This is a genomic window from Streptomyces sp. NPDC044571 (assembly GCF_040647115.1).
GTDB lineage: Bacteria > Actinomycetota > Actinomycetes > Streptomycetales > Streptomycetaceae > Streptomyces.
This window is the reverse complement of the sequence record NZ_JBEZBN010000013.1, coordinates 1-57,083: the sequence shown is the minus strand read 5'-3', so window position 1 is coordinate 57,083 and position 57,083 is coordinate 1. Positions and strand designations below refer to the sequence as shown.

The 57,083-nt window shown below is 71.9% G+C and carries 50 protein-coding genes, 1 tRNA gene and 1 pseudogene (1 of these 52 running past the window's edge); 17 read left to right on the top strand and 35 right to left on the bottom strand.

Annotated features, from left to right (window positions below):
- The 6 genes from scy to AB0B01_RS09600 form a co-directional block, all read left to right on the top strand.
- On the top strand, positions 1-2,807 hold the 3' portion of the coding sequence (gene scy / locus AB0B01_RS09625) for a polarized growth protein Scy (RefSeq protein ID WP_361714909.1). 1,729 nt of this gene lie to the left of the window's left edge; only the last 2,807 of its 4,536 coding nucleotides appear in the window; its start codon lies beyond the left edge, outside the window; it ends in the stop codon at positions 2,805-2,807.
- A gap of 193 nt (positions 2,808-3,000) precedes the next feature.
- Positions 3,001-3,939 (top strand): cellulose-binding protein, encoded by a 939-nt coding sequence (locus tag AB0B01_RS09620; RefSeq protein ID WP_361714906.1) that lies wholly within the window; start codon positions 3,001-3,003, stop codon positions 3,937-3,939.
- 115 nt (positions 3,940-4,054) lie between these two features.
- A complete protein-coding gene (locus tag AB0B01_RS09615; RefSeq protein WP_361714903.1) occupies positions 4,055-5,092 on the top strand; it encodes an ABC transporter ATP-binding protein in 1,038 nt (345 codons plus the stop codon).
- A 2-nt stretch (positions 5,093-5,094) separates the two neighbouring features.
- The gene (locus tag AB0B01_RS09610) at positions 5,095-5,871 is read left to right on the top strand and encodes an ABC transporter permease subunit (RefSeq protein ID WP_361714900.1); all 777 of its coding nucleotides are present in this window, start codon (positions 5,095-5,097) and stop codon (positions 5,869-5,871) included.
- Between the two features lie 218 nt (positions 5,872-6,089).
- A complete protein-coding gene (locus AB0B01_RS09605; protein WP_361714897.1) occupies positions 6,090-7,217 on the top strand; it encodes an ABC transporter ATP-binding protein in 1,128 nt (375 codons plus the stop codon).
- Positions 7,214-8,101 (top strand): ABC transporter permease, encoded by an 888-nt coding sequence (locus tag AB0B01_RS09600; protein ID WP_361714894.1) that lies wholly within the window; start codon positions 7,214-7,216, stop codon positions 8,099-8,101. The genes AB0B01_RS09605 and AB0B01_RS09600 overlap by 4 nt, the downstream gene beginning before the upstream one ends.
- A 65-nt stretch (positions 8,102-8,166) precedes the next feature.
- Here the strand turns inward: AB0B01_RS09600 and AB0B01_RS09595 are convergent, their stop codons facing one another.
- The gene (locus tag AB0B01_RS09595; RefSeq protein ID WP_361714891.1) at positions 8,167-8,502 is read right to left on the bottom strand and encodes an ATP/GTP-binding protein; all 336 of its coding nucleotides are present in this window, start codon (positions 8,500-8,502) and stop codon (positions 8,167-8,169) included.
- Positions 8,503-8,732: 230 nt separating this feature from the next.
- On the opposite strand from AB0B01_RS09595, the gene AB0B01_RS09590 reads away from it, so the two are divergent.
- The gene (locus tag AB0B01_RS09590) at positions 8,733-9,752 is read left to right on the top strand and encodes an LLM class flavin-dependent oxidoreductase (protein WP_361714888.1); all 1,020 of its coding nucleotides are present in this window, start codon (positions 8,733-8,735) and stop codon (positions 9,750-9,752) included.
- Positions 9,753-9,969: 217 nt separating this feature from the next.
- On the opposite strand, the gene AB0B01_RS09585 is transcribed toward AB0B01_RS09590, so the two are convergent.
- Positions 9,970-10,362 carry an SCO5389 family protein gene (locus AB0B01_RS09585; protein WP_361714885.1) on the bottom strand — a complete coding sequence of 131 codons (393 nt, stop codon included), beginning with the start codon at positions 10,360-10,362 and terminating at the stop codon, positions 9,970-9,972.
- 219 nt (positions 10,363-10,581) lie between these two features.
- On the opposite strand from AB0B01_RS09585, the gene nucS reads away from it, so the two are divergent.
- Together nucS and AB0B01_RS09575 are read left to right on the top strand one after the other, a co-directional pair.
- Positions 10,582-11,253, top strand: coding sequence for an endonuclease NucS (nucS, locus tag AB0B01_RS09580; protein WP_361714882.1), 672 nt, complete (start codon positions 10,582-10,584; stop codon positions 11,251-11,253).
- Positions 11,254-11,707: 454 nt separating this feature from the next.
- The gene (locus AB0B01_RS09575) at positions 11,708-12,151 is read left to right on the top strand and encodes a septum formation family protein (protein ID WP_361714879.1); all 444 of its coding nucleotides are present in this window, start codon (positions 11,708-11,710) and stop codon (positions 12,149-12,151) included.
- 56 nt (positions 12,152-12,207) lie between these two features.
- Here AB0B01_RS09575 and AB0B01_RS09570 read toward each other — a convergent pair whose 3' ends face one another.
- The 4 genes from AB0B01_RS09570 to AB0B01_RS09555 form a co-directional block, all read right to left on the bottom strand.
- Positions 12,208-14,586 carry an ATP-binding protein gene (locus AB0B01_RS09570; RefSeq protein ID WP_361714876.1) on the bottom strand — a complete coding sequence of 793 codons (2,379 nt, stop codon included), beginning with the start codon at positions 14,584-14,586 and terminating at the stop codon, positions 12,208-12,210.
- A 186-nt stretch (positions 14,587-14,772) separates the two neighbouring features.
- Entirely contained in the window at positions 14,773-15,096 is a 324-nt protein-coding gene (locus AB0B01_RS09565) for an STAS domain-containing protein (protein ID WP_133896866.1), read from the bottom strand.
- Positions 15,097-15,260: 164 nt separating this feature from the next.
- Positions 15,261-16,109, bottom strand: a complete 849-nt coding sequence (locus tag AB0B01_RS09560; RefSeq protein ID WP_361714873.1) for a 3-hydroxyacyl-CoA dehydrogenase family protein — start codon at positions 16,107-16,109, stop codon at positions 15,261-15,263.
- Positions 16,110-16,210: 101 nt separating this feature from the next.
- The gene (locus AB0B01_RS09555) at positions 16,211-16,546 is read right to left on the bottom strand and encodes a hypothetical protein (protein WP_361714870.1); all 336 of its coding nucleotides are present in this window, start codon (positions 16,544-16,546) and stop codon (positions 16,211-16,213) included.
- A gap of 160 nt (positions 16,547-16,706) precedes the next feature.
- On the opposite strand from AB0B01_RS09555, the gene AB0B01_RS09550 reads away from it, so the two are divergent.
- The gene (locus tag AB0B01_RS09550) at positions 16,707-17,279 is read left to right on the top strand and encodes a cob(I)yrinic acid a,c-diamide adenosyltransferase (RefSeq protein ID WP_361714867.1); all 573 of its coding nucleotides are present in this window, start codon (positions 16,707-16,709) and stop codon (positions 17,277-17,279) included.
- A gap of 7 nt (positions 17,280-17,286) precedes the next feature.
- Here the strand turns inward: AB0B01_RS09550 and AB0B01_RS09545 are convergent, their stop codons facing one another.
- On the bottom strand, positions 17,287-17,838 hold the full coding sequence (locus AB0B01_RS09545; RefSeq protein WP_361714864.1) for a hypothetical protein: 552 nt from the start codon (positions 17,836-17,838) through the stop codon (positions 17,287-17,289).
- A 306-nt stretch (positions 17,839-18,144) separates the two neighbouring features.
- Between AB0B01_RS09545 and AB0B01_RS09540 the strand changes: the two genes are divergently transcribed.
- From AB0B01_RS09540 to AB0B01_RS09530, 3 genes are all read left to right on the top strand, one after another.
- A complete protein-coding gene (locus AB0B01_RS09540; RefSeq protein ID WP_361715070.1) occupies positions 18,145-19,290 on the top strand; it encodes a histidine kinase in 1,146 nt (381 codons plus the stop codon).
- Positions 19,287-19,964: a response regulator transcription factor gene (locus tag AB0B01_RS09535; RefSeq protein ID WP_361714862.1), complete on the top strand. Its 678-nt coding sequence runs from the start codon at positions 19,287-19,289 to the stop codon at positions 19,962-19,964. The genes AB0B01_RS09540 and AB0B01_RS09535 overlap by 4 nt, the downstream gene beginning before the upstream one ends.
- A gap of 185 nt (positions 19,965-20,149) precedes the next feature.
- Complete coding sequence (locus tag AB0B01_RS09530) at positions 20,150-21,967, top strand: glycoside hydrolase family 18 chitinase (protein ID WP_361715067.1); 1,818 nt, start codon at positions 20,150-20,152, stop codon at positions 21,965-21,967.
- A 93-nt stretch (positions 21,968-22,060) separates the two neighbouring features.
- On the opposite strand, the gene AB0B01_RS09525 is transcribed toward AB0B01_RS09530, so the two are convergent.
- From AB0B01_RS09525 to AB0B01_RS09405, 25 genes are all read right to left on the bottom strand, one after another.
- Complete coding sequence (locus tag AB0B01_RS09525; protein WP_356849412.1) at positions 22,061-22,507, bottom strand: DUF2550 domain-containing protein; 447 nt, start codon at positions 22,505-22,507, stop codon at positions 22,061-22,063.
- Between the two features lie 132 nt (positions 22,508-22,639).
- On the bottom strand, positions 22,640-23,014 hold the full coding sequence (locus AB0B01_RS09520; RefSeq protein ID WP_266573925.1) for a F0F1 ATP synthase subunit epsilon: 375 nt from the start codon (positions 23,012-23,014) through the stop codon (positions 22,640-22,642).
- A 140-nt stretch (positions 23,015-23,154) separates the two neighbouring features.
- Entirely contained in the window at positions 23,155-24,597 is a 1,443-nt protein-coding gene (gene atpD / locus AB0B01_RS09515) for a F0F1 ATP synthase subunit beta (RefSeq protein WP_361714857.1), read from the bottom strand.
- Positions 24,597-25,514 carry a F0F1 ATP synthase subunit gamma gene (locus AB0B01_RS09510; protein ID WP_361714854.1) on the bottom strand — a complete coding sequence of 306 codons (918 nt, stop codon included), beginning with the start codon at positions 25,512-25,514 and terminating at the stop codon, positions 24,597-24,599. The genes atpD and AB0B01_RS09510 overlap by 1 nt, the downstream gene beginning before the upstream one ends.
- A 20-nt stretch (positions 25,515-25,534) precedes the next feature.
- Positions 25,535-27,130 (bottom strand): F0F1 ATP synthase subunit alpha, encoded by a 1,596-nt coding sequence (atpA, locus tag AB0B01_RS09505; RefSeq protein WP_361714852.1) that lies wholly within the window; start codon positions 27,128-27,130, stop codon positions 25,535-25,537.
- A 129-nt stretch (positions 27,131-27,259) separates the two neighbouring features.
- Positions 27,260-28,075 (bottom strand): F0F1 ATP synthase subunit delta, encoded by an 816-nt coding sequence (locus AB0B01_RS09500; RefSeq protein WP_361714849.1) that lies wholly within the window; start codon positions 28,073-28,075, stop codon positions 27,260-27,262.
- Entirely contained in the window at positions 28,072-28,614 is a 543-nt protein-coding gene (locus tag AB0B01_RS09495; protein WP_361714846.1) for a F0F1 ATP synthase subunit B, read from the bottom strand. The genes AB0B01_RS09500 and AB0B01_RS09495 overlap by 4 nt, the downstream gene beginning before the upstream one ends.
- Positions 28,615-28,655: 41 nt before the next feature.
- Positions 28,656-28,889 (bottom strand): ATP synthase F0 subunit C, encoded by a 234-nt coding sequence (gene atpE, locus AB0B01_RS09490; RefSeq protein ID WP_355965164.1) that lies wholly within the window; start codon positions 28,887-28,889, stop codon positions 28,656-28,658.
- Between the two features lie 77 nt (positions 28,890-28,966).
- Complete coding sequence (gene atpB / locus AB0B01_RS09485; protein WP_361715064.1) at positions 28,967-29,803, bottom strand: F0F1 ATP synthase subunit A; 837 nt, start codon at positions 29,801-29,803, stop codon at positions 28,967-28,969.
- A gap of 210 nt (positions 29,804-30,013) precedes the next feature.
- Positions 30,014-30,448 (bottom strand): hypothetical protein, encoded by a 435-nt coding sequence (locus AB0B01_RS09480; RefSeq protein ID WP_361714843.1) that lies wholly within the window; start codon positions 30,446-30,448, stop codon positions 30,014-30,016.
- A gap of 274 nt (positions 30,449-30,722) precedes the next feature.
- Entirely contained in the window at positions 30,723-32,057 is a 1,335-nt protein-coding gene (locus AB0B01_RS09475; RefSeq protein WP_361715061.1) for an MraY family glycosyltransferase, read from the bottom strand.
- 105 nt (positions 32,058-32,162) lie between these two features.
- Positions 32,163-33,392: a serine hydroxymethyltransferase gene (gene glyA, locus AB0B01_RS09470; RefSeq protein WP_361714840.1), complete on the bottom strand. Its 1,230-nt coding sequence runs from the start codon at positions 33,390-33,392 to the stop codon at positions 32,163-32,165.
- 130 nt (positions 33,393-33,522) lie between these two features.
- The gene (locus AB0B01_RS09465) at positions 33,523-34,179 is read right to left on the bottom strand and encodes a protein-tyrosine-phosphatase (RefSeq protein ID WP_361714838.1); all 657 of its coding nucleotides are present in this window, start codon (positions 34,177-34,179) and stop codon (positions 33,523-33,525) included.
- Positions 34,176-34,823: an L-threonylcarbamoyladenylate synthase gene (locus tag AB0B01_RS09460; RefSeq protein WP_361714835.1), complete on the bottom strand. Its 648-nt coding sequence runs from the start codon at positions 34,821-34,823 to the stop codon at positions 34,176-34,178. The genes AB0B01_RS09465 and AB0B01_RS09460 overlap by 4 nt, the downstream gene beginning before the upstream one ends.
- A 46-nt stretch (positions 34,824-34,869) precedes the next feature.
- Positions 34,870-35,715, bottom strand: coding sequence for a peptide chain release factor N(5)-glutamine methyltransferase (gene prmC / locus AB0B01_RS09455; RefSeq protein ID WP_361714832.1), 846 nt, complete (start codon positions 35,713-35,715; stop codon positions 34,870-34,872).
- 55 nt (positions 35,716-35,770) lie between these two features.
- The gene (prfA, locus tag AB0B01_RS09450; RefSeq protein WP_361714829.1) at positions 35,771-36,850 is read right to left on the bottom strand and encodes a peptide chain release factor 1; all 1,080 of its coding nucleotides are present in this window, start codon (positions 36,848-36,850) and stop codon (positions 35,771-35,773) included.
- A 111-nt stretch (positions 36,851-36,961) separates the two neighbouring features.
- A complete protein-coding gene (gene rpmE / locus AB0B01_RS09445) occupies positions 36,962-37,180 on the bottom strand; it encodes a 50S ribosomal protein L31 (RefSeq protein WP_030153765.1) in 219 nt (72 codons plus the stop codon).
- A 236-nt stretch (positions 37,181-37,416) separates the two neighbouring features.
- Positions 37,417-38,520 (bottom strand): LCP family protein, encoded by a 1,104-nt coding sequence (locus AB0B01_RS09440; RefSeq protein ID WP_361714826.1) that lies wholly within the window; start codon positions 38,518-38,520, stop codon positions 37,417-37,419.
- A gap of 379 nt (positions 38,521-38,899) precedes the next feature.
- Complete coding sequence (gene rho, locus AB0B01_RS09435; RefSeq protein ID WP_361714823.1) at positions 38,900-40,987, bottom strand: transcription termination factor Rho; 2,088 nt, start codon at positions 40,985-40,987, stop codon at positions 38,900-38,902.
- Between the two features lie 446 nt (positions 40,988-41,433).
- On the bottom strand, positions 41,434-42,360 hold the full coding sequence (gene thrB, locus AB0B01_RS09430; RefSeq protein WP_361714820.1) for a homoserine kinase: 927 nt from the start codon (positions 42,358-42,360) through the stop codon (positions 41,434-41,436).
- A 308-nt stretch (positions 42,361-42,668) separates the two neighbouring features.
- Positions 42,669-43,739, bottom strand: a complete 1,071-nt coding sequence (thrC, locus tag AB0B01_RS09425; protein ID WP_361714817.1) for a threonine synthase — start codon at positions 43,737-43,739, stop codon at positions 42,669-42,671.
- 6 nt (positions 43,740-43,745) lie between these two features.
- Positions 43,746-45,035, bottom strand: a complete 1,290-nt coding sequence (locus AB0B01_RS09420) for a homoserine dehydrogenase (RefSeq protein WP_361715058.1) — start codon at positions 45,033-45,035, stop codon at positions 43,746-43,748.
- Between the two features lie 162 nt (positions 45,036-45,197).
- The gene (lysA, locus tag AB0B01_RS09415) at positions 45,198-46,589 is read right to left on the bottom strand and encodes a diaminopimelate decarboxylase (RefSeq protein ID WP_361714814.1); all 1,392 of its coding nucleotides are present in this window, start codon (positions 46,587-46,589) and stop codon (positions 45,198-45,200) included.
- A 19-nt stretch (positions 46,590-46,608) separates the two neighbouring features.
- Positions 46,609-47,553, bottom strand: coding sequence for an ArgS-related anticodon-binding protein NrtL (nrtL, locus tag AB0B01_RS09410; protein ID WP_361714812.1), 945 nt, complete (start codon positions 47,551-47,553; stop codon positions 46,609-46,611).
- Between the two features lie 150 nt (positions 47,554-47,703).
- Positions 47,704-48,198, bottom strand: a complete 495-nt coding sequence (locus AB0B01_RS09405) for a response regulator (RefSeq protein ID WP_361714809.1) — start codon at positions 48,196-48,198, stop codon at positions 47,704-47,706.
- A gap of 83 nt (positions 48,199-48,281) precedes the next feature.
- On the opposite strand from AB0B01_RS09405, the gene AB0B01_RS09400 reads away from it, so the two are divergent.
- Positions 48,282-48,353: transfer RNA gene (locus tag AB0B01_RS09400), tRNA-Arg, on the top strand.
- 230 nt (positions 48,354-48,583) lie between these two features.
- On the top strand, positions 48,584-49,510 hold the full coding sequence (locus AB0B01_RS09395) for a hypothetical protein (RefSeq protein WP_361714806.1): 927 nt from the start codon (positions 48,584-48,586) through the stop codon (positions 49,508-49,510).
- Here AB0B01_RS09395 and AB0B01_RS09390 read toward each other — a convergent pair.
- On the bottom strand, positions 49,503-50,123 hold the full coding sequence (locus AB0B01_RS09390) for a hypothetical protein (protein WP_361714803.1): 621 nt from the start codon (positions 50,121-50,123) through the stop codon (positions 49,503-49,505). The genes AB0B01_RS09395 and AB0B01_RS09390 overlap by 8 nt on opposite strands.
- Before the next feature lie 196 nt (positions 50,124-50,319).
- Here AB0B01_RS09390 and AB0B01_RS09385 point away from each other — a divergent pair, with 196 nt between their 5' ends.
- Complete coding sequence (locus AB0B01_RS09385) at positions 50,320-51,663, top strand: CoA transferase (RefSeq protein WP_361714800.1); 1,344 nt, start codon at positions 50,320-50,322, stop codon at positions 51,661-51,663.
- Positions 51,664-52,095: 432 nt separating this feature from the next.
- On the opposite strand, the gene AB0B01_RS09380 is transcribed toward AB0B01_RS09385, so the two are convergent.
- Together AB0B01_RS09380 and AB0B01_RS09375 are read right to left on the bottom strand one after the other, a co-directional pair.
- Positions 52,096-54,267 (bottom strand): TerD family protein, encoded by a 2,172-nt coding sequence (locus tag AB0B01_RS09380; protein WP_361715055.1) that lies wholly within the window; start codon positions 54,265-54,267, stop codon positions 52,096-52,098.
- 106 nt (positions 54,268-54,373) lie between these two features.
- A pseudogene (locus tag AB0B01_RS09375) lies at positions 54,374-55,767 on the bottom strand (alpha/beta fold hydrolase).
- Between the two features lie 231 nt (positions 55,768-55,998).
- Here AB0B01_RS09375 and AB0B01_RS09370 point away from each other — a divergent pair.
- Complete coding sequence (locus AB0B01_RS09370) at positions 55,999-56,982, top strand: XdhC family protein (RefSeq protein ID WP_361714798.1); 984 nt, start codon at positions 55,999-56,001, stop codon at positions 56,980-56,982.
- Positions 56,983-57,083 lie beyond the last annotated feature (101 nt).

The following is a 57,083-nucleotide window of genomic DNA, read 5'->3' as shown; positions in this document are numbered from 1 at the left end:
TCGTACGCCTGCACGCGGAGGCGGAGAGCCGGCTGTCGACGGCCGAGCAGACCCTGCGCGACGCCCGCGGTGCGGCGGAGAACATCCGCCGGGAGACCACCGAGGAGACCGACCGGCTGCGCGCCGAGTCGGCGGAGCGGATCCGCACCCTCCAGGCGCAGTCGGAGGCGGAGGCCGAGCAGCTGCGCACCGAAGCGGCGCAGGACGCCGGTCGGGTCCGGGCCGAGGCCGAGCAGATCGCCGTACGGCTGCGCAGCGAGGCCGAGGCCGAGGCGGAGCGGGTGCGCTCCGAGGCGCAGGAGACTGCGGACCGGCTGCGCGCGGAGGCCAAGGCCGCCGCGGAACGGGTCGCCGAGGAGGCGGCCGAGGCGCTGGCCGCTGCCGCCGAGGAGGCGTCCCGGCGTCGCCGGGAGGCCGAGGAGACCCTGGCGTCGGCCCGTACCGACGCGGACAACGAGCGGGCGCAGGCCCGCGAGCAGAGCGAGGAGCTGCTCGCCGCGGCCCGCAGGCGCTCGGAGGAGGCGCAGGCCGAGGCGGCCCGCCTGACCGAGGAGGCGGAGCGGCGCGCCGCGGAGCTGGTTTCGGCGGCCGAGGCCACCGCCCAGCAGGTGCGCGATGCGGTGGCCGGTCTGCACGAGCAGGCCGAGGAGGAGGTCGCCGGGCTGCGCAGCGCGGCCGAGCACGCCGCGGAGCGGACGCGGACGGAGGCCGAGGAGGAGGCCGGCCGGGTCCGCAAGGACGCCTACGAGGAGCGCGAGCGGGCAACCGAGGACGCGAACCGGATCCGCAGCGAGGCGCGGGCCGAGACGGACGCGGCGAAGGCGCTGGCCGAGCGGACCGTCGGCGACGCGATCGCCGAGGCGGAGCAGCTGCGCAGCGACACCGCCGAGTACGCGCAGCGGGTGCGTACGGAGGCCACGGACGCACTGGCCGCGGCCGAGCGCGACGCGTCGCGGACCCGGGCCGACGCCCGCGCGGACGCGAACCGGATCCGCGGCGAGGCGGCGGAGTCCCTGGAGGCCTCCCGCGCCGAGGGCGGCCGGATCGTCGCCGAGGCGACGGCGGAGGCCGAGCGGATCACCGAGGAGACGCTCGCGGCGAACGCGGCCACCGTCGAGGTGGCCACCGCCGAGGCGGAGCGGCTCACCGCCGAGGCGGTCGCGGCCGCGGACGCCACGCGCGCCGAGGCGGCGAACACGCTGGACGAGGCCCGCGCGGAGGCGAACCGGCTGCGCAGCGACGCCGCCGAACAGGCGGACCGGCTCATCACCGAGGCCGCGTCCGAGGCCGAGCGGCTCACCGAGGAGACGCGCGCGGCGAACGAGGCGACGGTCGGCGAGGCGACGGCGAAGGCCGAGCGGCTCACCAAGCAGGCGGCCGACACGCTGGCCGCGGCCGAGCGGGACTCGGCGCGGATCCTGGTCGACGCCCGCACCGAGGGCGACCGCCTGGTCGACGAGACCCGTGCGGCCAACGAGCTGACGATCGGTGAGGCGGCGGCGGAGGCCGACCGGCTGCGGGCCGAGGCGGCCCAGGTCCTCGACGACGCCCGGGCGGAGGGCGGCCGGATCATCGGCGAGGCCACCGCGGAGGCGGACCGGGTCACCGTCGCGGCGAACGAGACGCTGGCGGCCGCCGAACGGGAGGCCGAGCAGACCCTCGACGAAGCGCGCGCGGAGGCGGGCCGACTGCGCAGCGAGGCCGCCGAGCAGGCGGACCGGCTCATCACCGAGGCCGCGACGGAGGCGGACAAGCTCACCGAGCAGACCCGCAAGGACAACGAGCGCACCGTCGGCGAGGCGGCCACCGAGGCCGAACGGCTACGGGCGGAGGCGTCGGAGGCGCTGTCCTCGGCGCAGGAGCACGCGACCCGGACCCGCGCGGAGGCCGAGCGGGTCAAGGCCGAGGCCGCGGCCGCGGCGGAGCGCACCCGTACGGAGGCCCGCGCCGAGTCCGAGCGGCTGCTGGACGAGGCCCGCGAGGAGGCCAACAAGCGGCGCACCGAGGCCGCGGAGCAGGTGGACCGGCTCATCACCGAGGCCGCGGCGGAGGCGGACAAGCTCGCCTCCGAGGCGCAGAAGCAGGCCCTCGCGGCGACGACGGCGGCCGAGGAGCAGGCGGACGCGATGGTCGACGCCGCCCGCAAGGAGGCCGTGCGGATCACCTCGGAGGCGACGGTCGAGGGCAACTCCCTGGTGGAGAAGGCCCGTACGGACGCGGACGAGCTGCTGGTCGGCGCGCGCTCCGACGCGGCGGCCATAAGGGAGCGGGCGGAGGAGCTGCGCGCCCGGGTCGAGTCCGAGGTCGAGGAGCTGCACGAGCGGGCCCGCCGGGAGTCGGCCGAGCAGATGAAGTCGGCCGGCGAGCGCGTGGACAAGCTGGTCCGTGCGGCGACCGAGCAGAGCGTGGAGGCCGAGGCCAAGGCCAAGGCCCTGGTGTCGGACGCGAGCAGCGAGGCGAGCAAGGTCCGCATCGCCGCGGTCCGCAAGGCGGAGGCGCTGCTGAAGGAGGCCGAGCAGAAGAAGGCCGAGCTGGCGCGTCAGGCCGAGCAGGCGCTCGCGGAGGCGAAGGCGGAGGCCGAACGGCTCGTCGAGGAGGGGCGGCGCGAGCTGGAGGTCCTGGTGCGCAGGCGCGAGGACATTCAGGCGGAGATCTCCCGTGTCCAGGACGTTCTTGAGGCGTTGGAATCATTCGAGGCGCCCTCGGGTGGCGGGAAGCCGGCGATCGGCGGCCAGGGGGCGGGGGGTGTGAAGGCCGGGGCGACCGCGGGTTCCACTCGTTCAGGTGGTAAGGCGTCGGACAGCTAGTCACGGTGGGAGATGTGTGTTCCTGATGAAGGTTCACACGAACGAGTGATAAGCATTCTGTCGCCTTGCCACTCAAAAGGGGTGTCATTGTCCAGATCAAACCGGGATTGACTCGATGACACGCCGCTCGGGCGCCTAGGATTCCCCCAACACCTCACGTAGCACCTCATCGGTCTCATTCGACAGGAACCCCATGAGCGACACTTCCTCCCCCTTCGGCTTCGAGCTCGTGCGGCGTGGTTACGACCGCGGTCAGGTGGACGACCGCATCAGCAAGCTGGTCTCGGACCGCGACAGCGCCCTTGGACGTATCAATGCCCTGGAAAAGCGGATCGAGGAGCTGCACCTCGAAACGCAGAACGCCCAGGCCCAGGTGAGCGACGCCGAGCCGTCCTACGCGGGTCTCGGCGCCCGGGTCGAAAAGATCCTGCGCCTCGCCGAGGAAGAGGCCAAGGACCTGCGGGAGGAGGCCCGTCGGGCGGCCGAGCAGCACCGCGAGCTGGCCGAGTCGGCCGCCCAGCAGGTGCGCAACGACGCCGAGTCGTTCGCCGCCGACCGCAAGACGAAGGCGGAGGACGAGGGCGTCCGCATCGTCGAGAAGGCCAAGGGCGACGCCGCCACCCTGCGCGCCGAGGCGCAGAAGGACGCGGCCTCCAAGCGCGAGGAGGCCGACGCCCTGTTCGAGGAGACCCGCGCCAAGGCCGCCCAGGCCGCCGCGGACTTCGAGACCAACCTGGCCAAGCGCCGCGAGCAGTCCGAGCGGGACCTGGCCTCGCGTCAGGCCAAGGCCGAGAAGCGCCTCGCGGAGATCGAGCACCGCGCCGAGCAGCTGCGCCTGGAGGCGGAGAAGCTGCGCACGGACGCCGAGCGCCGGGCCCGTCAGACCGTGGAGACCGCGCAGCGCCAGGCCGAGGACATCGTGGCCGACGCCAACGCCAAGGCGGACCGTATCCGCAGCGAGTCCGAGCGCGAGCTGGCGGCGCTCACCAACCGCCGCGACTCCATCAACGCCCAGCTGACCAACGTCCGCGAGATGCTGGCGACGCTGACCGGTGCGGCCGTCGCGGCCGCCGGCTCCCCGATCGACGACGAGCCGGTGACCCGGGGCGTTCCGGCGCAGCAGAGCCGCTAGTTCGCCGGTCGTTCGCGCACCGGCCGCTCCGTCCTGTCGAGGGGCACCTGCCCGAGGGCCTTATGCCACGTCTTTGAGGTGGCATAAGGCCCTCGGGCGTTCTAGCGTGAGGCGCATGATCGAGCTTGAGGGCCTTACGAAACGATTCGGCGCGAAGACCGCCGTGGACCACCTCAGCTTCCAGGTCAGACCGGGGGTGGTGACCGGCTTCCTCGGCCCCAACGGGGCGGGGAAGTCCACGACCATGCGCATGATGCTCGACCTCGACAACCCGACCAGCGGGACGGTCAGGATCGACGGCAGGCACTACCGGGACCTGACGGAACCGCTGAAGCACGTCGGTGCGCTGCTGGACGCGAAAGCGATGCACGGCGGCCGCAGCGCCTACAACAACCTGCTCTGCCTTGCCCAGTCGAACGGGATCCCCGAGCGCCGGGTCACCGAGGTACTGGATCTCGTGGGCCTGACGCCGGTGGCGAAGAAGAAGTCGAAAGGATTTTCGCTGGGTATGGCCCAGCGGCTGGGAATCGCCGCTGCGCTGCTCGGCGACCCGGAGATCCTGATGTTCGACGAGCCCGTCAATGGTCTGGACCCGGAGGGAATTCTCTGGATCCGCAATCTGATGAAGGGCCTGGCCGCCGAGGGGAGGACGATCTTCGTCTCCTCCCACTTGATGAGCGAAATGGCGCTGACGGCAGACCATTTGATCGTCATCGGCCAGGGAAAGCTTCTGGCCGACATGTCCATGGCTGATTTTATTCACCAGAACTCCCGCAGTTACGTCCGGCTCCGCTCACCGCAGCAGGAGCGGCTCAAGGACGTCCTGCACCAGGCCGGCATCACCGCCATCAGCGTCCCGGGCACCGGTGCGCTGGAGATCGACGGGGTCGCTTCGGAGCAGCTGGGCGAACTGGCCTCACAGCACGGGATCGTGCTGCACGAACTCAGCCCGCAACGGGCGTCACTGGAGGAAGCATTCATGCGGATGACGGCGGACTCCGTCGAGTACCACGCCCACGCGCCGGGAGCCCCGCAGGCCACGGGAGCCCCGCAGGCCCCGGGCGCCCCCGCCGTCCCGGCCGCTCCGGGCCCGGCCGAGGACGCCCCCGCGTGGGGCTCCGGCTTCGAGGCGAAGCGCAAGGGCGGGCAGTGACCATGTCCTTCCCCGCAGTGCTCCGGTCCGAGTGGACCAAGATCCGTACGGTGGCCTCCACCACGTGGACGCTGGTCGCCGCGCTCGTGGTCACGGTCGGCGTGAGCGCCGGCCTGTGCGCCGTCTTCAACGCCACCTTCACGGACATGCCCCAGGAGCAGCAGCTCACCTTCGACCCGACCCTGGCCAGCTTCGCCGGCATGACCCTCGGCCAGCTCGCCATGATCGTTTTCGGGGTCCTGGTCGTGGGCACCGAGTACGGCTCGGGCATGATCCGCACCTCGCTGGCCGCCGTCCCGCGGCGCGCACAGTTCCTGTTCGGCAAGCTGCTCGTGGCGACCGCGCTGGCACTCGTCGTGGGCCTGGTCACGAGCTTCCTGTCCTTCTTCCTCGGACAGGCCATCCTCGGCGACCACAGCATCGGCATCGACGAGCCCAACGTGCTGCGCGCGGTGGTCGGCGCCGGGCTCTACATGGCCATGATCGCCCTCTTCTCGATGGGCGTGGCGACGGTCCTGCGCAGCTCGATGCTCTCCCTCGGCATCCTGATGCCGTTCTTCTTCCTCGTCTCGACGATCCTCGGAGCCGTGAGCGCCACCCGGAAGGTCGCCCAGTACTTCCCGGACCAGGCCGGCTCCAAGATCATGCAGACGGTCCCGGGGGCGATGGACAGTGCCGAGGCGCCGTACGGCCCGTGGGGCGGCTTCGGGATCATGGCGTTGTGGGTGCTCGCCGCGGTGCTCGGCGGCTACCTCGTGCTGAGGAAGCGCGACGCCTGACGGCAATCCGCCGGGGTGGTGGGGAGGTGTGGGGTCCGTCTCACGGCGGACCCCGCGCCCCGATCCGCCCCAGGGCGGACACCGCCCGTACTACGGGTCATCCCCGGGTCGGTCTCAGGGGAGGCTCAGGGATCGGACGCGGGCGGAACCGGAACCCCCTCGATATCCTCTTAACCCTTACTCGGACGAAAACCGTCCGTCCGGCAAGGGGCAGAGCAATGATCGAGGCAGTCGGCCTGACCAAGCGCTTCGGCGCCAAGACCGCCGTCGACCAGCTGTCCTTCCAGGTCAGGCCAGGTCATGTCACCGGCTTCCTGGGACCCAACGGCTCCGGCAAGTCCACCACCATGCGCATGATCCTCGGTCTGGACCGGCCCACCTCCGGCCGGGTCACGATCAACGGCCTCCCCTTCCGGGAGCTGCCGAACGCCCAGCGGCACGTCGGCGCCCTGCTCGACGCCAAGGCCGTGCACGGCGGCCGGCGGGCGCGCACCCACCTGCTCTCGGTGGCCCAGCTCTCCGGCATCCCGGAGAAGCGGGTGGACGAGGTCCTCGCCGTGGTCGGTCTCCAGCACGTCGCACGCCAGCGTACGAAGGGCTTCTCGCTCGGCATGGGCCAGCGGCTCGGCATCGCCACGGCCCTGCTGGGCGACCCCCAGGTGCTCCTGTTCGACGAGCCGGTCAACGGGCTGGACCCCGAGGGCATCCTCTGGGTCCGCAACCTCATGCGGCAGCTCGCCGCCGAGGGCCGGACCGTCTTCGTCTCCTCGCACCTGATGAGCGAGATGGCGCTGACCGCCGACCACCTCATCGTGATCGGCCGGGGCCGGCTCCTGGCCGACATGGGCACCCAGGAGTTCATCACGCACAACTCGGCCGGATTCGCACGGGTGCGGGCGGCCGACACCGATCGGGATGGCCGGGACACGCTGGCGACGGCCCTGACCGAGGCGGGCGGCCGGGTGCTCCAGGAGACCGACGGAGCACTGCGCGTGACCGGCCTGGAGCTGCCCCGCATCTCCGACCTCGCCCACGGGGCCGGCGTACGGCTGTGGGAACTGTCCCCCCACCGGGCCTCGCTGGAGGAGGCCTACATGCGGATGACCCAGTCCTCCGTCGAGTACACCTCCACCGAGGACCCGCGGGCCGAACTGTGGGAGCCCGAGCCGCTGAGCGTCCCGGAGTGGGAGGAGGAGGCGCCCGCGCCGCAGATCCCGCAGGAAGGGTTCTTCGCTCCCCCGCCGCCCGGAGCCGGCGGCCGGCCCTTCCTGATGCCCGGCAGTGCAGCCGACCTCGCCGAAGCCGCCCGGAACACCACCGCAGACACCCGCAAGGACACCCGATGACCGGCCACCCGATGACTGGCCACCCGACGCCCGGCCACCCGACGCCCGGCCGCCCGACGCCCGTGACCGCGGCCGAGCCCTACAGCTCGCCGCTTCCGACGCCGCGCCCGCATCTGGGGCACGCGCTCGCCTCGGAGTGGACGAAGCTGATCTCGGTGCGCTCCACGGTGTGGACGCTCGGCTCGCTGGTGCTGCTCGTGGTCGGCGTCGGCCTGCTCGCCATCTCGCAGACCCGCGACGAGAACTACAACGAGATGCCGTTCACCACGCCGGCCGTCTTCGGGCTGCTGATCGGGCAGCTCTCGGTGATGGTGCTCGGGGTGCTGACGATCACCTCCGAGCACGGGACCGGGCTGGTCCGCACCACCTTCACCGCGGCCCCGGACCGCTACCGCGTGCTGACGGCGAAATACCTCGTCTCGGCCCTCGCCTGCTTCACCGCCACCGCCGGGTCCGTCTTCGTGGTCGGCGTCGCCGCGGCCATCGCGCACGGCGGCCCCGCCGCGGGGGCGCACTCCGGCCACGAGTGGGTCTCCGGGCTCGCGGGCTGCGTCTACGTGACGCTGCTGGGCGTGCTCGCCCTGGCCGTCGGGGCGCTCGTACGGCACTCGGCCGGGGCCATCGCCGTCATGATCGGCGTCGTCACCCTGCCGCCGGTGGTCGGCGGAATACTGAGCGCCTGGCAGGCCACCGCCTCGCTCGGGACGGCGGTCCTGCAGCACAACGCCCCGGTGGCGCTGATGCAGCTGTTCGGCATGGCGAACGGCGGTGGCCCCGACACCGAGTCGCTGCCCGGCACTCTGTCCCAGATGCTGCTGATCACGGTGGTGACGGGAGCCGCGGTGGCGGCGTCGTACGTGGTGGTCGGCCGCCGGGACGTCTAGGGGGTGGCTCGCCGACCGGGCCGGGCTCGCGGCGCCCGGCACCGCGTCTCGGCGCGCCGTCCCCGTCAGTACCGCGGGGCGTTACGGGACCGCTGCACCCGCGAGGTGCGGCGGTCCTTCGCGTTCCAGCAGGCCTTGTGCCAGTGACGGCGGTCGTCGACGCCGCCGTACTCCGGCCACGCCACCAGGTGCGGGGTGCCCGAGGGGATCTCCTGGTCACAGCCCGGGCAGCGGTAGCGCTTGCCCGCCGCGCTCGCGCCCGCGACGTGCCGGACCTTCCATTCCTCGCCCTGGTACTCCTCGGTCCGTTCCAGCCCGAACCGGTCCAGGCCGCCCGCGCCCGGGTCCGGTCGGTCGGCTGGATTCCCGCCGCCCCTGGGGCGGTTGTGGCGCGGTGACACGTATACCTCACGAATGGGCGGACGGAAGTGACTTTCTCCCAGACTACGCGCAGCGAGGACGGGTACCCGCAGGGTGGCTGACAGAGGCCGCCCGGAGGGCGGTGACTGGCCTGACTATCCCAATAACTTTCCTGTCAGGCCGTGCCTTTGGCACGTGTCAGACGTTGTTGCCGTCAGAAGAACCGGTCCACCTGGGGGAGGCCGCGTCAGCCACGAGGAGGCTAAGGGCGATGCGCGTAGGAGCGTTTGTACTGGCGGCCCAGTTCCCGGGTCAGGGGCAGGGGGAGGCGCTGCACCGGGCGGTGCGGACCGCCGAGGTGGCCGAGGAGGCCGGTCTCGACGCGGTCTGGCTCGCCGAGCACCACTTCGTCCCGTACGGGGTGTGCCCCTCGGCGGTGACCCTGGCGGCCCTGCTGCTGGGCCGGACCCGGCGGCTGCGGGTGGGCACGGCGGTGAGCGTACTGCCGACCGCGCATCCGGTGGCCCTCGGCGAGCAGGCGGCGCTGCTGCACCTCACCGCGGGGGGCCGGTTCACCCTGGGGGTGGGCCGGGGCGGGCCGTGGGTGGACCTGGAGGTGTTCGGGGGCGGCCTGGACGCGTACGAGAACGGCTTCCCGGAGGCACTGGACCTGCTGCGGCGCTGGCTGGCGCAGCCGCGGGTCTCGGCTGCCGGCGAGCGGTACGGCTTCCGCGAGGTGGCTGTCGTACCGCGCCCGTCGGAGGCGCTGGACGGGGACGGATCCGGGCCGGAAGTGATCGTCGCCTGCACCTCCCCCGCGTCGGTCCGGCTGGCCGCGGAGCGCGGGCTGCCGATGCTGCTCGGGATGCACTGCGGGGACGAGGACAAGGCGGAGATGGTAGCGCTGTACCGGCGTACGGCCGCGGCGGCGGGCCACTCGCCGGACGCTCCGCACGTGTCGGCGGGCGTGTGCCAGCTGGCGGACCGGACGGTGGACGCCCGGGAAACGCTGATGAAATCGATGCCGGGCTGGCTGAAACAGGGACTGGACGCACACGTGACGGTGGACGGGCGGCTGCGCTCGATGCGGGACCCGGTGGCCTACACGGAGCTGCTGTGTGATCTGCATCCCGTGGGGACCCCGCGGCTGGCCGCGGACCGCTTGGCGGCGACGTCCGAGCGGACTGGCATCACGCGGTTCGCGCTGCTGACGGAGGGCTCGGGCGATCTCGCCGCGACGGAGGAGAACGTACGGCGCCTCGGCGCCGAGGTCCTGCCCCGCCTCGGCTGAGAGCCGGCCGGAACTGCTGCCGCTCCGGTATCAGTGCACCTCCCGCGATGGATACGGAGCGGCAGCGGAGTACGGGGATTGCGGGTGGAGCGGATGACGCGGTGGCGCGGGTGGCCTGGTCGGACCGCGCTGTGCCGGTCCGGCTCGGCCCTGCTGGTGCGGGCTTCTCCTGCTGGTCCTACTGGTACGGCTGGTCCGGCTGGTGGTGCGTCCGGTCCTAGCAGTCCCGCAGTTCCGGCGACTGGTTGAGCAGCTGGCCGCGGATCGACGTGAACTTGGCCAGCCTGTCGTCCACCGAAGCATCCAGCGGGAAGACGGCCACACGGTGACAGTTCTGGAAGGCCAGCCGGACCCCGAAGTGCCGCTGCAGCGCACCACGTATCGCGTCACTCGCGAGGGCGCGCAGCAGCTGCCCGCGCGCCTGCTCGTCGGGCGGCGGCGTCTGGTTGTCGGCGAACTCTCCACCGTCGACCTTCAGCTGGGCCACCAGCGAGCTGATCATCTCCCAGGCATAGGGCAGGGAGGTCCGGACGCAGTCGACGAAAGCGGCTTCGTCGACCTCGCCTCGCTCGGCCTGTTCGAGTAGGGCCGGTGAGACGTCGAGCGACATGGGTTCTCCTCTCGCGACCCCGGCGTTTGGGTTGCCGGAGTCTTACGGGCAGGGAAGGAGGCCGCGACGCAGCGTGCACGCTCGGCAACCTCCCGCTCACCACGGTAGGCGCCCCTCGGGTGCCGCACCAGGAGAATGCGCATACAACGCGCCATCGGCGAAGGGGGCTTTCGGGGGCGAATCGCGTGGAGGCGGGTCGGTCGAGTAGCGTTGCCGACCATGCGTCTCGTCATTGCCCGCTGCTCCGTCGACTACGCGGGCCGGCTCACCGCCCATCTGCCCTCGGCACCCCGTCTGATCCTCGTGAAGGCCGACGGCAGTGTCTCGATCCACGCGGACGACCGGGCGTACAAACCGCTCAACTGGATGTCGCCGCCGTGCACCCTCAAGGAGGGGAGCGGGGATGACGCCGGCGTCTGGACGGTGGTCAACAAGGCGGGCGAGAAGCTCATCATCACCATGGAGGAAGTCCTCCATGACTCCTCCCACGAGCTGGGCGTCGACCCGGGCCTGATCAAGGACGGCGTCGAGGCGCACCTGCAGGAGCTGCTGGCGGACCGGATCGACACGCTGGGCGAGGGCTACACCCTGATCCGGCGCGAGTACATGACGGCGATCGGCCCGGTGGACATCCTGTGCCGGGACGCCTCCGGCGGGACGGTGGCGGTGGAGATCAAGCGCCGCGGCGAGATCGACGGCGTCGAGCAGCTGACCCGCTACCTGGAACTGCTGAACCGGGATCCGCACCTGGCGCCGGTGCGGGGCGTGTTCGCGGCGCAGGAGATCAAGCCGCAGGCCCGTGTGCTGGCCGCTGACCGCGGGATGGACTGCGTGGTCCTGGACTACGACGCCCTGCGCGGCATCGAGGACGACAAGCTCCGCCTGTTCTGAGTCCCGGCTCGCCGGGCGGTAGGTCCGGCCGTGGCGTGGTAGTGGCACCGCGCACAACTGTCCATCGGGGCGCCTGCGTCGGCGCGACCCGGCTCGGCCGTCCGCCGTCGGCGTCGAGGCCGCCCCGGACAGGGAGCGGTCTCCGTCGGCGCCCGTTCATGCCGGCTGCGCGCGATCCGACCCGGGCCGGGCCTCATGCGCCCGGCTGCCGGCTGCGTCTCACCTCCTTGCAAGGAGGGCACGCGCATGTCCACACCACCGCAACCCCCCTCGTCCCCCGAGCCTTACCCGCGCGGGGGAGGCCAGGGGCCGCCCGGGCCGCCCGGACCCGGGGCGGACCGCAGGGACCGTACGCGCCGCCGCCCCCGGACAGCAGGGCTGGTACGCGCAGCCGCCCGCCGGACAGCAGGGCTGGTGCGCGCCGTCGTCCCGGAAGACCAACCGGCTGGCCATCGTGGCGTTCCGGCCGGAGCGCGACAGCAGCGGCAAGGTCACCGCCCCGGGCTCCACCGACGTGTCGGACGTCCGCGTGGGGGGCTGCTTCAACACGGACGACGATCTGGCGGATTACAAGAACCCGAACGGCGCCCAGGCCGCCTTGACGGTGCGCGTCGTGCCGTGCGACCAGTCCCACAAGGCCGAGGTGTACGGCGTCTTCGACCTGGACGACAGGCCGTACCCGGGCAAGGAGGCGGTCTTCGCGGCCGCCGAGAAGAAGTGCGGCGGCACGGCGCTCACCGACTACGTGGGCGAGGCCGCGAAGCTCCCGGAATCGCTGGGGTCCTCCTATTACACCGCGGACTCCAACAGCTGGGACGCCGGCGACCGCGAGGTGACCTGCTTCGTCGCCGACAGCGGCGGCCCGAGCACCGGTTCGGTCCGCGTCCCCGGCTCCTGAGCCGCCGCCGGGGAGGGGGGCGGGAGGCGGCTTCCACCGGCCCGGGGGGCGGGCCCTCAGGTACTCGACGGGCTGCCGACGGGGCCGGTCGTGGGGGGCGGCGTGGTCGGGGGAGCCTGGGTCGTCGGGTCCGTGGACGGCGTCGGCTTGGGGTCCGGGCTCGGCGGATTCGACGTGGGCCTCGACCCCGTGGTCGAGGGTGTGCGGGACGGGGGCGTCGGCCCCGTGGCCGGCTTGCGCGACGGGGTGCGGGGCGACTGGTTCGGGTCCGGGCTGAGGCCCGGTTCCGGGGAGGCCGGCTCGGAGGCGTCCCCGGCCGGTGCCCCAGGATCCGGTGCAGGAACGTTCCCGCCACTCTCCGGTGTCCCCGGCAGGGACGACGCAGGGGTCGAGGAGACCGCCGGGCCACCGCCTGTCGGCGCCTCGGAGTCCGACGAGGACATGGCGAGGCTCACCACCGTGCCCAGCACCGCCACGGTCAGCGCCCCCGCCGCCGCCAGCAGCACCGGCTTGCGGCGCGACTCCCGGGCCGGCGGCTCGGGCCTGGCGATCGGGGCGGGCGCCGGCTTCGGGTTGAGGGGGAAGGCCTCCTCGAACACCTCGGACAGCGTCGACGGCTCCGCCCGCTTGATCACCGGCACCACCGGCGCCACGCGCGCGGTCACCGGCAGGGCCGCCGTCACGGCCTCCGAAGACCGCGCCGCCGGCGAAGCCGCCGCAGCCGCAGGCGGCTCCAGGCGCAGCGGCGGCGACACCTGGACGCCCGCCGCCTCCCGGTCCGCGACGAGCGCCAGCGCCCGCCGCCCCGCGACCGTGCCCCGCTTGTCCGCGAGTGCGCCCCGCAGCCCGATCGACGCCTCCAGCTCGGCGCGCGCCCGGTCCAGCCGGCCCTCACACAGCGCGAGCACCCCGAGCTCGTGGTGGAAGTACGCCTGCTCCGCGACCTCTCCCGCCTTGCGCGCGGCCTCCGCGCCCGAGCGGAGCACCCGCTCCCACGCCTCCCAGTGCCGGGAGGCCGCGAAGGCCGGCGCCGCCGTACGGGCCAGCAGCACCGCGGCCACCACATCCGCTCCGGCGAGGGCCGCGACCACCGCGTCGGCCTCCGCCGCGACGCGCTCAGGGGCCACCGAGGCGTGCCCGGTCCACCAGGCGTAGTGGCGGGCCGCCGTACGGGCCTCTTCCGCCGCGGTGTCCCCGTAGCCGGCCTCCTCCAGCTGCCGGGCCACCCCGGCGGCGAGCCGGTACCGGGTGCCGACCGGGGTCACCAGCCCGCCGGCCAGGAGTTCGGCGACGGCCGCGTCCGCGTGGGTGTCCCCCACCAGTGCGGGCAGGTGGGCGTGGTGCGGCAGTTCACCGCCGAGCGCGCACGCGATCCGCAGCGCCGCCCGGGCCGATTCGCTGGCCCGCGAGGCCAGCAGCTCGGCGGGGGCCGCGCCCTCGGCCAGCGTCGGCAGCGGCACCTGGGCGGCGTCGCGCGGCCGTTCCTCGAAGACTCCGGGCTCCTCGTCGTCGTCCTCGGCCGAGAGCCGGTTCAGCTCGTCGCGCTGCCGCAGCAGCGCGGCCGCCTGCACGAAGCGCAGCGGCAGCCCTTCGGAGGCGAAGCGCAGGTCGGCCGCCCAGGCGGTCTCCTCGTCGGTCAGCGCCCGGCCGAGCCCGGCTTCGAGCAGGTGCAGGCACTCGGTGCGGCCCAGGCCGCCGAGGAAGACCTCTTCCAGGTGGGAGTCGTCGGAGGGGGCCCGGGTATCGGGCGTGGCGGCCAGCAGGTAGGCGCATTCGGGGGTGGCGCGCAGCAGCTCGTCGAGGGCGCTCCCGCCCATCTCCAGGTCGTCGAGGAGCACGATGGCGCCGATGTCCCGTACGCGGGCGAGGAGTTCGGTCCGCTCCGGCCGTTCCAGGGAGGCCTCGAACACGGCCGCGTGCAGCGCGTGGAGCAGCTCACCCGGCTGCTGGTGCCCGTGGCCGCTGAGGCGTACGACCCCGTCGGGCGCCATGCCCGCGCAGTCGGAGGCGACCGCGTCGAGCAGGGCGGTGCGGCCGGATCCGGCGGGACCGGTCAGCCGTACGGAACGACCCCGGCCCAGCAGCCGTACAAGCCGCTCCCGTTCCTCCTCGCGCCCCAGCAGCGGGGCGGCCGGGACGACAGCTCCGGGCAGGGCGGGCGGACGGGCGGCGGCGTCCTGGGCGGTTCGGGAGGCCGCGTCGCGCTTGGGCGGGCGGCCGCCGCCGGTGCCGGGGCGGCGCGGCTCGATCTCGCTGCCGTCGACGGGATTGACCGTGAGGGTGAAGTCCCCGGCGGTGAGGGTGACGACCCGCGCCGCGGGTGTCGGCGAAGAAGCGGAGGACGCCGCAGGCGTCGGCGGTACGGGTCCTTCCGCCGCCCCGGATGCTCCCGTGGAAGGCTCCTGCGGATGGGCCTGCCCCTGTGTACGGTCCATGACCAAGTCCCCCGATCGCGCCCTGCGCCTCGCCGTCTTGCCGCCCGGCCTTCGCACATGCCGCTGTCGCTACTGGTCCGGTTTCCGCCCGAACCCTAGACGGTGGCCGGTCCTACGGGGAACCGCAGGGGTGCCATCACCACCGGACCGTTACGTTTCCGCAGGAAACGCAAACGGAATCCGGCCTCAGACCCGCGGGAGGGATTCCGCTTCCAGGCCGCCCTCGATCGCGAGGATCCGGTGCAGCCGGGTCGCGACGAGGAGCCGCTGCATCTGTGGCGGCACCCCGCGCAGGACGAGGCGCCGCCCCGTCCGGCCGGCCCTCCGATGGGCGCCCATGATCACGCCGAGGCCGGTCGCGTCCCAGGAGTCGAGCCCGGTGAGGTCGAGGACGAGGTCGCCGTGGCCGTCGTCGAGGGCGGCATGGAGGGCCGTACGGGCGTCCGCCGCGCTGCGCACGTCGAGGCGGCCCCCGACAGCGAGTTCGGCGTGGTCGCCCCTGATGTGCATGTGTGCTCCCGGCAGTCCTGCGTACGTATGGTCCGACTGGTCCGTGGTCGACAACTCTCACTGCAACTGACTGCCACGCGGGCAGGGAAGTTGCCGACCGTGAGCGAACCGATACCTAATTCACCCGTGCGGGTGCTGGCATTCGAACAAGGGCGCTCGATCGCTCAGTGCTTGTAGAAGCCCTGCCCGGTCTTGCGGCCGAAATCACCCGCGTCCACCATGCGGCGCATCAGCTCCGGCGGCGCGAACTTCTCGTCCTGGGACTCGGTGTAGATGTTGCTGGTCGCGTGGAGCAGGATGTCCACGCCGGTGAGGTCGGCGGTGGCCAGCGGGCCCATCGCGTGACCGAAGCCCAGCTTGCACGCGATGTCGATGTCCTCGGCGGACGCCACGCCCGATTCGTACAGTTTCGCGGCCTCGACGACGAGCGCGGAGATCAGACGGGTCGTCACGAAGCCGGCCACGTCGCGGTTGACGACGATGCACGTCTTGCCGACCGACTCGGCGAACGCGCGGGTGGTGGCGAGGGTCTCGTCGCTGGTCTTGTAGCCGCGGACCAGCTCGCACAGCTGCATCATCGGGACGGGCGAGAAGAAGTGCGCGCCGACGACCCGCTCCGGACGCTCCGTCACCGCGGCGATCTTGGTGATCGGGATGGCGGAGGTGTTGGACGCGAGGATCGCGTCGTCCCGTACGAGCTTGTCGAGCGAGCGGAAGATCTCGTGCTTGACCTCAAGCTTCTCGAAGACGGCCTCGACGACGATGTCGGCGTCGGCGACCGCGTCGAGGTCGGTGGTCGTGCTGATGCGGGCGAGCGCGGCCTGCGCGTCCTCGGCCGTCATCTTGCCCTTGGAGACGAACTTGTCGTAGGAGGCCTTGATGCCGTCGGTACCGCGCGTCAGGGCGGCGTCGGTGACGTCGCGCAGCACGACGTCCCAACCCGCCTGAGCGGAGACCTGAGCAATCCCCGAACCCATCAGCCCTGCACCGATGACGGCGAGCTTCCCAGCCACTGCACACCCCTCGTTCTCAAACGGCCCGGTCTCGTAGCCTCTCCGGCGGAGACTAGCGCTCGCGGGCGGCGGTGTGACCGTGAAGTAACACGCGTCACGTCTCAGATGACGGACATCACACCGGTCCGGCCCACCACCCGGCTCCCGGCGCCGAGTTCACCCGCCGTCACCGACGGCCCCCGCCGAGGATCCGCTCCTCCGGCTCCTCCAGCCGATCGGCTTCCCGCGCCGCGGCCGGCGCTTGGCCCAGGTCGAGGTGCCATCCGGCCGCGGGCGACGATCGCCGCCCGGATCCGCAGCCAGAGCGCCGCGCCGCCGTCCGCCGCGCCGGGCTCCCCCCGCTCCAGCGCCTCGTGGACCGCGCGAGCCTTGGCCCACACCTCGGCGGCCTCCGCCGAGTCGCGGGGGTGGCGCGCGGCGAGGAAGGCCGCCGTCACATCGGGCCACTTCGCCGTTTCGGCCCGCTGCCAGAGGGCAATACGTCTGCCAACCGTACGTATCCCCTCTTCCGGGCCGATCCGGCCCACGGCGGGACGATGGGGCAGGGCGGCCGGGGAGCGCGTGGGGTTTTCCGGGGCGGCTCACTACGCTGGCCGCATGGTGAACCTCACACGCATCTACACCCGCACCGGCGACAAGGGCACGACCGCCCTCGGCGACATGAGCCGTACGGCCAAGACCGACCTGCGGATCTCGGCGTACGCCGACGCCAACGAGGCCAACGCGGCCATCGGCACCGCGATCGCCCTCGGCGGCCTGCCCGCGGAGGTCGTGAAGGTCCTGGTCCGGGTGCAGAACGACCTGTTCGACGTCGGCGCCGACCTGTGCACCCCGGTGGTGGAGAACCCGGAGTACCCGCCCCTGCGCGTCGAGCAGTTCTACGTGGACAAGCTGGAGGCCGACTGCGACCGCTTCAACGAGCAGTTGGAGAAGCTGCGCAGCTTCATCCTCCCCGGCGGCACCCCGGGCGCGGCCCTGCTGCACCAGGCCTGCACCGTGGTCCGTCGCGCCGAGCGCTCCACCTGGGCGGCGCTGGAGGTGCACGGCGAGACGATGAACCCGATGACCGCCACCTACCTGAACCGCCTGTCCGACCTCCTGTTCATCCTGGCCCGGACCGCGAACAAGGAGGTCGGGGACGTGCTCTGGGTCCCCGGCGGCGAGCGCTAGAGACCGCTTAGCGGGCGGGCCCGGCTCCCGCCGGGGCCTTGCGCGGCCAGATCGAGTAGGTCGCCGCGACCACGGTGTGGATGACGAACACCCGCAGGGCGGCGATCTGCCAGGCCCGCAGCCCCCCGGTGTCCGCCGCGTCGCCGACGTACCAGACCGCCGCCTGGAGCAGTCCGAGCGCGACGGCCGCTCCGGCCAGGGTCCGGACCCACAGCTTCCACTCGTGGGCGGCCCGGGCCTTGCCGTACATCGGGCCGGGCGGCTTCGGCCCCTCGCCGAACCGGTACGCGGCGTGCCGGTCGAGCCATTTCACCGTGTACGGGCCGTAGCCGACGGTGTAGCCGAGGTAGAGCGCGGCGAGGCCGTGCGTCCAGCTCGGCTCCCCGCCGTTCTTCAGGTCCAGGGTCGTGGCCACGAGCAGCGCCAGCTCCAGCAGGGGTTCGCAGAGCAGGACCGCCGCTCCCAGCTTCGGCATCCGCGCCAGGTAGCGCAGGGCCAGTCCGCCGGCCAGCAGCACCCAGAAGCCGATCTCGCAGGCGATGATCAGGGCGACGAGCACGTGGCTCCCCTTTCCGCTCGGTTCCTCGAAAAGCCCACTCCTCCCAGGGTCCCGGCCGCCGCCGTGCTCCTCTTCGTCGCGGGAGACGAAGAGCGACTGCATCCTTCGGTGTAGTCCGGGGCCCGGCTCTCCACCGCTGTGCCGAGGCCGCGTCCTTCCCGGACCGTGTTGGATGGGACCGTGACCAGGACCGCCGACCCGCACCGCGCCTTCCGGCCGCGGACCGCCTTCCGGCCGCACCCCGCCTTCCGGCCGCACCCCGCCTTCCGGCCGCACCCCGTCTTCCGGCCGCACCGCCACGACGTCCTGCTCGCCGCGCTGAGCGTCCTCGCGGGGGTGGTCCTGTGGGGGCTCGGCATCTACAGCACCGGCAACCGGCACTTCTTCCCCGCCTGGGCCGCGCTGGTCCCCCTCCTCGCCCTCGGTGCCGTCAGCCTGCTGCGCCGCACCGCCCCCCGGGTCGGGGTGGTCGTCGGCACGGTCGGGGTGATCGCCGACCAGTTCACCGTGGGGAACCTGGGCACCGTCCTGATCTTCACGGACTTGATGTACGCGGCCGTGGTCTACGGGAAACCCTCGATGGCCCGCCGGCTACCGGTCTCCACCGGCCTGGTCACCGCCGCCGTCACCATCGCCTCCGTGGCCTGGCTGCGCACCCCGCAGGCGCTGATGATCGGCGTGATCACCGGCATCGTGAGCTTCGGCCCCGCCCTGACCGGAGCCACCCTGCGCAACCACCGCGAGGCCGCGGAGGCCGCCCGGCTGCGGGCCGAGCAGACCGCGCTGCTGGCCGAGATGGACCGCCACCAGGCGGTGGTCGCCGAGCGCGCCCGGATGGCCCGCGAGCTGCACGACATGGTGGCCAACCACCTGTCCGCCATCGCGATCCACTCCACCGCCGCGCTCTCCATCGACTCCCCCGCCACCAGCCGCGAGGCCCTCGGGGTGATCCGGGAGAACAGCGTGGAGGGGCTGGCCGAAATGCGCCGGCTGATCGGGCTGCTGCGGGACGCGGGCGCCGAGCAGGAGCCGGCCGCCACGCCTTCGCTCGCCGGACTGGACGCCCTGCTGGGGCAGGCCCGTGTCAACGGCTCGGCGAGCGGGCTGGATTTCGTACTCCGTGACGAGCGGCCGCCCGGGCAGCCGGTCCCGGCTCCGGTGGAGCTGGCCGCCTACCGGATCGTGCAGGAGTCGCTGACCAACGCCCTCAAGCACGCGGCGCCGGGCACGGTCCGGGTCGGGGTGTCGCATGCGGACGGGCTGCTGACCGTACGGGTGGAGTCGCCGTACGGGGACCGGCCGGGCCCCCGCGCGCCCGGCTCGGGCGCCGGGCTGGTCGGCATGCGGGAGCGGACGGAACTGCTGGGCGGCCGGTTCGAGGCGGGCCGGGCGGGATCGGTGTGGCAGGTGCGGGCGGTCTTGCCCGCGGAGGAGAAGGCGGTGACCGGGTGACGATCCGGGTGGTGGTGGCGGAGGACCAGAGCGCGGTGCGGGCCGGGCTGGTGCTGATCCTGCGCAGCGCCGGTGACATCGAGGTGGCGGGCGAGGCCGCGGACGGGGAGGAGGCGGTGCGTCTGGCACGGGAAATGCGGCCGGATCTCGTCCTCATGGACGTGCAGATGCCGCGGCTGGACGGCGTGTCGGCGACCCGCCAGGTGGTGGCGGAGGGGCTGGCCGACGTCCTGGTGCTGACCACCTTCGACCTCGACGCGTACGTGTTCGGCGCGCTGCGGGCGGGGGCCGCGGGCTTCCTGCTGAAGAACGCGGACGCGGCCGAGCTGATCGAGGCGGTACGGACCGTCGCACGCGGCGAGGGCCTGATCGCCCCGGCGGTGACGCGGCGGCTGATCGCCGAGTTCGCGGCCCCGCAGCCGGTGCGGCCCTGCGTGCCGCCCGAGCGTGCCGCTGCGGTGGCCTCGCTGACGCGCCGGGAGCGGGAGGTGCTGGGCTGCCTGGGCGACGGACTCGCGAACGCGGAGATCGCGGTGCGGCTGGAGATGGCGGAGGCGACGGTGAAGACGCACGTCAGCCGACTGCTGGGGAAGCTGGAGCTGCGCAGCCGGGTCCAGGCGGCGGTGTTGGCAAGGGAGTTGGGGCTCCAGCAGGACTCCGGCGAGCCGGGCTGACAGGAGGTCTGGACCTCTTGACGCTTGGTCCAGACCTTTCTACGCTCGCCGCAACTGTGGTGAGCGTGCCATGACAACACGCTCACGGGCGGCGCAGGTCCCATCCCCAGTCGTAGTCGGCCCCACGGCCACGACGGACCTACGAAGGAGCACCCTTGAGCACAGCACCCCCACCCCGCTTCCGACTGATCCGACGGCTCGCCGCGACCGTGGCCGCCTTCGCCCTGCCCGTCGCGGGGCTCGTGGCCCTGGCCGCCCCCGCCGAGGCCGCCGCCTCGGCGACGGCGACGTACACGAAGGTCTCCGACTGGGGCTCCGGCTTCGAGGGCAAGTGGACGGTGAAGAACACCGGCACCACCACCCTCACCAGCTGGACCGTGGAGTGGGACTACCCCGCGGGGACGACCGTCACCTCGGCCTGGGACGCCACCGTCACCAGCTCCGGCACCCACTGGACCGGCAAGAACGTCGGGTGGAACGGCACCCTGGCCCCCGGGGCCACGGTCAGCTTCGGCTTCAACGGCGCCGGCCCGGGCGCCCCCAGCGGCTGCAAGATCAACGGCGGCTCCTGTGACGGCGGCACCACCCCCACCGACAGCCCGCCGTCGGCCCCCGGCACCCCGACCGCGAGCGGGGTCACCGACACCTCGCTGACCCTCGGCTGGACCGCCGCCACCGACGACAAGGGCATCAAGAACTACGACGTCTACCGCGGCGGCACCAAGATCGCGACCGTCACGGGCACCAGCTTCGGCGACTCCGGCCTGACCAAGGGCACCACGTACGCGTACAGCGTGACCGCCCGCGACACCGCCGGCCAGACCGGCCCGTCCTCCGGCACCCTCTCGGTCACCACGACCGGCGGCGGCACCACTCCCCCGGACCCGGGCGGCAAGGTCAAGCTCGGCTACTTCACCGAGTGGGGCGTCTACGGCCGCAACTACCACGTGAAGAACCTGGTGACCTCCGGATCCGCCGCGAAGATCACCCACATCAACTACGCCTTCGGCAACGTGCAGGGCGGCAAGTGCACCATCGGCGACTCCTACGCCGACTACGACAAGGCCTACACCGCCGACCAGGCCGTCGACGGCGTCGCCGACACCTGGGACCAGCCGCTGCGCGGCAACTTCAACCAGCTGCGCAAGCTCAAGGCCAAGTACCCGGGCATCAAGGTGCTGTGGTCCTTCGGCGGCTGGACCTGGTCCGGGGGCTTCGGCCAGGCCGCGGCGAACCCGGCCGCCTTCGCCGACTCCTGCTACAGCCTGGTCGAGGACCCGCGCTGGGCGGACGTCTTCGACGGCATCGACATCGACTGGGAGTACCCGAACGCCTGCGGGCTGTCATGCGACACCAGCGGCGCCGCCTCCCTGAAGAACGTGCTCTCCGCCCTGCGCGCCAAGTTCGGCGGCAGCAACCTGGTCACCGCCGCGATCTCCGCGGACGGCTCCAACGGCGGCAAGCTCGACCTGGCCGACTACGCGGGCGCCGCGCAGTACGTCGACTTCTACAACGTCATGACCTACGACTTCTTCGGCGCGTGGGACGCCAAGGGCCCGACCGCCCCCCACTCCCCGCTCACCTCCTACGCCGGCATCCCGATCGCCGGGTTCAACTCCGAGGCCGCCATCACGAAGCTCAAGGGCAAGGGCATCGCCGGCGCCAAGCTCAACCTCGGCATCGGCTTCTACGGCCGCGGCTGGACCGGCGTGACCCAGGACGCCCCCGGCGGCGCCGCCACCGGGCCCGCCGCGGGCACGTACGAGCAGGGCATCGAGGACTACAAGGTGCTCAAGGGCAGCTGCCCCGCCACCGGGACCGTCGCCGGCACGGCCTACGCCAAGTGCGGCAGCAACTGGTGGAGCTACGACACCCCCGCCACCATCGCCGGGAAGATGACCTGGGCCAGGCAGCAGGGCCTCAAGGGCGCCTTCTTCTGGGAATTCAGCGGCGACACCGCGAACGGCGAGCTCGCCAACGCGATCCACACCGGACTGCAGTGAACCCCACACCGCCCCGGTGACATGACGAAGCCGGGGAGACGGGTCCGCCCCCGTCTCCCCGGCTTCTTCGCGTACCGAAGGCGGTGTCCGCGCCTACGCGACGTTCACCCTCTGCCCCGGAGGCGCCGCCTCCAGCCAGGCCAGGAAACCGGTCAGCGCGTCCTCGCTCATCGCCAGCTCCAGCCGGGTCCCCCGGTGGAGACAGCCGAGCACGACGGCGTCGGACAGCAGCGCCAGCTCCTCCTCGCCCTCGGGGGCGCGGCGGGCGATCACCTCGATGGAGGCCCGCTCCAGCAGCCGGCGCGGCCGGGGCGAGTACGAAAAGACGCGGAACCAGTCGATCCGGTCACCGCTGTAGCGGGCCACCCCGTACACCCAGCCCTTGCCGGAGACGTCGGGCTCCTCGGAGACGCCCCAGCGCAGACTGCAGTCGAAGGTGCCGCCGGAACGCTGGATGAGTCTGCGGCGCAAGCCGAACACAAACAGCCCGATCACCACCAGGGCTACGACCAGGCCGCTCACAAGCAGAGCGAGGAGCATCTTTCACCGACCTCCTCGCTCATCGACATACCGCACACGAAAAAGCACCTGCATCGCCTCAGCCGCGACCCGGTCTGGAAAATTCCAGAACCGGACCGCGGCTGAGGTCTCACACCTGTTCGGTTACGGGGCTCAGTGCCCCGTGACCGCGCGCAGCCGGACATCGGCGCGACGCTCGGCGGCCGCATCGGCCTCCGACTTCGCGCGCTCCAGTGCCCGCTCCGCCCGCTGGACGTCAATCTCGTCGGCGAGCTCGGCGATCTCGGCCAGCAGGGACAGCTTGTTGTCCGCGAACGAGATGAATCCGCCGTGCACCGCGGCGACGACAGTGTCGCCCTCGCTGGTACGGATGGTCACCGGGCCCGATTCCAGCACACCGAGAAGCGGCTGGTGACCGGGCATGACGCCGATGTCGCCGGACGTGGTGCGGGCGACAACAAGGGTGGCCTCGCCGGACCAGACATTGCGGTCCGCCGCGACCAGCTCGACGTGCAGCTCAGCAGCCAAGGTGGCTCCTCGGGTCACCACCCGGCGGGTCAGCCGGGTGTTGGGTCAAATTCTAATGGGCGTGGGGAGAGGGACGGGACACACCCGCCCCTCTCCGGAGAAACCTGCGACCGGATGCGCTCCCGGAGGAGCGCGCCGGATCAGGAGACGCCCAGCTCCTTGGCGTTGGCCTTCAGGTCCTCGATGCCACCGCACATGAAGAACGCCTGCTCGGGGAAGTGGTCGTACTCACCGTCGCAGATCGCGTTGAACGCGGTGATCGACTCGTCGAGCGGAACGTCCGAACCGTCCACGCCGGTGAACTGCTTGGCGACGTGGGTGTTCTGCGACAGGAAGCGCTCGACGCGACGGGCACGGTGGACAACGAGCTTGTCCTCCTCGCCCAGCTCGTCGATACCGAGGATCGCGATGATGTCCTGGAGGTCCTTGTACTTCTGGAGGATCCCCTTGACGCGCATGGCGGTCGCGTAGTGGTCCGCCGCGATGTACCGCGGGTCGAGGATGCGGGACGTCGAGTCCAGCGGGTCCACGGCCGGGTAGATGCCCTTCTCGGAGATCGGACGGGAGAGAACCGTCGTCGCGTCGAGGTGGGCGAAGGTGGTCGCCGGCGCCGGGTCGGTCAGGTCGTCCGCGGGGACGTAGATCGCCTGCATCGAGGTGATCGAGTGACCACGGGTGGAGGTGATGCGCTCCTGGAGGAGGCCCATCTCGTCGGCCAGGTTCGGCTGGTAACCCACCGCGGAGGGCATACGGCCGAGCAGGGTCGACACCTCGGAACCCGCCTGGGTGTACCGGAAGATGTTGTCGATGAAGAAGAGCACGTCCTGCTTCTGCACATCGCGGAAGTACTCCGCCATGGTCAGACCGGCGAGGGCGACGCGCAGACGGGTGCCCGGGGGCTCGTCCATCTGGCCGAAGACGAGGGCCGTCTTGTCGATGACGCCCGAGTCGTGCATTTCCTCGATGAGGTCGTTGCCCTCACGGGTACGCTCACCGACGCCCGCGAAGACCGACACACCGTCGTGGTTGTTGGCGACGCGGTAGATCATTTCCTGGATCAGAACGGTCTTGCCGACACCGGCACCACCGAACAGACCGATCTTTCCACCCTTGACGTACGGGGTGAGGAGGTCGATGACCTTGACGCCGGTCTCGAACATCTCGGTCTTCGACTCAAGCTCGTCGAAGTTCGGGGCCTTGCGGTGGATCGGCCAGCGCTCGGTCACCTCGGCGTTGGCCTCGGGGACGTTGAGCACCTCACCCAGGGTGTTGAACACCTTGCCCTTGGTGAAGTCACCGACGGGGACGGTGATGCCGTCGCCCGTGTCGGTCACCGGGGCCTGGCGGACCAGACCGTCGGTCGGCTGCATCGAGATGGTACGGACGAGGCCGTCACCCAGGTGCTGCGCGACCTCAAGGGTCAGGGTCTTGAGCTTGCCGTCCTCGGCCGGGTCGGCGACCTGGACCTTGAGGGCGTTGTAGATCTCGGGCATCGCGTCGACGGGGAACTCCACGTCGACGACCGGGCCGATGACCCGGGCGACGCGGCCCGTGGCGGCGGCCGTCTCAACAGTGGTCGTCATTACTTGTCACTCCCCGCGGTCGCGTCGGCCATGGCGCTCGCGCCACCGACGATCTCGCTGATTTCCTGGGTGATTTCGGCCTGGCGGGCCGCGTTGGCAAGCCGGGAGAGGCTCTTGATGAGGTCCCCGGCGTTGTCGGTCGCCGACTTCATCGCGCGGCGGCGGGCGGCGTGCTCGGAGGCAGCCGACTGCAGCAGTGCGTTGTAGATGCGGCTCTCGACGTAGCGCGGCAGCAGGGCGTCGAGGACGTCCTCCGCCGACGGCTCGAAGTCGAACAGCGGAAGGATCTCGCCCTTCGTACCGCTCTCCTCCGCAGCCTGGTCGAGGCTGAGCGGCAGCATCCGGTTGTCGACCGCGTTCTGCGTCATCATCGACACGAATTCCGTGTAGACGATGTGCAGCTCGTCGATGCCGCCCTCGGCGGTGTCCGCCTGGATGGCCTCGATCAGCGGCCCCGCGACGCGCTTGGCGTCGGCGTACTCCGGCCTGTCGGTGAAGCCGGTCCACGAGTCCGCGATCTTGCGCTCGCGGAACCCGTAGTACGCGACACCCTTGCGGCCGACGATGTAGGCGTCGACCTCCTTGCCCTCAGCGCGCAGCCGCTCGGTGAGCCGGTCGGCCTGCTTGATGGCGTTCGAGGAGTAGCCGCCGGCCAGACCGCGGTCGCTCGTGATGAGCAGGACCGCGGCGCGGGTCGGCGACTCGACCTCGGTGGTCAGGGCGTGCTTGGCGTTCGAACCGGTCGCCACCGCGGTCACCGCACGGGTGAGCTCGGTCGCGTACGGCATCGATGCCGCCACCTTGCGCTGCGCCTTGACGATGCGCGAGGCGGAGATCATCTCCATCGCCTTGGTGATCTTCTTGGTCGCCGTGATGGCACGGATGCGACGCTTGTAGACCCGGAGCTGCGCTCCCATGAGTCAGGTCCCTTCCGTCGTCACTTGGAGACGTTGACGGCCGGTGCGTCCTCGCCCAGGAGCTTGCCGTCCGAGGTCTCGAACTGGCGCTTGAAGCCGGCGATGGCGTCAGCGATCGACGTCAGGGTGTCGTCCGACATCTTGCCGCCCTCGGCGATGGAGGTGAGGAGGTCCTTGCGCTCACGGCGCAGGTACTCCAGCAGCTCCGACTCGAAGCGACGGATGTCGCCCACCGGGACGTCGTCCATCTTGCCGGTGGTGCCGGCCCAGACGGAGACGACCTGCTCCTCGACGGGCATCGGCTGGTACTGGCCCTGCTTCAGCAGCTCGACCATGCGCTTGCCGCGCTCCAGCGAGGCCTTCGACGCGGCGTCCAGGTCGGAACCGAAGGCGGCGAACGCCTCCAGCTCGCGGTACTGGGCCAGGTCCACGCGCAGACGGCCGGAAACCTGCTTCATGGCCTTGTGCTGCGCGGAACCACCGACGCGGGAGACCGAGATACCGACGTTCAGCGCCGGGCGCTGGCCCGCGTTGAACAGGTCGGACTCCAGGAAGCACTGGCCGTCGGTGATGGAGATGACGTTGGTCGGGATGAACGCCGAGACGTCGTTGGCCTTGGTCTCGACGATCGGCAGACCGGTCATCGAACCGGCGCCCATGTCGTCGGAGAGCTTGGCGCAACGCTCCAGCAGACGCGAGTGCAGGTAGAAGACGTCACCCGGGTAGGCCTCACGGCCCGGCGGGCGGCGCAGCAGCAGCGACACGGCGCGGTAGGCGTCGGCCTGCTTCGACAGGTCGTCGAAGATGATGAGGACGTGCTTGCCGGCGTACATCCAGTGCTGGCCGATGGCGGAACCGGTGTACGGCGCCAGGTACTTGAAGCCGGCCGGGTCGGACGCCGGGGCGGCGACGATCGTCGTGTACTCCAGCGCGCCGGCCTCTTCCAGGGCGCCGCGCACGGACGCGATGGTCGAGCCCTTCTGGCCGATGGCGACGTAGATGCAGCGGACCTGCTTGTTCACGTCGCCCGAGCGCCAGTTGTCGCGCTGGTTGATGATCGTGTCGACGGCCAGAGCGGTCTTGCCGGTCTGGCGGTCACCGATGATCAGCTGACGCTGGCCACGGCCGATCGGCACCATCGCGTCGACGGCCTTGTAGCCGGTCTGCATCGGCTCGTGCACCGACTTGCGGACCATGACGCCCGGGGCCTGCAGTTCGAGGGCGCGACGGCCCTCGGTCGCGATCTCGCCGAGGCCGTCGATCGGGTTGCCGAGCGGGTCGACAACGCGGCCGAGGTAACCCTCGCCGACACCTACGGAGAGAACCTCACCGGTGCGCTGCACCGGCTGGCCCTCTTCGATGCCGCTGAACTCGCCGAGGACGATCGCACCGATCTCGCGCTCCTCAAGGTTGAGGGCGAGACCGAGGGTGCCGTCCTCGAACTTCAGCAGCTCGTTCGCCATGGCGGAGGGCAGACCCTCCACCTTCGCGATGCCGTCGCCGGCAACGCTGACCGTTCCGACCTCCTCGCGCGAGGCCGCGTCCGGCTGGTACGACTGGACAAAGTTCTCCAGTGCGTCCCGGATCTCCTCCGGCCGGATCGTGAGCTCCGCCATCTGGGTTCCCTGCTCTCCTTGTTGGGCCTGAAGCTTCTTAGGGGTCTGGGGGCGACCCCCAGGAATCTTCTGCAAGTTCTGCACGGCCCAACCGGGCCGCTAGGAATGCGTTGTTCTTTTGGTGGCCGGTCAGCCGGCCATGCGGCGGGAGGCCTCGGAGAGGCGCTCCGCGACACTGCCGTCGATGACCTCGTCGCCGACGCGCACCACGATCCCGCCGAGGACCGAGGGGTCCACGTCCAGGTTCAGGTGCATCTGGCGGCCGTACAGCTTCGCCAGCACCGCGCCGAGACGCTGCCGCTGCACGTCGCTGAGCGGAACCGCGGTGGTCACGGTGGCGACCATGCGGTTGCGGCGCTCGGCGGCGAGCTTGGACAGGGACTCGAGCCCCGCCTCCAGGCTACGTCCACGCGGGTGCGTGACGAGACGCGTGACCAGACGCTCGGTGACCGCGTTCGCCTTGCCGCCGAGCAGGCTGCGCAGCAGCGCGCTCTTGGCGGAGGCGGTGGCCGCCCGGTCGGTCAGCGCGGAGCGCAGCCCGGTGTTCGAGGCGACGATCCGGCCGAACCGGAAGATCTCGTCCTCGACGTTGTCCAGCGCGTCACCCTGCTGGGCCGCCGTGAGGTCGGCGGTGGCCGCCAGCTCCTCCAGCGAGTCCACCAGGTCGCGGGACTGCGACCAGCGGGACCGGACCATGCCCGACAGCAGGTCGAGGGTCTCCCCGCCGACCTGGCCGGCCAGCAGCCGGCCCGCCAGCTCGGCCTTGGCCTCGCCGGACTGCGCCGGGTCGGTGAGGACCCGACGCAGCGAGACCTCACGGTCGAGCAGCGCGGTGACGGCAGCCAGCTCACCGGCGAGCTCCGCCGCGTCGACGGACGTGTTGTCCGTCAGCGCGTCGAGACGCTCACGCGCGGAGGCCAGCGCCTCGCGGCTCGCTCCGTTCATCGGGCCGCCTCGGCCTTCTCCTCAAGCTCGCTGAGGAAGCGGTCGATGGTGCGGCTCTGACGGGCGACGTCCTCAAGGGACTCACCGACGAGCTTGCCGGCCAGGTCGGTGGCGAGCTTGCCCACGTCCTGACGCAGCGCCTGAGAGGCGGCCTTGCGGTCGGCCTCGATCTGGGCGTGGCCGGCAGCGATGATCTCCTCACGCTGCCGCTGGCCCTCTGCGCGCAGTTCTTCCTTGAGCGCAGTGCCCTGCTCCAGCGCTTCCTGGCGCAGGCGCGCGGCCTCGTGCCGGGCTTCGGCGAGCTGGGCCTTGTACTGCTCCAGCACGCTCTGGGCCTCGGTCTGAGCGGCCTCAGCCTTCTCGATACCGCCCTCGATGGCCTCGCGACGCTCGTCCAGAACCTTGTTGATGTTCGGGAGGAGCTTCTTCGCGAGGAAACCGAAGACGATGACGAAGGCGATCAGACCGATGACGAGCTCGGGGATCGGCGGAATGAGGGGGTTTTCGGCCTCCTCAGCCGCGAGAACCAGGAGGTTCACATCAGTGCCTTTCGTCTAATCGGACTAGTGGTCGGCTCGTCTTAGTAGACGAACGGCATGACCAGACCGATGAGGGCGAGCGCCTCACAGAAGGCGAAGCCGAGGATCTGGTTGGCGCGGATCAGACCGGCAGCCTCGGGCTGACGGGCGAGAGCCTGCGTGCCGTTACCGAAGATGATGCCGACGCCGACGCCCGGGCCGATGGCCGCGAGGCCGTAACCGATGGAGCTGAGGGAACCGGTGACGCCTTCGGCGGCAGCAAGGATCTGGGACATGCCAGTTCTTCCTTCTCTTTCACGGACCGGTGGGGGTTGGCCACCGGACGACAAGGGGGTTTGGGGGTGGGCCGGACTCAGTGGTGCTCGGCGAGCGCGCCCTGGATGAAGCTGCAGGCCAGGAGGACGAAGACGTACGCCTGGACAGCCTGGATGAAGAGCTCGAAGGCGGTCATCACGACGACCATGATGAACGAGACGCCCGCGTAGGCGATCCCGATCCCGTTCAGCAGGTACCAGCTGGCGATGGTGAACAGCAGCAGCAGGGTGTGACCGGCGAACATGTTCGCGAAGAGTCGGACCGCGTGGGTGAAGGGGCGCACCAGGACGTTCGAGAAGAACTCGATGACCATGACGAGCGGAAGCACCGGGCCGAGCGACTTGTCGTAGCCGGTGAGGTTCTTGAAACCGCCGACGAAGCCGTGACGCTTGAACGTCACCGACATCCAGATGAAGTAGACGATCGCCGCGAGAACCGCCGGATACGCGATGATCGAGGTCACCGGGAACTGCGCCACGGGGACGATCGACCAGACGTTCAGGATCCAGACGAAGAAGAACAGCGAGACCATGAAGGGGACGTACTTCTCGCCCTCCTTCTTGCCCAGCGTCTCGTACACGATGCCGCGGCGCACGAAGTCGTAGCCGGACTCGGCGACCATCTGGAGCTTGCCCGGGACGACCTTCGGCTTGCGGAAGGCCGCCCAGAAGAAGACGACGATGATCAGCGAGCCCAGCAGGGCCAGCAGCATCGGCTTGTTGAAGTACGCGCTCGTCAGGCCCGCTTCGCCCCACAGCGGCTCGAAGAGGAACGAGTGCAGGCCCGGGCCGGGGAAGCCGCATCCGTCGAAGATGTGACAGTCGGTCTCGAAAGCGAGCACCTGCGTCGGGTCACTCACCGCGGGCTCCTTCAGCGTGGCGCATAGGTACGGCAACCTCGTTGTGTCGGCGCGGCGCACGGCCGCGGTTCGGCACTGGACTGGTGTAACGGGTTTGGGGGCGGCGGTCAGGCATCGAGCCTCGCGATGGAACAGGCGTCAGCTCAGATGCCCGCGCCCGCAATGCCGCAGTTGGCACCGGACGATAGCAGCATCTCGAACGCGCCCTTATTCCGGCCCTACCCCTCACGACTTCGGCCCCGAATTTTCGGGCTTGTCGCCCTTCGAGTCCGGTTCGACGTAGAGGATCTTGGCCTTCATATGAGCACGCGTCTGTGCGCCGATCCACACGAGGGTGGTGGCGACGAGCGTGATCGCGAAGGCCTTGGGGTGGAACAGCGTCGTGTTCTTGAACACGGCGACAAAGACGAAGAGCAGCAGGATCTGGACCGTGTAGAGCATGAGCCCCATGGCCTGGAACAAGTGCGGCAGCGATTTCGCGGTGCGTTGCAGAATGACGAATCCGGCGCCCATGAAGAGCAGCACCACCAGCGTGGCGATGACGGCGCCCAGCGCCCCCTTGCCGCCGGCCACGACAGCGCTGACGACGGCGGCAAGGCCGCCGGCAGCGGCTGTGGGCACAGCGGCGTGCAGGAGGGATCGGACGTCATCTGACCGCATGGCGGGTTGCTCCGCGTGGTGGTGGGGGCACGGGACTCGTACGGGACGAGCGTAAGCCCGGTCCGAGATCGAACCTCGGGCCAAGGGACCGTCGCACTACGGTCCTTCGGCTCTGTCGCCGGGTTTAGTGAACGGTATCACAAACTATTTGATGAGAGCTTTACCCGGCGGGTGTGCCGACTGTCACACATGAGAGCTAACCCGCCCGTGTGTGCGCGACAACCGATGGCCTTGTGTGCTAAAGGCAGCTTATGTCGGACATGTACCGGCGGCGTCAGCGCGCCGATCCGGCCTTACGCCGGTCGGGGAAGCGCGAACGGGGGCCTACCGCAGTCGCTCCGTTGACGCCGGACACACCCACCACGATCGGCCGGGCCGGCTCCGGCTCCAGCCCCGAGGCGTCCAGGGCGGCCGCCTCCGCGGCGCGCTCCGCGTGCCGGTAGCGCGGCGGAACCAGGAACTCGGCCCAGCGCGGCGCACGCGGGGTGAACCGCGGCAGGAGCAGCAGGACCAGGCCCACCGCGCTGAGCGCGACGATCACGAGCACGATCCACATCGAGGCCGAATGCACCGAGTAGGCCACCGCGCCGAAGGCGATCAGCCCCGACCAGAAGTACATGATCAGCACGGCACGGCTGTGGGAATGGCCGAGTTCCAGCAGCCGGTGGTGCAGGTGCCCGCGGTCCGCCGCGAAGGGCGACTTGCCGTTCCACGTGCGCCGGACGACGGCCAGGATCAGGTCGGTCATCGGGATCGCGATGATCGTCAGCGGCAGCAGCAGCGGGATGAAGACCGGCAGCATCGCGTGCGTGGCATTGCGCTCACCGCCCGCGAACAGGGCCATGGTGTCCGGGTCCACCTGCCCCGTGATGGAGATCGCTCCGGCGGCGAGCACCAGGCCGATGAGCATCGAGCCGGAGTCGCCCATGAAGATCCGGGCGGGGTGCATGTTGTGCGGCAGGAAGCCGAGGCACATGCCCATCAGGATGGCGGCGAAGAGGGTGGCGGGCGCGGCCGCCTCGATGCCGTAGCCGAACCAGATCCGGTACGCGTACAGGAAGAACGCCGCGGAGGCGATGCACACCATGCCGGCGGCCAGCCCGTCGAGGCCGTCCACGAAGTTCACCGCGTTGATGGTGATCACCACGAGCGCCACGGTGAGCAGGTTGCCCTGCCACTGGGTCAGCGCCACCGTCCCGATCCACGGGACGGGGATCCACAGCATGGTCAGCCCCTGCATGACCATCACGCCGGCGGCGATCATCTGCGCGCCGAGCTTGATCAGGGCGTCGATCTCGAACTTGTCGTCGAGGACGCCGATCAGCCAGATCAGGGCGGCGCCCGAGAGCAGGGCCCGGGGTTCGTTCGACAGTTCGAAGACGCCGTTGAGGTTCTGCAGGTGGTCGGCGACCAGCAGGCCCGCGCACAGCCCGCCGAACATGGCGATGCCGCCCAGCCGCGGGGTGGGTTCGCGGTGGACGTCGCGGGCTCGGATCTCCGGCATGGCGCCGGCCGCGATCGCGAACTTGCGCACGGGCCCGGTCAGCAGGTAGGTCACCGCGACCGTGACGCAAAGCGTCAGCAGATATTCACGCACGGGCTGCCCCAGATGTATCGCCGGCCATCTCAGCCCCACACATTAGCTGCGATGTCCCCGCCACCGAGGACGCGAGGGGTCCGTATGCCGGTTGCACCAGTTCCCCTTTTGTCTGTCTTACTCCCCGTACGGGGGAAATCCACCCGTCAGTTCGGTGACTTCCCTCCGGGTTCTCGTCGCGTTCCCCGTCAGCGCGGCGGTGAACAGCTCGGCGATCCGCGCCATTTCGGGCTCCCGCATGCCCTGGGTCGTCACGGCCGCCGTTCCGAGGCGGATCCCCCGCTGGTCCCCGTACGGCAGGGCGCACGTGTCGAGCACGATCCCGGCCGCGGCGAGCCGGGTGCGGGCGGTGGGCCCGTCGATGCCGAGGCCGACCGGGTCGGCGACGATCAGGTGGGTGTCGGTGCCGCCCGTCGTCACGGCGAAGCCGCAGCCCTCCAGCTCCTGCGCCAGCACCCGCGCGTTGGCCACCACCCGGTGGGCGTACGTGGTGAACGCGGGCGCGGCCGCCTCCCCGAAGGCCACCGCCTTCGCGGCGATCGTGTGCATCTGGGCGCCGCCCTGGGTGAACGGGAACACCGCCCGGTCGATCCGCTCGGCGAACTCGGAGCCGCACAGGATCATCCCGCCGCGCGGGCCCCGCAGCACCTTGTGCGTGGTCGCGCAGACGATGTCCGCGTACGGGACCGGGCTGGGCGCCGCTCCGCCCGCAACCAGCCCGATGGGGTGCGCGGCGTCCGCGATGAGGAAGGCCCCCACCTCGTCGGCGATCTCCCGGAACGCCGCGTACTCGGGGTGGCGCGGGGAGGAGATCGACCCGCACACGATGGCTTTCGGCCGGTGCGTCCGGGCCAGGTTCTGCACCTGGTGGTAGTCGATGAGCCCCGTCTCGGCGTCGACCCCGTAGCCCACGAAGTCGAACCAGCGCCCGGAGAAATTGGCGGGCGAGCCGTGCGTCAGGTGGCCGCCGTACGCGAGCCCCATCGCGAGCACCGTGTCCCCCGGCCTCAGCAGCGCGGCGTACGCGGCCAGGACGGCCGCGGAGCCGGAGTGCGGCTGTACGTTGGCGTGCTCGACGCCGAACAGGGCACAGGCCCGCTCGGCGGCGGCCCGCTCGGCGAGGTCGGCGTACTCGCAGCCGCCGTGGTAGCGGCGGCCCGGATAGCCCTCGGCGTACTTGTTGGCGAGCGCCGAGCCGAGCGCGGCCAGCACGGCGGGCGAGGTGAAGTTCTCGGCGGCGCTCAGCTGCAGGGTGGCGGCCTGCCGCTGCGCCTCACCGGCGAGGACGTCGGCCATCTGGGGGTCCTGCTGCCGCAGCAGGTCCGTGGGCGGGGTGATGACGCTCATGGCGCGACTCCAGTGGGCTGTCCCGGTACCCGCCACTCTAGGACGGCCCGGCCCGTTCCGCCCTGTGAGCCGTCCGCCGGGACCGGGTGCGTCGCCGCGGCCCGGAGCGCGGCCGTGGGGGCCGGGAGGGTCAGCGGGAGGCCGTGACGCCCGTCAGGGCCGTCACCACCGGCTCCAGCGCCTGGTTGATCTCGTCGCCGATCGAGCGGAAGAAGGTGATCGGCGCGCCGTACGGGTCGTACACCTCGTCCGCGTCCGGCGAGGGCGCCAGCAGCCACCCGCGCAGCGCGGCCGCGGCCCGCACCAGGGCGCGGGCCCGCTCGGCCACCCCGTCGTCCAGCGGCGGCAGCGTGGCCGGGTCTATGGCCCGCACCAGCCGGGTGAACTCCTTCAGCGTGAAGGTCCGCAGCCCCGCCGAGTGCCCCATCGAGATGACCTGCGCCCGGTGGTCGCGGGTGGCCGTCAGCACGAGGTCCGCGCGGATCACGTGCTCGTCCAGCAGCTCCCGCCCGGTGAACCCGGAGGCGTCCGCGCCGAAGTCCGCCAGCACGGCCGCCGCGTTGGCCTCCATCGGGGCACCCTCGTGCCCCCAGGTGCCCGCGCTCTCCACGATCAGGCCGCTCGCCGGCAGCCCGCCCAGCCGGTGCGCCAGCGCATGCCGCGTCAGCCGCTCGGTGATGGGTGAACGGCATACGTTGCCGGTGCTGACGTGGAGGATGCGGAAGGTGTCTCCCTGAGCCACCACCGGGTGGTGCCCGCTTGCTATGCCACGCCCCTCAGGGCTCACGGGGCCACCTCAAGGTCGGGTACGACCTCCCGCAGCTGCTCGGCGGTCAGCGCCCCCTCGCGCAGCAGGACGGGAACCTTTCCGGTGACGTCGACGATCGAGGACGGCTGGATGCCCGGCGTCGGGCCGCCGTCCAGGTACACCGACACGGAGTCGCCCAGCATCGTCCGCGCCGCGTCGCAGTCCTCCGGCGCGGGCTGCCCCGACAGGTTCGCCGAGGACACCGCCATCGGGCCGACCTCGGTCAGCAGCTCGATCGCGACGGGGTGCAGGGGCATGCGGACGGCGACGGTGCCGCGGGTCTCGCCCAGGTCCCACGCCAGCGAGGGCTGGTGCTTGGCGACCAGCGTCAGTGCGCCCGGCCAGAAGGCGTCGACGAGCTCCCACGCCTGCTCGGAGAAGTCCGTGACGAGGCCGTGCAGGGTGTTCGGGGAGCCGATGAGCACCGGGACCGGCATGTTGCGGCCGCGCCCCTTGGCGGCGAGCAGGTCACCGACGGCCTCCGCGCTGAAGGCGTCCGCGCCGATCCCGTACAGGGTGTCGGTGGGCAGCACGACGAGCTCGCCGCGGCGCACGGCGGAGGCGGCTTCGCGCAGACCCGTCTTGCGGTCCGTCGCGTCGTTGCAGTCGTATCGCCGGGCCATCAGCGGGACTCCTCGTGCAGCAGGGTGTTCTCGGGCAGGGGTGCGCTCACGGCAGGGCCTTGCGGGCGGTCGCGAAGCGCGGGCGGTTGTTCAGATCGGGATGGTCGGCGGCGTCGGCCCAGCCTCGCTCCTCGGCGAAGATCCACGGGACCTGGCCGCCCTGGGTGTCGGCGTGCTCGATGACGACGATGCCGCCGGGCCGCAGCAGTCGGTGCGCGGTGCGCTCGATGCCGCGGATGGTGTCGAGGCCGTCCTCGCCGGAGAACAGGGCCATCTCCGGATCGTGGTCGCGGGCCTCGGGGGCCACGTACTCCCACTCGGTGAGCGGGATGTACGGCGGGTTCGAGATGACCAGGTCGACCTGGCCGTCCAGCTCGGGCAGCGCGCTGAGCGCATCGCCCTGGTGGACGCTGACCCGGGAGCCCTCGGCGTTCTTGCGGGTCCACCGCAGGGCTTCCTCGGACAGCTCGACCGCGTGTACGCGCGAGCGCGGCACCTCCTGCGCCATGGCCAGCGCGATGGCGCCGGAACCGGTGCACAGGTCGACGATCAGCGGCTCGACGACGTCCATCGCCCGGACGGCGTGTATGGCCCAGTCCACGACCGACTCGGTCTCGGGCCGGGGCACGAAGACCCCCGGCCCGACCTGGAGCTCCAGGTACCGGAAGAAGGCGCGCCCGGTGATGTGCTGCAGCGGTTCGCGCGCCTCGCGCCGGGCGACGGCCTCCCAGTAGCGGGCGTCGAAGTCCGCGTCCTTGACGTGGTGCAGTTCCCCCCGCTTGACGCCGTGCACGAAGGCCGCGAGCTCCTCCGCGTCGAAGCGCGGTGAGGGCACGCCGGCGGCGGCCAGCCGCTGGGTGGCCTGGGCCACCTCGGCAAGCAGCAAGTTCACGCTGGTCCTCCGGGCTGCTGTCGTACGGGGGTGGTGCGGGGGCGGAGCGGGCGGATCAGTTCGCGGCGGCGAGCTTGGCGGCCGAGTCGGTGTCGACGCAGGCCTGGATGATCGGGTCGAGGTCGCCGTCGAGGACCTGGTCCAAGTTGTACGCCTTGAAGCCGGTCCGGTGGTCCGAGATCCGGTTTTCCGGGAAGTTGTACGTACGGATCTTCTCGGAGCGGTCCACGGAGCGCACCTGGCTGCGGCGCACGTCGGAGGCCTCCTGCTCGGCTGCTTCCTGGGCGGCCGCGAGCAGTCGCGAGCGAAGGATACGCATCGCCTGCTCCTTGTTCTGGAGCTGGCTCTTCTCGTTCTGGCAGGAGGCGACCACACCGGTCGGGATGTGCGTGATGCGCACGGCCGAGTCGGTGGTGTTGACGGACTGGCCGCCGGGGCCGGACGAGCGGTAGACGTCGATGCGCAGGTCGTTCGGGTTGATCTCGACCTCGACCTCCTCGGCCTCCGGGGTGACGAGCACGCCCGCGGCGGAGGTGTGGATGCGGCCCTGCGACTCGGTGGCCGGAACGCGCTGGACGCGGTGCACGCCGCCCTCGTACTTCAGGCGGGCCCAGACGCCCTGGCCGGGCTCGGTGGCACCGTTGCCGCCCTTGGTGCGGACGGAGACCTGCACGTCCTTGTAGCCGCCGAGCTCGGACTCGGTGGCGTCGATGATCTCGGTCTTCCAGCCCACCCGCTCGGCGTAGCGCAGGTACATGCGCAGCAGGTCGCCGGCGAAGAGGGCCGACTCGTCGCCGCCCGCGCCCGCCTTGACCTCCAGGAGCACGTCCTTGTCGTCGCTGGGGTCGCGCGGGACCAGCAGCAGGCGGAGCTTCTCGGTGAGCTCCTCGCGCTGCGTGCCCAGCTCCTTGACCTCGGCGGCGAAGTCCGGGTCGTCGACCGCGAACTCCTTCGCGGTCTCGATGTCCTCCCCGGTCTGCTTCCACGCCCGGTAGGTCGCGATGATCGGGGTCAGCTCCGCGTAACGCTTGTTGAGCTTGCGCGCGTTGGCCTGATCGGAGTGGACCGAAGGGTCGGCGAGCTTCTTCTCAAGATCGGCGTGTTCGCCGATCAGTTCCTCGACCGCCTCGAACATCGGGGGCTCCTGGGGTGAAAAGTACGAAAAAGGGCTGCGGGACGACAAAGGCGCCGGTCCGGCTGCCCCCGTGTGGACAGGGTGCAGCCGGGGTCCGGCGCCGGGGGCTCGCTACTTCGAGCCGGCAGCCTTGCCGAAGCGGGCCTCGAAGCGGGCGACGCGGCCACCGGTGTCGAGGATCTTCTGCTTGCCCGTGTAGAACGGGTGGCACTCGGAGCAGACCTCGGCACGGATGGTGCCCTCGGTCAGGGTGCTGCGGGTGGTGAACGACGCGCCACAGGTGCAGCTGACCTGGGTCTCGACGTACTCGGGGTGAACATCGCGCTTCAAGGTGTCTCCTAGATTCGGGAGGGCGCCGGGTCGCAGGAGCCGAATTGCGCACTGCGTGAACCGGGGCCGACAGACCAGTCTGCCAGGACCGGGCTGCCTGTCAAAATTCTGAGGACGATCCCCTCAACCAGGGGGGCTCGGGATCTATTCCGCGGGTCGCGGAGCCGGGCGGGAGCCCGGCGGCGGCCGGGTGCGGGGCCCGGGGAGAGGGCCCCCGGCCGAGGGGCCGCCGGGCCCTAGCGGACGATCTCGCCGGCCTTGCCCTTGTCGCCCATGGAGTTCGCCGTGGCCTCGGCCGGGATCGGCTGCTCGCCCAGCAGCGCGGTCCACACCATCTGGGACTCCTTGGTGAGCGGGACCACCCGGTCGGGGTCCCGGGGGTCGGCGGTCACCGGCAGGGTGATCATCTGCATGTTCTGGGCGTCGATGCCCTGGAGGCTCTGGGCGAAGCCCGCGAGCGCCTTGACGCTGCCGAGCTGGGTGTCGGTGGTGAGCGACTTGGTGGAGGTGTCGGCGAGGTCGAGGAGCCGCTTGGGGTTGTCGAAGACGCCGATGCCCTTGACCTGCTTGATCAGGGCCTTGATGAAGGCCTGCTGGAGCTGTATTCGGCCGAGGTCGCTGCCGTCGCCGACGCTCTTGCGGGTGCGTACGAGACCGAGGGCCTGCTCGCCGTTGAGCTTGTTGGTGCCGGACGGCAGGTCGAGGTGGCTGGAGCCGTCCTTGATCGGCTTGGTGGTCGTCACCTCGACGCCGCCGAGGTTGTCGATGATCTTCTTGAAGCCCGTGAAGTCGACCTCGATGTAGTGGTCCATGCGGATCCCCGACATCTTCTCGACGGTCTTGACGGCGCAGGCCGCCCCGCCGATGGTGAACGACTCGTTGAACATCTGCCGCGGCCCGCCGCGGTCGGTCTTGTTCGAGCCGGTGACCGTGCAGGCGGGGCGGGTGACGAGGGTGTCGCGCGGGATCGATATGACACTGGCCTTCTTGTGGCCCTCGTACAGGTGGACGATCATCGCCGTGTCGGAGCGGGCGGAGCCGCCGTCGTCCTGTCCGTACTCTCCGTTGGCGCCGCCGCGGGAGTCGGAGCCGAGGACGAGGATGTCCATCGAGCCGTTGTCCACGTCCTGGGGGCGGTCGGTGCCGAGGGCCTGGTCGATGTCGACCGTCTTCAGGTTCCCGTTCAGCGAGAAGTAGACGTAGCCGAGGCCCGCTCCGCCGAGGAGGACGACGCCCGCGGCGCTCCACGCGGCGACCACGAGGGCTCTGCGGCGCTTCGCCGGTTTCCGTCGGCGCCGGCCCGCGGCACGTCGGCCCTGGCCGCTGCTGTCCTCGCTCATGCTCTCCTCAGTCCTGCGTGCCGTCTCCGGGCGGTTCCGGCCCGGTGGCCTCCCGCTGTCGCTGACACAGACGGCGGAACGCCCCCTCAGGGTTCCACGGCGCAGGGAGGCCGCCGACGGGTGGCCACGATCGGGCCGGCCGGGCCGGGCCCTCCGCCGCGCCCCCTCCCGCCTGCGGTTTCCCTGCGGGCTCGGGTGGCGGCGTACGCGGGTCGTGCGGCGGCGGGGTGTGGCGAAGCTCGCACCCGTCCGCAACCGCAGGCGCGCCCGCCGCGCACCGTACGCGCATCCGCACGGGGCCGGGGTCCGGACGCGAACGCGGGACCGCCCCCGTCGCGGATGCGGCGGGGGCGGTCCCGGTGGTGCGCTGCGAAGACGGTCAGTCGTCGTTCTTGCCCGACGGAGTCGTCTTGGCGATCTGCATCAGGAACTCGGCGTTCGACTTCGTCTGCTTCATCTTGTCGAGCAGCAGCTCGATCGCCTGCTGCGAGTCGAGCGCGTGCAGCACCCGGCGCAGCTTCCAGACGATGGCGAGCTCCTCGCTGTTGAGGAGGATCTCCTCCTTGCGGGTGCCCGACGGGTCGACGTCGACGGCCGGGAAGATGCGCTTGTCGGCGAGCTTCCGGTCGAGCTTGAGCTCCATGTTGCCGGTGCCCTTGAACTCCTCGAAGATCACCTCGTCCATGCGCGAGCCGGTGTCGACCAGCGCGGTGGCCAGGATGGTCAGCGAGCCGCCGTCCTCGATGTTGCGCGCGGCACCGAAGAAGCGCTTCGGCGGGTACAGCGCGGTCGAGTCGACACCACCGGACAGGATGCGGCCGGAGGCGGGCGCCGCGAGGTTGTACGCGCGGCCCAGACGGGTGATGGAGTCCAGCAGGACGACCACGTCGTGACCGAGCTCGACGAGTCGCTTGGCGCGCTCGATGGCCAGCTCGGCGACGGTGGTGTGGTCCTCGGCCGGGCGGTCGAAGGTCGAGGAGATGACCTCGCCCTTGACCGACCGCTGCATGTCGGTGACCTCTTCCGGACGCTCGTCGACCAGGACGACCATCAGGTGGCACTCGGGGTTGTTGGTGGTGATCGCGTTGGCGATCGCCTGCATGATCATGGTCTTGCCGGTCTTCGGCGGGGCCACGATCAGGCCTCGCTGACCCTTTCCGATCGGCGACACGAGGTCGATGATGCGGGTCGTCAGCACACCCGGGTCGGTCTCCAGGCGGAGCCGGTCCTGCGGGTACAGCGGCGTCAGCTTCTGGAACTCCGGTCGGCCGCGGCCGGATTCGGGCGCCATGCCGTTGACGGAGTCCAGTCGCACGAGGGCGTTGAACTTCTCGCGGCGCTCGCCGTCCTTGGGCTGGCGCACGGCACCGGTGGTGTGGTCGCCCTTGCGCAGGCCGGCCTTGCGGACCTGGGCGAGGGAGACGTACACGTCGTTGGGGCCGGGCAGGTAGCCCGAGGTCCGGATGAACGCGTAGTTGTCGAGGATGTCCAGGATGCCCGCGACGGGGATCAGGACGTCGTCGTCGGCGACCTGCGGCTCGCCCGGCGCGAACTCGTCGCGGCCACGGCGGCCCCGGCGGTCGCGGTAGCGGCCACGACGGCCGCGGCGGCCGCCCTCGTCGTCGAAGTCGTCCTGCGGACCGCTGTCCTGGCGGCCCTGCTGACCCTGCTGGCCCTGGCCCCGGCCGCTCTGCTGGCGGTCCTGGCGGCCCCCGCCCTGACCGCCGCCCTGGCCCTGGCCCGCGGCGGCCTGGCCCTGGTCGTCGGCCTTGGCGCCGCGGTCGCGGCGGTCGCGGCGGTCGCCGCGCTCGGCACGGTCACCGCGGTCACCGCGGTCACCGCGGTCGCGGCGGTCCCGGCGACCGCGGCCCTCGCCGTCCTGGGCGGGCGCGGAGACGGCGGTGGCCGCCTCTGCCTTGAGGTCGGTCTGCGCGGTGGCGGTCGGGGCCGCGGCGGTCTCGGTCTTCTGCTCGACCTGGACGGCCGTGGCGACCGGAGCCGCGGTCTCCGGGCTGCCGGAGGGGGCCGTGGCCCGACGGCGGCGGCGCTCGCCGACCGGGGCGTCGTCGCTGGCCGGCTGGCCCGGAATCTCGATCTGCGCCTGCGCGACAGGCTTCTCGACGGGCGCCTGGGCGGCGGTCTCGCCGGTACGGGCCTTGCTGGTGGCGCGGCGCTTCGGCTTGGCCTCGGCGGCGTCGGCGGTCGGGGCGGCCGTGGCCTTGGGGGCGCTGCCGCCACCCGCCTGGGCCTCCTTGATGACCTCGATCAGCTGGCTCTTGCGCATCCGCGCGGTGCCCCTGATGCCGAGGCCGGACGCGACCTGCTGCAGTTCGGCCAGGACCATGCCCTCAAGGCCGGTGCCGGAGCGGCGACGCCGTCCGGCAGTGGCAGCCGGGGCGCCCGCGGCGGGGGCACTGGTGTCGACATTGGTGTCGGCAGCGCCCATCAGATCGGTGGTGTCGCTCACGAAGGGTCCTTCCCTGGAGCGGACGTCGGCCTGTCTGGCTCGGCGACCGGTTGTGCTGTCCGACAACGGTCCTACGTGTGGACCGTGCCGGGGCGGTGGTCCGCCGGTAGAGATACGGCGGAGAGAAACGTGCATGGTGGTTCCGGCGAGAGGCCCCCGAGCTGGAAGCGTGGGAAGTTCACGCCGATTCCGGAGCGTGCTCGAAACTGCTGGCAGCGATCAAAGCAGTCGGGGAGGCTCCCGGAAGAAAGGTGGTCCCGGATGGGGACACTGAGCACCGAGCCATGGCGGCTTCGGCTGCGCACTTGAGACTAACACTACCGGATCCAATAGATATTCCCCCTCTCAATCACCCGCAATCGCGCCTTCCGCGGGGGCGGCCTGCCCTGGCCGCCCCCAGGCGGTGGACGTGTTTCGGCCACCGCCCGCACTGCGCAGTCCGCGGCCTAACCGGCCGGGGTGCCCAGCGGAAGTACGCTCGCGCCCGCGGCGTCGAGGGCGAGCCGGTTGGCCGCCCATCCCTCACCGGCGAGCTGCGCGACCTTGTCGGCCGCGTCGTTGTCGGCCAGCGCGAGGACCGTGGGGCCCGCGCCGGAGATGACCGCGGGGATGCCGTCCGCCCGCAGTCGGCCCACGAGTGCCACGCTCTCGGGCATCGCGGGGGACCGGTACTCCTGGTGGAGCCGGTCTTCGGTGGCGGGCAGCAGCAACTCGGGACGCCTGGTCAGGGCTTCCACGAGCAGGGCCGCACGGCCCGCGTTGGCGGCCGCGTCCACGTGCGGGACGCTGCGCGGCAGCAGGCCGCGCGCGGTCTCGGTCAGAACGGGCTTGGAGGGCACGAAGACCACCGGAACGATGGAATCGGCGGGCTCCATCCGGATCGCCTTGGCGCTGCCGCCGTCCATCCACGCCAGGGTGAAGCCGCCGAGCAGACAGGCGGCGACGTTGTCGGGGTGGCCCTCGATCTCCGTGGCCAGTTCCAGTACGGCCGCGTCGTCGAGCTTGGCCTCGCCGCCTATGGTCACCGCGCGGGCGGCGACGATGCCGGCGCAGATGGCGGCGGAGGAGGACCCGAGGCCGCGGCCGTGCGGGATGCGGTTGGCGCAGACGACCTCAAGGCCGCGCGGCTGGCCGCCCAGCAGGTCGAAGGTGGTGCGCATGGAGCGTACGAGCAGGTGGCTCTCGTCCCGCGGGAGGGTGTCGGCACCCTCTCCGGCGATGTCGACGTGCAGGCCGGAGTCGGCCACCCGGACGACGACGTCGTCGTAGAGCCCCAGGGCCAGGCCGAGGGCGTCGAAACCCGGGCCGAGGTTGGCACTGCTGGCGGGGACGCGCACCCGTACGGCGGCGGCGCGGAACGCTGGACCGGCCATCGTCCGATGACACTCCTTGTGACTGTGCGAGACGAGGTGTTCGCTGGCTCGCTGCGAATGTACTGGAGAACGTACGACACCCGAAGGCCCTGTGGGCAGCACCACGGTCATATGCGCGGTGGCGGATGTAAGTACAGCCTATCGAAGGAAGGTTCTCTCGCGACATAGGGCGCACAGGAGGCGCACGATGCGTGTCGCTGCCCTTGCTCCGGGGCCGCCGGCCTTTGATGCCGTACGACCCGGGTTGCCGGGTTCCGGAAGGCTCCGGGACCCGGCAACTCAAGGTGGGGCGGTGCGGGCTTGCCCGGTCAGACCAGACCGAGCCGGACGGCCGCGGCCTCGGCGTCCACCGGAACGGTGACCGGCTGCGGAGCGCCGGCGACCGCCCAGTCGGGGTCCTTGAGGCCGTTGCCGGTGACGGTGCATACGATCTTCTGGCCCGGGTCGACCAGTCCCAGCTCGGCGGCCTTGAGCAGGCCCGCCACGGAGGCGGCCGACGCGGGCTCGACGAAGACGCCCTCCTGCGCGGCCAACAGCCGGTAGGCGGCCAGGATCTGGCGGTCCGTCACCTCGTCGATGAAGCCGCCCGACTCGTCACGCGCGGCGAGCGCGTAGCCCCAGGAGGCCGGGTTGCCGATGCGGATCGCGGTGGCGATGGTGTGCGGCTCCTTGACGACCTCGCCGCGCACGATGGGCGCGGACCCGGACGCCTGGAAACCCCACACGCGCGGCGTACGGGAGGCCAGGCCGTCGGCCTTGTACTCCTTGAAGCCCTTCCAGTACGCGGTGATGTTGCCGGCGTTGCCGACGGGCAGCACGTGGATGTCCGGGGCGTCGCCGAGGGCGTCGACGATCTCGAACGCGGCCGTCTTCTGGCCCTCGATGCGGACCGGGTTGACCGAATTGACCAGCGCCACCGGGTAGTTGTCGGACAGCGCGCGGGCGAGGTCCAGGCAGTCGTCGAAGTTGCCGTCCACCTGGAGGATCTTGGCGCCGTGCACCAGCGCCTGGCCCATCTTGCCGAGCGCGATCTTGCCGCGGGGCACGAGGACCGCGGAGACCATCCCGGCGCGCACCGCGTACGCGGCGGCGGAGGCCGAGGTGTTGCCCGTGGAGGCGCAGATGACGGCCTTGGCGCCGTCCTCCTTGGCCTTGGTGATCGCCATCGTCATGCCGCGGTCCTTGAAGGACCCGGTCGGGTTCGCGCCCTCCACCTTGAGGTGCACCTCGCAGCCGGTGCGCTCGGAGAGCACCTGTGCGGGGACGAGGGGAGTGCCGCCTTCGCGGAGCGTGACCACGGGCGTCGCGTCCGTCACCGGCAGGCGGTCCCGGTACTCCTCGATGATGCCGCGCCACTGGTGGGTGCGATTGCTGCTCATGGGTCCTTACTCCCCTTCAACGCGCATGATGCTGGCGACACCGCGGACGGTGTCCAGCTTCCGCAGCGCCTCGACGGTCCCGGAGAGGGCGGCGTCGGGTGCGCGGTGGGTGACGACGACGAGGGAGGCCTCGCCGTCCTTGCCCTGCTGGCGGACGGTGTCGATGGAGACACCGTGCTCCGCGAACGTCGTCGCCACCTGGGCGAGGACGCCCGGCTTGTCGGCCACATCGAGGCTGATGTGGTACCGGGTGACGACGTCGCCCATGGGGCTGACCGGCAGCTGGGTGTACGCCGACTCGCCCGGCCCCGTTGCCTCGGCGAGCTTGTTGCGGCAGACGGCGACGAGGTCGCCCAGGACCGCCGAGGCGGTCGGCGAACCGCCCGCGCCGGGCCCGTAGAACATGAGCCGCCCGGCGGCCTCCGCCTCGACGAAGACGGCGTTGTACGCCTCGCGGACGGAGGAGAGCGGGTGGCTGAGCGGGATCATCGCGGGGTGGACGCGCGCGGTGACGGACTCGCCGTCGGCGGCCCGCTCGCAGATCGCGAGCAGCTTGATGGTGCACCCCATCCGCTTGGCGGAGGCGAAGTCGGCGGCGCTGACCTCGGTCATCCCCTCGCGGTGGACGTCGTCCAGCCGGACCCGGGTGTGGAAGGCGATGCCGGCCAGGATCGCGGCCTTGGCGGCGGCGTCGTAGCCCTCCACGTCGGCGGTCGGGTCGGCCTCGGCGTACCCGAGGGCGGTGGCCTCGTCGAGCGCCTCCTGGTAGCCGGCGCCCGTCGAGTCCATCTTGTCGAGGATGAAGTTGGTCGTGCCGTTGACGATGCCCATCACCCGGTTGATCTTGTCGCCGGCGAGGGACTCGCGCATCGGGCGGACCAGCGGAATGGCGCCGGCCACGGCGGCCTCGTAGTAGAGGTCCAGACCGTGCTGCTCGGCCGCCGCGTGCAGGGCCGCGCCGTCCTGGGCGAGCAGCGCCTTGTTGGCCGAGACGACGGAGATGCCGTGCTCGAAGGCGGTGGTGATCAGGGTGCGGGCGGGCTCGATGCCGCCGATGACCTCGATGGCCACGTCGATGTCGCCGCGTTTGAGGAGCGCGGTCGCATCGGTGGTGACGAGCGCCGGGTCGATGCCCTCGCGGACCTTGGACGGGCGGCGCACGGCCACTCCGGCCAGCTCGACCGGCGCCCCGATCCTGGCCGTCAGATCGTCGGCGTGCGTCGTCATGATGCGCGCCACCTCTGAGCCGACCACTCCACAGCCCAGCAGCGCCACCTTCAGCGGACGCGTACGCATCATTCGACCTACGCCTTTCGATCTTCCAGCTTCACCCGGTACGCGGTATTGCGTTCCAGGTCTGAACCAGTCTCACGCAATGGACAGCAGTTTCCACCTTCGGTCCATTGAGTGAGACACCCATTTTGGGGCTCCGGGGGGCTTCCCCCGGAAACATGGGCGTCATCCGAGGTCGAGACGCAGGAGATCTTCCTCCGTCTCCCGCCGGACGATCACACGGGCCTGGCCGTCGCGCACCGCGACGACGGGCGGGCGCGGCGCGTGGTTGTAGTTGCTGGCCATGGAGCGGCAGTACGCCCCGGTGGCCGGCACGGCGAGGAGGTCACCCGGGGCCAGGTCGGCCGGCAGGAAGGCGTCCTTGACGACGATGTCGCCGCTCTCGCAGTGCTTGCCGACGACGCGGACGAGCATCGGCTCGGCGTCGGAGACGCGGGAGACGAGGGTCACGGCGTACTCGGCGTCGTAGAGGGCGGTGCGGATGTTGTCCGACATGCCGCCGTCGACCGACACGTACGTGCGCAGCCCCTCCAGCGGCTTGATCGTCCCCACCTCGTAGAGGGTGAAGGCGGTGGGCCCGACGATGGCCCGCCCGGGCTCGACGGAGATGCGGGGCGCCCGCAGACCGGCGGACTCGCACTCGCGGGCGACGATCTCGTGCAGGGCCTTGGCGATCTCGTGCGGCTCGCGCGGGTCGTCGGCGGGGGTGTACGCGATGCCGAGGCCGCCGCCGAGGTCGATCTCGGGCAGCTCGACGCCGTGCTCGTCGCGTACGGCGGCCAGCAGCTGCACGACCCGCTTCGCGGACACCTCGAAGCCGGCCATGTCGAAGATCTGCGAACCGATGTGGGAGTGGACGCCGAGCAGCTCCAGGCTGTCGTGCCCCAGCGCCCGGCGCACGGCCTCGGCGGCGGAGCCGTCGGCGACGGCGATGCCGAACTTCTGGTCCTCGTGGGCGGTGGCGATGAACTCGTGGGTGTGCGCCTCGACGCCGACCGTGACGCGGATCTGCACGGGCTGGCGGACCCCCAGCTCGCGGGCGATGTGCGCGACGCGGGCGATCTCCTGGAAGGAGTCGAGCACGATGCGCCCGACCCCGGCCTCGACCGCGCGGGTGATCTCGGAAACGGACTTGTTGTTCCCGTGGAAGGCGATCCGCGCGGCCGGCATCCCGGCGGCGAGCGCGGTGGTGAGCTCTCCCCCCGAACACACGTCGAGGTTGAGCCCTTCCTCCCGGAGCCACTTCACGACGGCCTTGGAGAGGAACGCCTTCCCGGCGTAGAACACGTCGGCGTCGGGTCCGAACGCGTGCGCCCAGGCCCGGCAGCGCTCCCGGAAGTCCTCTTCGTCGAGGAAGTACGCGGGCGTCCCGAACTCCTCGGCGAGCCGGGTGACCTCGACCCCGCCGACGGTGACGACCCCGTCACCGTTGCGGGTGACGGTCCGGGCCCAGACCTTCTCGTCGAGCGCGTTCAGGTCGGCGGGCGGCGGGGCGTAGTGGCCCTCGGGCAGGACGTCGGCGTGGCGGGGCCCGGCGGGGTGGGCGGAACGGCTCATCGGTATCTCTCTTCGCAAATCACAGGCAGTCGGGTGCATCCATGCCGAGCAGGGCCAGGCCGCCGGCCAGCACCGTCCCGGCGGCTTCGGCAAGAGCCAGCCGGGCGCGGTGGGCGGCCGAGGGTTTCTCGTCGCCGAGGGGCAGGACGCGGTACTGGAAGTCGAGCAGCGCATCGGCGGTCACGACGAGGTGCCGCGCGAGCTTCTCCGGCGCGCGGTGGTGCGCGGCGGCTTCGAGCACGAGGGGGTGGTCGGCGAGGGCGCGCACCAGCTCGGGGGCGTCGTCGGCGGCGACATCGCCGGGCTCGCCCGCGAACCCCAGCCGGGCGGCGTTGCGCACCAGCGCGCGGCTGCGGGCGTGGGCGTAGCGGACGCGGAAGAACTCGCTGTCCTCGCCCTGGACGAGCAGCTGCGGGGAGAACGCGGGGGTCTCCCGGGCCGGCACGCACAGCATGGCCCAGGCGGCGGCGTCCGCGCCGTAGCGGGCGACGACGTCCGCGTCGCGCCGGGCCACGGGGGCGACCCGCAGTTCCGTTTCGGCGGGGCGGAGCCCCTGGCTCCGCGCGATCCTCTCCACGGCCTCGCCCACCACCCGCGCCCGCAGCTCGCCGTCGGGGGCGTACCCGTACCGCAGTCCCCGGGCCTGCACCTCGCGTACGAGCTCGGCGGCGGAGCGCTGCGCGAGCACGAAGTTCAGGAAGCCGGCGCCGGTGATCTCGACCCGCTCGATACCGGGCTCACCGCCGAGCCGCCGGGCCAGCACGAGGGCCACGTCGCGGGGTTGCCGCCCGGCACTCCTCGCCACCTGGAAGGCCACGGGGGTGGCGTACTCCCCCACTCCCCCGGGCCTGGTCCGCTCGACGACCACCCGCTCGGGCACACCCGCCGCGGCGGGCAGCTCCCCGTCCTCCACGGCGCAGCGCACGGCGCGTACGACGGTACGGGAGAGGTCCACGGGGGTCACAGGCCCAGCCTAGGGGAGAAGCCCTGGCAACCCGCGAACGGTTTCGCCATGTGAACAGGGAGGACGGGGGCGGTGGTGGTGCCGGCGGGGGCGGGGGGCCGGTGGTGACGCCGGCGGGGGCGGGGAACAGCCGGGGTGGGCTCCGGCCTCTTACCCCCGGCCGCTGCCCGCGGGGGCGCCCTTCCGCTCCTTCCGGTCCTTCCGCTCGACCAGCCGCCGTACGACCCGCACCAGCTCGGCCGGCTCGAACGGCTTGGCGAGGAAGGCATCCACCCCGGCGGCGATCCCCGACTCCACCTCGTGCTGCGTACAGGCGCTCACGATGGCGACGGGCAGATGCCGCGTCCGCGGATCGGCCCGCAGCTGCGCGGCCGCCCCGAACCCGTCCAGTCGGGGCATGACCACGTCAAGGGTGACCACGTCGGGACGCACGCGGTGGACGACGTCCAGGCACTCGGCACCATCGTTCGCGGTCACCACCTCGAAGCCCTCCAGCTCGAGGTTGACCTTGATCAGCTGCCGGATGACCTTGTTGTCGTCGACAACAAGCACCCGGCCCGAGGCGCCTGGCACAACTCGAGAGTAGGTCCGCCTAAGCCCCCGCGTCCGGGTTTTTGCCACTTCCACCCCGTCCGGGCGACCCACCCCCCACCCACCCGCAAAAGGGGTTCCTGATCACCCCGCGGAAGCTGGTAGTGTTCAACCCGTCGCCGCACCGCGAACGACACGCCCCCGTAGCTCAGGGGATAGAGCAACGGCCTCCGGAGCCGTGTGCGCAGGTTCGAATCCTGCCGGGGGCACTCCAGCAGACACAGCGCGATCACGCCGCTGACCAGCTGAAGTGCCAAGCATGAAGGCCCGAACTCAGTCCCACTGAGTCCGGGCCTTTGTCGTTGTCACGCTCTGATCGCGACAGACCTGCGATGGACGCCCGGTCGGCTCGGTGAAGGGCCGGGGCGACGCGGCGGGGTGTCAGCCGGACGGACAGTCATGGCGTGCGGGCCCCGGGGCGCGCGGACAGACTGATCTCATGCCCGTCAAGGCGCGGCGGCCGCCACCGGCCCCTCCCCAGAGGTCGTTCCTGGACAAGGCGGCGTACGTCGCGGCGCCCGGAACCGTCGTCCTCGGGCTGCTCTACTACTTCGGCAACCAGTACAACGAGGCCTACTACCGCGCGTTCGGCGTCCCGCCCAGCGACCTGCCCATCTCCGTTCAGGCCGTTCTCGCGCGCAGCCCGCAGGCCGTCTTCTTCCCGGTCTGGGTGCTGCTCGTCTGCGGGCTCGCCGTCCTGCTCGTACTGGGCTGGCTCGGGCACGCCTTGGCCCGCCCGGAGAACGAGGGGCGGCGGCGCACGGCGTACCGCGCGCTGCTGGCGGTGGGCCTGCTCCTGGGGGTGGTCGGGGGCTACCCCGTGTTCTTCCGGGATGACCTGCTCGCCTTCCTGCCCGCGGGCTGGCCGCGCGGGCTGCTGCCCACTCTCGTGGTGGCCCTGGGAGCCAGCCTGGCCTTCTTCGCCATTCAGGTGCGCCTCGGGCAGCACCGTTCCGGGTGGCGCAACCCTCAGGTCCGCGACGCCGACCGGCTGTGGCTCGTCGCCGGGGCCTTGCTCCTGGGGCTGCTGACATTGAGCCTGTTCTCCGGCGTCTCCCGGTACGCGGCGATGGCGGGCGAGGCGCAAGCAAGGGCGGATGCGAACGGGGGCATGAAGCGGAGCCCGGCCGTGGAGGTCCTTTCGCGCCTGCCGCTGGTCCACCATGCCAAGGACATCGACTTCAAGGACTTGGGTGCCAGGGCCGGGCCTTACCGATACCAGTACAGAAACTTTCGCCTCCTGGTGAAGACCCCGACCCGCTTCTACCTCGTCCCCTACTACGGGGGGTACGAGAACACCGTGACCGTCGTGCTCCCGGACGACGACGGCACGGTCCGGGTGCAGATGAAGGGCTCTGTCAGGTGAGCCCGGGCTCGGGTGTGGAGGTCCCGGTCTCGTCGGGGGTTTCCGGGGTCTCACCGGGCTCCGACGTCGGGGGCTCGGGAGTCGTCTCCGGCGCGGCTTCGACGGCCTCCCCGGTCAGAGTCACCGAGAACACGGGCCCCTCGGCGGTCGGAGCGGTGACCGTCCCCGTCCACGTGCCGGGTTCGTGGGCGATGTGGCTGACCTGCACGCTGCACGTCTCCTGGGGCTGAAGGGTGACGCCGGTGCAGCCGTCCCGGACGATCGAGAGCTCCCCGCTCTCGGCGGTGGGCTTCAGCGGCTGAACGGTCAGAGGAACCTGCTGGTCGTTGGCGAGCTCCATGGTGCCTTGCGTCGGCTCGTCCAGCTGCGCCCTCGGCAAGGATGCCGTCGTGCCACCGCCGGAGCCTGCGTCGCTGCCGGGGAAGACCTTGCCCAGGTCCTCGTCCGCCGACTCGGTGGGGGACGTTCCGGTGTCCGTGTCCGTGTCCGTGTCGGTGGTCGTGGTGTCGGGGGGCTGGACGGGCTCGTCGTCGGATCCGCCGCACGCCGTCGCCGTCATGGTCAGGGCTGTCAGCAGTGCCACCGCGACGAAGCCGCGTCTGATGTCCGGCATCACGGTGTCGGTCCCTCCGCTCCGGCTCGGGTGGGGTGCCCAACGTCGCACAGCGGCGCGATGCAAGGGCGGAACCGGCGCGATGACACTGCGTCATCACACGTGCGGCGGTGTCACTGGCCCCTGACGGGGCGGCCGTCCGGGGGCTTCGAGGGGCTGAGGCGGCCTGTGTGAGGTGGGGTGGCAGCATGGGGGGATGGCGACACGGGACGGTGGGACCGCGCAGGCGTGGGAAGCGCTGGGTGGGGCGGGCGGGTTGGCGGAGCGGGTGGGCTACCGGGGCGGGAGTGGGCTGGAGAGTCCGCTGCCCGTACGGGAGTTGGCGCGGGCCGCCGTGGGGGTGTGCGGGCTCGCGGCGGCCGAGTTGGCTGCCGTACGGGCCGGGGGGACGGCGCTGGACGCGGCTCCTGTGGTGGTGGACGAGGGGGCGGTGGCCACGGCGTTCGTCAGTGAGCGGCACCTGCGCGTGGAGGATCGGGCGCCGGTCGCCTTCGCGCCGCTGTCGGGGTTCTGGCGGGCGGCTGACGGGTGGGTGCGGACCCACGCCAACTATCCCCACCACGAGGCGGCCCTGGTACGGGCGCTCGGTGTGGCCGCGTCCCCGGAGGCGGTACGGGAGGCACTGGCGCGGCGGAGCGCCGTGGAGGCGCAGGAGCTGGTGTACGCGGAGGGCGGGCTGGCGGTCGCCGTCGCGCAGGAGTACGGGGAGCCGCAGCCGCTGGTGGAGTGGGTCCGTCGGCCGGATCCGGGGCGCGGGCGGGTGCTGGGCCCCGGGGAGCCGGGGGAGCCGCCTGCGACGGGGGTACGGGTCCTGGACCTGACCCGGGTCATCGCCGGCCCGGTCGCCACCCGCACGCTCGGACTGCTCGGGGCGGACGTGCTGCGGATCGACCCGCCCGGGCTGCCGGAGGCGGACGACGCGTACGCGGACACCGGCTTCGGGAAGCGGTCGGCGCTGCTGGACCTCGCGCGGGCGGACGACCGGGCGGTGCTGGAGGGGCTGCTCGCCGAGGCCGACGTGGTGGTGTCGGGGTACCGGCCGGGGGCGCTGGCACGGTACGGGCTGGGCTCGGAGGAGCTGCTGGAGCGGTGGCCGGGGCTGGTGGTGGCGGAGCTGTGCGCGTGGGGATGGCGCGGGCCGTGGGCGGGGCGGCGCGGCTTCGACTCGCTGGTGCAGGCGGGGTACGGGATCGCCGCGCGGTGCGCAGGGGCGGAGGGTGAGCCGGGGGTGCTGCCGGCGCAGGCACTGGACCACGGCACGGGGTACCTGGTGGCGGCGGGAGTACTGCGGGCGCTGGCGGACGGGGGCGGGTGCGCGCTGCGGTTCTCCCTCGCGGGGACGGCGTCGTGGCTGGTCCGGGACGTCCCGAGGGCCGGTGCGGAGGTATCGAAGCCGGGGCCGGGGTATGACCCGGAGCCGTGGCTGCGGGAGGGGAACTCGGGGTACGGGAAGCTGCGCTACGCGGCCAGCCCCTTCGGGGACTGGCTGCGGGGGCCGTCACGGTGGGGGACGGACCCCGCGGCGTGGCTCCGCCGGTAGCCCCGGCCCCCGCCGACCACCCCCGGCGATCGCCCCGGACCCCGCGGCCGGGCTGCGCCGGTAGGTTCGGGCCTCGCTGCCCGGCCCGCCGCCCGGCTCCGCCCGTAGACCCGATCTCCGCCGACTGACCCGGGCGGTCGCCTCGGACCCCGCGGGGGCAGGCGGCGCCGGTGGGTTCGGGTCCCGCCGGCCGGCCCGCCGCCCGGCCCCCTGTAGCCCGGACTTCGCCGTTTGGCTCCGCCGCCGGGCCCGGGGCCGGGTGGCTCGCTCCCCCGGCCGGGGCAGGCAGGCTGCGCGGTGCGGGAACGGCCGCGGGGGGTGCCGTTTCGGCACCCCCCGGCGGGACGTTGAGGGCGAGGAAAGCGGAGGGACTAGTTTCAGTGGAGTGAGAAGGAAGTCCGTCCATGGCCTCGCCGAGGCTCACGCTAGCAGTCAGGCGGGGATCACGTCGCGCAGGTTTTCCGGGGTGAAGATCCGGGAATCGGGGTGCAGTCCCTCCGGGCGGTCCAGGCCGATGTAGGTGACGGGGCCGTCCGGGAGCGTCGTGCCGTCCCACAGGGTGGTGGCCGTGGCGCGGTCGGCCATCATGTCCGTGAGGTGCCGGACCGTGAGGTGGTCGCGCTCGACGAGGCCGCGTACGAGCGTGGCGACCGACACCCGGTTGCCCTCGACACGGTTCGCGTCCGGGTGGCCCTGGAGGTACAGGTGGAGCCACTTGGCGCGCCAGCGGCCGTCGTTCCCGCGCAGGAACACCAACGGGAGGGCGACCTTGCCCGGCCCGCGCAGCTCCGACTTCATGCGTACGGTGCGCGGCTCGAAGGGGCGGCCCTGCTGCTCGGCGTCGCGCAGCATGAAGCCGAAGAACGACTCCTCGACCTCCTCGAAGCCCTCCCCCGCGTAGATGTTGACCTGGGGGACGATGAACGCGCCGCGCACGGCGTCCAGGCGCAGGTTGATGAACTCCGAGGCGCCGTCCGGCGCGTCGGTGATGTCGCCGGAGTGCTCACCCCCGACCTCCGTGAGGGCCGTGTACGACAGCCAGGAGACGGTCCGGTACGAGGCGTCCAGCATCAGCGCCGACAGGTCGTAGTCGGTGCGGCGGCTCGTCTGCTTCCAGTGCACGAAGAACCGCAGCAGTTCGCCGTCGACCGGGGAGAGGGAGCCGCGGGGCAGCACGCCGAGGCCGGCGGCCGTCGCCCTGCCGCTGAGCGGCAGCGCCACGTCGAGGACGTCGGGGTCGATCAGCAGATGCCCGGGCTCCGGGAGGCGGCGGCGCGTCTCGGCGTCCACGGCCGCGATCAGGCGCTCGCTCTCGGGCGGCGGTACGGGTGCGCGGGTGTCGGCGGCGACCCAGGCACGGCCGAAGCGGTTGACGAAGACGCGGCGCGCGCCGGTCTCCCGGGTGCGGTGGTGGAAGTGCTCGCGGACCGACAGCAGGACCCGCCCGGCGACCTGCGGGGCGGCCCGCTCGGCGGCGGCCACGACGGCGTCGCGCTCCTCCTGGGTGGGGCAGGCCCGCAGCAGCCGGTCCAGGGAGCGCAGCAGCCGGCCCGGGGCGGCCGCCAGCAGCCGCAGGGCCCCGGAGACGTCCTTCGCGCCGAGCAGTTCCTCAAGGCGGCTGTCGAAGGACCGGGCCTCCTTCTCGCCGCGGGCCACGGCGAACACGTCGGCGGCGTGGGGCCACCGCGGGTACTCGTGCGGGTGGAGCCGCTCGCCGAGGCGCTTGAACATCTCGCGGTGCGCGGTGACGTCGGCGAGCTTGGCGGGGACCGCCGCCACGAGGGAGTCGAGGCCGGCGAGCAGGGCGCGGCGGACCGGCCGGGTCAGTGAGCGGAACCGGGTCGGCTCCACGAGGGTCACGTCGCCGCCGGACAGCGCGCAGGCCAGGCGGAGCACGTCGGTGACGGTGTCCAGCAGGAGGTCCGCGCCGGCGTCGAGGCGGGCGAGGTTGACGACCGCGCGGGTCTCGCGGACCGGGATCGCCGCGGGCTGGGGGCCGTCGACGCAGTACTCGGCGAGGGTGCGCAGATCGCGCAGGCCCTCCTCGCCGAGCGGGGTGCTGCTGCCCGCGAGGGCCAGGTACAGGGCGGTGGCCTCGTCGTGCGGGGTACCGCCCGGGTGGAGGACCGTCATGCGGTCGCCGGCTGCGGCGATCAGCTCGTCGTGGGCGGCGAGCACTTCGGCGTACGGGTGCTGGTAAGTGCCGTACGAGGGGAGGGTGAGCAGGTCGACCACACCGGTGTGCAGCTGCGCGAGGGTGCTGTCGCGGGAGGCGTCGTCGGCGAGCGCCTCGGTGATGCACCGCGTCCAGAAGTCGAACGTGTCGGGCACGTTGGCGGGGAAGTCGACGAAGTAGACGTTGTGCCGGACGTGGTCACCGGCCATCGCGCGGACGGTGTCCAGCGTGTGCGCGGCGGTGTCGATGACCGTCTCCTCGGCCAGCCCCGACAGGCGCTCCAGGAGGGCCGCCGAGAGCTTGAAGCCCACCGACATCAGCGCGGCGTCGAACTGCCGTGCTGCGACGGCGCCTTGCCCGGCGGGTCCGGAGGGGACGGGCAGGCGGAGGGTGTGCCGGATGACCAGGGGTTCGAGGCGGTGGACCATCCGGGCATGCTTCCAGAGGTGTTCGAGCCGGTGCACGCGGTTTTCGTACGCGCGGCGCGGGCGCGGGGTGTGCGCCGGCGGCCTCGGGCAGGGCGGTCGCAGGCCGTCAGGGGAGGTGGCCGGTGAGCCAGGCGGTGGCCAGGGCGGAGACCTCCGTGAGGGCGCCCGGTTCCTCGAACAGGTGGGTCGCGCCCTCGACGACGTCCAGCCGGTTCTCGCAGCGGAGTTGGGCCTGGGCCTCGCGGTTGAGGGTGAGGACGAGGTCGTCGTCACCGCCCACGATGAGGAGGGTGGGGGCGCGGACCGCGGCCAGGTGGGGGGCCGCGAGGTCCGGGCGGCCGCCTCGGGAGACCACCGCGTAGACCGGGGAGTCGGGGGCTGCGGCCGCTGTCAGGGCTGCGGCGGCTCCGGTGCTCGCGCCGAAGTAGGCCACGGGGGCGTCCGTGCGGGTGCGGAGCCAGGCGGTGGCGGCAGAGAGGCGCGCCGCCAGGGTCTCGATGTCGAAGACGTGGGCCCGGCTCGCCTCCTCGGCCGGGGTGAGCAGGTCGAAGAGCAGAGTGCCCAGGCCGGCGCGGTTCAGGGCCTCGGCCACCGCGCGGTTGCGCGGGCTGTGGCGGCTGCTGCCCGAGCCGTGGGCGAACATCACCACCGCCCGGGCGTGCGGGGGTGTGGTCAGGTCGCCGGGGAGGGTGAGGGCTGCGCCTTCGACCGACACCGCTTCCGTCACGGCCCCTTCGCCCGGTACCGCTCCCTCTTCCGGCACCGCTCCTTCGTCGGGTACCGCTCCTTCTTCCGGCACCGCTCCTTCGTCGGGTACCGCTCCTTGTTCCGTCACTGCTCCGGCCTCCCTTCCGCCGTCGGGGGACCTGCTGCGGCCCGGGCCAGCAGGGCCACCACCTCCTCGTCGGGGGTCTGGGAGAAGTCCTGGTACCACTGGCCGACCGCAGAGAAGTCGCTCGGCGTCGCCAGGCAGACCACCTCGTCCGCCGCCGCACCGACCCGGGCCACCGCATCGGGCGGGGCCACCGGGGCCGCCATCACCACGCGGGCCGCGCCCTGCGCCCGTACGACCTGGCAGGCAGCGGCGGCAGTGGCGCCCGTCGCGATGCCGTCGTCCACCACGATCGCGGTACGCGAGGCCAGTTCCACGCGGGGCCGACCGGCGCGGAAGCGGGCCGCGCGGCGGGTGAGCTCCGTCTGCTCGGCCTCCTCGACCGAGGCGATGGCCTGGGCACTGATCCGGCCGCGCCGGACGATGTCCTCGCTGATCACCCGTACGCCGCCCTCCCCGATCGCGCCGAAGGCCAGCTCGCGCTGGTACGGCACGCCGAGCTTGCGGACGACGACCACGTCGAGCGGGGCGTGCAGGGCCTCGGCCACCTCGAAGGCCACCGGGACCCCGCCCCGGGGCAGGCCGAGCACCACCGGGTTCTCCGGCGCGTACTTGCGCAGTGCCGTGGCCAGTCTTCGTCCCGCGTCCTCGCGGTCGGTGAAGAACACGTGGTTCCACCTCGGTGCAGGAGCGTTGAGCCTTCTCCTACGAAACAACCTCTGCCGCGGCCGTTGCGCAAGTCGGGTCCGGTGGACCGTACGAGGGAGGGGGGTCGGGGTCTGTGGGTTTTGGGGGGTGGGTAGGGGTGGCAAGCGTGCGTAGGTTGGGCGAGAGGCCGCAATTGCGCCGCTGACCTGGTGCTTTGCGGCGGGCTCTGACGACGAGGATGGGGCAGCGCGATGCGTGAGCTGGTGGAGACGGCGCGGCAGTGGGTGGCCGAGGGGCGGGTGGGCTTCCTGGCCAGGCCGGTGGCCGAGCAGGGGTTCGGGCCGCGGGACCCCGCCGGGGCCCTGCTCCTGGATGCGCGGGTCGGGGCGTGCGAGGGGGACCTGTACCGGGGGGTCTTCGACGCCGAGCTGCTGGCCGAGGCCGGGGCGTGGGAGCCGGGGGCGACGGCGCGGGTGTGCGAGGTCTCGGTCGGGGCCGACGGGGCCGCCGAGGCGCGGCTGACCTGTGGCGGCCGGGCGGAGATCCTGCTGCAGCCGCTGGCCTCCGTCCCGGCGCAGTGGTGGGAGCTGCTCGGGGAGGGGGTCGGGGTGGCTCTGGTGACCCGGCTCAACGAGCGGGCCGACCGGGCCGTGAGCGAGGTCGTACGGGCCGTCGACGCGCCCGGGAACGACGCCGAGCGCCGGGCCGGTGAGCTGCTGGCCACCCGCCGGCCCGGCCGCGACGCGCTGTACGGGGATTCCGGGCTGGTGCTGGTGGAGGCGTACCCGTCGGCGCCGTACGTGCTGATCGGCGGGGGCGGCGAACTCGCCGACCTCATCGCGGCGCAGGTCCGGCTGCTGGGCTGGACGAGCGCGACGGTGGCCGACGCCGGGGAGGCGGAGGAACTGCTGGAGGCGCGGCGCGACGCCGCCTGCCTGGTGATGCTGAGCCACGACCCGGAGTTCGACGTCCCGACGCTGCGGACCGCTCTGGCCCTCGGGATCCCGTACGTCGGCGCCCTCGGCTCCCGCAAGACCACCGCGCGGCGGCGGGAGGGGCTGATCGCCGCCGGGGCGGGCGAAGCGGAGCTGGCGCGGGTGCACGGGCCGATCGGGCTGGACCTGGGGGCCAGGACTCCTGCGGAGACGGCGTTGGCGATCTGCGCGGAGGTCTTGGCGGTGCTCGGGGGGTACGAGATGCGGGCCCTGCGGGACTCGGACGGGCCGCTCCGGTAGAGCCGGGCGCCGGCCGCCGCCGGCCGCCGCCGCCGGCGGCGCGGGCGGGGGGGGGGGGGGCCCCCCCGCGCCCGCGCCCGGGGCCGCGGTCGGCGGGGGCG

Coding starts and splice junctions, on each gene's coding strand:
- AB0B01_RS09620 (WP_361714906.1), top strand. CDS start 3,001: ATGAGCGACACTTCCTCCCCCTTCGGCTTCGAGCTCGTGCGGCGTGGT.
- AB0B01_RS09615 (WP_361714903.1), top strand. CDS start 4,055: ATGATCGAGCTTGAGGGCCTTACGAAACGATTCGGCGCGAAGACCGCC.
- AB0B01_RS09610 (WP_361714900.1), top strand. CDS start 5,095: ATGTCCTTCCCCGCAGTGCTCCGGTCCGAGTGGACCAAGATCCGTACG.
- AB0B01_RS09605 (WP_361714897.1), top strand. CDS start 6,090: ATGATCGAGGCAGTCGGCCTGACCAAGCGCTTCGGCGCCAAGACCGCC.
- AB0B01_RS09600 (WP_361714894.1), top strand. CDS start 7,214: ATGACCGGCCACCCGATGACTGGCCACCCGACGCCCGGCCACCCGACG.
- AB0B01_RS09590 (WP_361714888.1), top strand. CDS start 8,733: ATGCGCGTAGGAGCGTTTGTACTGGCGGCCCAGTTCCCGGGTCAGGGG.
- AB0B01_RS09585 (WP_361714885.1), bottom strand. CDS start 10,362: ATGTCGCTCGACGTCTCACCGGCCCTACTCGAACAGGCCGAGCGAGGC.
- nucS (WP_361714882.1), top strand. CDS start 10,582: ATGCGTCTCGTCATTGCCCGCTGCTCCGTCGACTACGCGGGCCGGCTC.
- AB0B01_RS09570 (WP_361714876.1), bottom strand. CDS start 14,586: ATGGACCGTACACAGGGGCAGGCCCATCCGCAGGAGCCTTCCACGGGA.
- AB0B01_RS09565 (WP_133896866.1), bottom strand. CDS start 15,096: ATGCACATCAGGGGCGACCACGCCGAACTCGCTGTCGGGGGCCGCCTC.
- AB0B01_RS09550 (WP_361714867.1), top strand. CDS start 16,707: ATGGTGAACCTCACACGCATCTACACCCGCACCGGCGACAAGGGCACG.
- AB0B01_RS09525 (WP_356849412.1), bottom strand. CDS start 22,507: ATGCTCCTCGCTCTGCTTGTGAGCGGCCTGGTCGTAGCCCTGGTGGTG.
- atpD (WP_361714857.1), bottom strand. CDS start 24,597: ATGACGACCACTGTTGAGACGGCCGCCGCCACGGGCCGCGTCGCCCGG.
- AB0B01_RS09510 (WP_361714854.1), bottom strand. CDS start 25,514: ATGGGAGCGCAGCTCCGGGTCTACAAGCGTCGCATCCGTGCCATCACG.
- atpA (WP_361714852.1), bottom strand. CDS start 27,130: ATGGCGGAGCTCACGATCCGGCCGGAGGAGATCCGGGACGCACTGGAG.
- AB0B01_RS09500 (WP_361714849.1), bottom strand. CDS start 28,075: ATGAACGGAGCGAGCCGCGAGGCGCTGGCCTCCGCGCGTGAGCGTCTC.
- atpE (WP_355965164.1), bottom strand. CDS start 28,889: ATGTCCCAGATCCTTGCTGCCGCCGAAGGCGTCACCGGTTCCCTCAGC.
- AB0B01_RS09480 (WP_361714843.1), bottom strand. CDS start 30,448: ATGCGGTCAGATGACGTCCGATCCCTCCTGCACGCCGCTGTGCCCACA.
- glyA (WP_361714840.1), bottom strand. CDS start 33,392: ATGAGCGTCATCACCCCGCCCACGGACCTGCTGCGGCAGCAGGACCCC.
- AB0B01_RS09460 (WP_361714835.1), bottom strand. CDS start 34,823: ATGGCCCGGCGATACGACTGCAACGACGCGACGGACCGCAAGACGGGT.
- prfA (WP_361714829.1), bottom strand. CDS start 36,850: ATGTTCGAGGCGGTCGAGGAACTGATCGGCGAACACGCCGATCTTGAG.
- AB0B01_RS09440 (WP_361714826.1), bottom strand. CDS start 38,520: ATGAGCGAGGACAGCAGCGGCCAGGGCCGACGTGCCGCGGGCCGGCGC.
- thrB (WP_361714820.1), bottom strand. CDS start 42,360: ATGGCCGGTCCAGCGTTCCGCGCCGCCGCCGTACGGGTGCGCGTCCCC.
- thrC (WP_361714817.1), bottom strand. CDS start 43,739: ATGAGCAGCAATCGCACCCACCAGTGGCGCGGCATCATCGAGGAGTAC.
- AB0B01_RS09420 (WP_361715058.1), bottom strand. CDS start 45,035: ATGCGTACGCGTCCGCTGAAGGTGGCGCTGCTGGGCTGTGGAGTGGTC.
- lysA (WP_361714814.1), bottom strand. CDS start 46,589: ATGAGCCGTTCCGCCCACCCCGCCGGGCCCCGCCACGCCGACGTCCTG.
- AB0B01_RS09395 (WP_361714806.1), top strand. CDS start 48,584: ATGCCCGTCAAGGCGCGGCGGCCGCCACCGGCCCCTCCCCAGAGGTCG.
- AB0B01_RS09390 (WP_361714803.1), bottom strand. CDS start 50,123: ATGCCGGACATCAGACGCGGCTTCGTCGCGGTGGCACTGCTGACAGCC.
- AB0B01_RS09385 (WP_361714800.1), top strand. CDS start 50,320: ATGGCGACACGGGACGGTGGGACCGCGCAGGCGTGGGAAGCGCTGGGT.
- AB0B01_RS09380 (WP_361715055.1), bottom strand. CDS start 54,267: ATGGTCCACCGCCTCGAACCCCTGGTCATCCGGCACACCCTCCGCCTG.
- AB0B01_RS09370 (WP_361714798.1), top strand. CDS start 55,999: ATGCGTGAGCTGGTGGAGACGGCGCGGCAGTGGGTGGCCGAGGGGCGG.